Origin of the sequence: Shimia sediminis (genome assembly GCF_003990645.1) — a bacterium.
Classification (GTDB): Bacteria; Pseudomonadota; Alphaproteobacteria; order Rhodobacterales; family Rhodobacteraceae; genus Shimia; species Shimia sediminis.
On record NZ_RYZK01000001.1, the window covers coordinates 338,805 to 389,294 of the forward strand.

Consider the following 50,490-nt stretch of genomic DNA (forward strand, 5'->3'; position numbering starts at 1 on the left):
TTTTGTCGCCCAGAACAGACATGATGACATCTTCTGACATACCCATTTCAGCCAGAATTGTGGGCACGCACTTGCGAAGGCCGTGGGCGGTGTATCCGCTCGGCAGTCCAGCATCCTTTGCGAAGTCGCTGAACCGCATCGAGGCAGATTTTATGGAGTAAGGCCTACCGAGTTCTGATTGCCACCAGATCATCTCTTTATAGCGATCACCGAGTTCGTCGCGTAAAATGGACAGGAGTGGGATCTCGATTTCGTTGCCGGTCTTGTAGTGCTTTACCTTGATAAAGCCGTCGCGGACCTGGGCGCGCCCCATAACCCGGACGTCAGAAATGCGCTGCACGGTGAATAGAAGGATTGCAAGTGCGATCCGCGCCCTGTGCCCCTTGGGATAGAAATTCTTGAATTTCAGAACGTGATCGAGGGACCATCGCGTGTGCCCGTCGGTTTGTCCGCTGGGCAAGGAGACCTGCGCTGCCGGGTTGCCGGTGGCAAGGCCGACCTCGGGGCTGCTGGCCCAGGCGTAGGCCCGTCGCATGGCCTTAACAAAGTTTCTCGCGGCAAATCTGCGGTCGCCAAATGCATCGCGGACTTTGGCAAGGTCCGCCGGTGTGAGATCGTCACGTCCAATTGCGCCATGTTTCCTGCAAAACCGAATGTAGAAATTGGATCTCTGTTCGCGCGTTGACGGCGCCAGAGCGGCAAACGCTGCGCTGGCCTGGTACTGCCGCAACATCATCTCGACTGAGTCTTTTGCGACCTTTTTCCGATCCTCCGGAACATCGCCGCTGCGCCACTTTTCCAAGAGAGTTTCGTATTCGGTGTGAAAAGCTGCTGTGCCCTCGGCCTGGGCCATGCGTGTTTTGCGCGTCCATCCGGGTGGTTTGAAGTACCAGCGACGATTGCCGTGGCGATCCGTGTCTGAATAGAGGTACTTTCTGCGGTTTTTCATATCGGGTCGTCGAAATCAGTCTTTGGCTTGGTCCTGTTTCCCACCATTGCGGTTTCAAGGTCCTGACGCAACCAATAGGTGCCGCCCATGCCTTTGCGTCCGGGTGGCAGTTCTTCATCCCTTACAGCCCGAATGAAGGACGTCAGGGACATGCCGCAATAATATGCGGCACAATCCTGTTTCATCCTGAACGGGGGGAAGAGGAACGGCGACTCGAGCATGTCAGATTTTTTTCTATGTCTAAAGTATTGAAATCCGTCGCTGCCACCTCGTGAGAAGTGGCAGAAAGAGAGGTCAAGATTCGGGGGTGCCCATGAATGTGGGCAGGTCGGTTTCGGTGGTTGCCGCTTCAACCGCTTCCTTGAAGGCGGCTTCGAACGCCTTTTCGGGATTGTAGATCGACAGAATGAACCGCACTTCGCCGCCCAGCTTGCGATAGCGGAATCGCACTGGCATCCGGTAAGGCGCGCCGCCCATGAAGACGGGGATGGCAATGATGATCAGGTTCGGGATCTGCAGCGGCTTGCCATCCGGGGCTTTGTGTTCATTGACAAACTGGATTTCCTGTTCGCCGCTGTCCCGGTTGGTCTTCACCGTCAGATTGCTGGTTTCATGCACCTGAAACTGCTTGGACATCGCCAGCAGCTGGGTCAGCTGGCCATAGCGCCCTTCGATCTTCTGGGCGGTTTCGATCAGGCGGTTTTCCCACGGCTGGTTCTTGTCGCTGACACCGCCCTTCAAGATGGCGGGCGACGGGTCCATGATGTCCTTGGCCTGCGCTTCGATGAATTCGCCCAGATTGTCTTTCTTGAGCGGTTCACCTGAAACGCCCATCCATGCCTTCCATTCTTCCGACAGCGGGAAGTCATAGATGGCCCGGTGGTGGCAGTGGCGCGCGCTGGCGTCCCCTGTGGCTGTGGTCACGTCGACCGCACCCGCCGCGTGATAGTCCGCAATGCAGGTCAGCGTCGGCGCTTCCATGTCGGGGTTGGCAAATAGGGCTGATGTGTCGCCTTTGAAGCGATTGGCCCATGCGATGATGCTTTGCAGATCGGCAAAGCGGGCCGTGCCTTTGCGCCGGGCCGGTTTGAAGTATTCGGCGGCGTCACGGTGTCTGCTGGTCACATCTTCGATGCGGCGCTTTTCCGGCAGGCTGACCAGATGTGGCGAATTGAATGGGGTTCCGCCTTCCTGATCGACCGGATCTGCGATGCATTCGGCGCTGCCCAAGGTGGCCATCACATCGCGCATGGTTTCTGCCGGGTTTTCGTGCCGCAGGGCGGCGTGATTGTCTGTCTTGTCTGACATGGTCAGTTCCTTTGTTGGGGTTGGTTTTCGGGGTTAAACGTCGCGCACTTCACCCGTTTCCGGGTCGTGTGGGGTGACATCACGCACACCGCCGTGCATGCGCTTCATCAGCGGGCTGTAGAGCGTCATTTGCCCGTTTTCGTCGATGAAGGCCGATGCGGATGCAGGGGGTGCTTTCGGGGCGTTGAAATTGACGGTAGCGCCCATGTCCACGTCACCCTGTTTGCCAAGGGCATAGTTGACGGTGATGGTCATGGACCCTTTGCAGCCTTTGGTGCCGTGCAGTTCCTTGTGTTCCAGCATGTCGATCTGCAGCTGGCGGTGCCCTTCCAGCACTTCGGCAAGGAAATCGCCGCCATCGAACAGTGAGAACAGGTGTTCAATGGTGCGGATTGCATAGGGGTCGTGTGCGTCTGACACGACAACTTCGGCGGATTCGTCTATTTTCTTGGCCATCACGGGCGTGGTCCTTTCTGTGGTGTGGGTGAGGTCGGCTAGGTGGCTGACATCTGGGTCAGTTGTGAAAGAGGTTCCGGCGGGCAGTTCGGCTTCATCCAAAGCGAAACCGGCCCGCCATACCCATGGCGGTGATAGACCCCGTGCAGATCGTCCTTGTCCTTGTTGGACAGGTTCCGCCATTTCATGATCAGGTAGTCACCGTGCATGATGCCGCGCGGGTCATCGCGTTGCGATGTGCCAAGACTGAAGCCGCAAGCCGTCAGCGCCTGCTTGGCTGCGTCTTCACTGGGAAACTTGATTTGAATATTGTCTGACATTTTCGGCCAGCCTTTCTATCGTGGGGTTGCGATCTTGCCAGTCCATGCGTCGAATTCGGTGCGCAGGATCTGGAGCTTCTGTTGGGCCGCTTCGCTGGTGGTCAGCTGCTTGCGGCTGTCGATCTGGCAGCAGTCGCGCAGGTATTGAGCGGCGGCGCTGCTGCTGAACTGTTCGCCTTGCATGCCGCAGCGGCTGGCTGCAAACCGCTGGAAGCGCGGGTCATTGCACAGGATGCCTGCCTGTTGGGCTGGGTCCATGTCGTCAAAGCGTTGTCGAACGGGCGCGTTCATTTTGCACCTATCCGGGCTTTCAGGCCGGGGCATTCCGGGCGCATGGTGCCGCCGGGGCATCCGCATTGCGGCCACAGGGGGCAGTGAAATGTCGGGGTGTTGTCCACCACCAGTTTGGGCGCGCGCTGCTGGTTATCGTGAGTGATGGCAGATGCAGCGCGCGCCCCGGCTGGGGCGGTCCCCTGACGCCCGCGACGGAATAGGGAAAGAAGGCCGGGCACGTCGAGCAGACCGCGCCCGGCCCAGTGACCGGCAAACAGGCGATTGCCGGTTGTGGTGTTGTCGTGGCGCGCGGCCATCAGCGCGCCCCTTGGCCAGCCGCCGCGCGGGCGTTGGCAATTTCTTCGCCGTGGTTGCGCGGGTTTGGGAAAGGCGGATGGACGGTGATGAAACCGTCATCTTCGACCAGCGGCGCAACCGCCTTGGCGGCTTTGGTCCAGTTGCGGATCGCCTCTTCCTCTGACCCGCCATAGGCGTTCACGCCATGCGGGGCGATTTCGAACAGATGGCTGGGCTGCGCCGCATCGGCGGGCGGCACATAGCTGCCGCCGCATTCCATGACTTCATTCATGAACGCATCTTTCTGGCCTGCCATGCAAAGGCATTCGAGGTTCAACAGAAAGGCGGTCAGGCGGTCATTCAGTAGATGGGTGGTCATAGCAGCGACTCCTGCATGGCATCGCCGGGGCGCGCCGTGGCCACGGTTTCAAGAACGTGGAACTGGGCGTCGTTTTCCTTGGCGAGTTTCTGGGCTGCGGCCAGTGCTTCATCGAAGGATGAATAGCGGGCGCGCGGTTCGGTCTTGGATTGCGGGCCAGTGGGTTTACGGCACACCATCCAGAAGCGGGCGAATTGGGGCAGATCGGCCATCACGCTGCCCGCCCGACGATCAAGGCCAGTGACGATGTGCTGCCAAGCAACTGGGCGCGCGGTGAAAGGTCCGCCTGAAACGCCGGGGCTGTGGCCCGCGCGATCAAGATGCGCAGCTGTTCAGCCTTCAGTTCGGCAAAGCGCCGCTTTTCGGCTTCCAGCATTTCGAGGGTTTGAACGGGGCCAGCGCGCATGTGGGCGGGGACGGATTTCATCGTGTCCATCACGCCACCTGCGCTTGCTGGTTGCGCGTCCGAGCCGGGCAGTCGCGGCCTTGATTGCAATCATGATTGCAGGGCGGGCAGGTCTGCACCTGAAGGCGGTGTTGGCAGACGATCTGCCCGCGTTCGGCTTTCAGTGTAGCCCATGCCAGCATCCGCAGTTGCGGCATTCCCGCGTAGCGTGTGGGGTTGTTCACAATCGCTAGTGCGTCCAGGGTCTGCTGGGTCTGCTGGGTCGGCGTTTGAAAATTTAAGGTTATTGCCATGTCGTGCCCTCCAATTGCAAAGGGCACATTATCCGAAAATTTCGGATTGTCTACTGGAAAAATCCGAAAAAATCAGATTACAGTTGCGGCGTCATGAGTGGTGCGAGCGTTGACATGTGAGATCAAAACGTGAACATCGAATTTGGAGAAAGATATGGGTGCATGGATTCGCATTGGCATTTGGGCGCGAAAGCTGGGTTTGAACGTGAACTGGCTGTTTGATGCGCGGACTGCTAGTCGGCGGAAAGAACCGCGAACAGCGAGTCCTGCACATCGCCCGGCAACTGGGCAAAATCGCCGTGAAGAACAAAGTTAAAATCTATTCGGTGCGCTCTATATAGGTGGCGCATAACGTCTATTGACGGTGCGCCCTTAGTCTCTTGGCTGTTATAGGTCTGCGGCTTCAGTTCAAGCATAGCCGCAAAGTCTTTCTGTTTGTAACCGGCAGCAATTCGGGCTGCGCGAAGGCGCAGTCCAATGGCTTCCTTTGTAGTGTCGCCAGTTCGGGCGAGGCGTTCTTTTGTGGCAAAGTCCATGTCTTTCAGTATCCCAAAATCCGAAAAAAATGAATGTGGATAGCAGTTGCTTGTTGAAAATCCGAAATTATCGGATTAATCAGGTGTCATGTATGCTTCGACAAAACATCTGATTGATGAATTCGGCGGCTACCGAGAGGTGGCCGCGCGGATGGGCCTGAAGGCAACAACTGTGCATTCGCACATGTCTGCTGGAGTTTTCCCAGCAAAATGGTTCGCTGCCTTTGCAAGCTTGGCGGGTGAAAAGGGAAAGCCAATTCCCGGTCAAGAACTGTTTTCGTTTGTGCCGTTGCCAGCCCCAAAAATGTCTGGTGAGAGAGGGCGCGCGGCATGATGTTTGGGTTTGCTGTTCCATATTTCAAGTGTCGCATGACCATCGGTCAACGCAAAGGAAACGAGGTTTCCTATGGCTGATCCGGTGACGCGCGGCATTTTCGATGGCCTTGTTCGCCGCGCTGGTGGTGTCGAGGCGGTCGCGGCAGTTTTGGAAGCCCGCTATGGCAAGGGCTGCAAGGGCACGATCAGCAAGATGTGTTCCGGCCAGATTGGCGTCACCGTCGACGCGGCCATCGCCGTCGAAGACTTTGTCGGGGCCTTTCCATTGACCAATCGCATGTTCGAGCGCACAGGCCGGGAAGGTGTTCGCGTTGGTTGCCTGCAAACACTGGCCGCGAAAAGCACGGTTGCCAGTGGTCAGGCTCATGCTGCGCTGATCCGCGCGTTCTCGCATTTGAGTGATGACCCTGACCGACTGACCGGCGAAGAGCGCGCCGAGGTCATAGCCGAAATGCGCGCTGCCCGTCAGGTTTTGACTGACATCATTGATGCAGCGGAGGTCGCGCAATGATGTCTGGTTTCGGTTTCTTAGCGTTCTGTTCCGAACATCGTCAGGTGCCAAAGCACAGTCTTGCCGGGTTCCCGTTCGCAGGACTGGCGAAGTCTATCCATCAGGCTGTCGCGCGGGCCTTCAATGCCCGGTTGGCTCATTTCGTAACCAAGGATAATTCCTTCCAGTTGCCCGATATGGCGCATCAATCCATCGGGCAAAACACCTTCATCTGCAGCGATGGTCGGATCGTCAATCAGTGCCAATGTGTCAGTGCAGTTGGTGGTTCGAATAAAGTTCTGTGCGGGGTTTGCATAGGCGGGAATGGCGTTGATGACTTCCGACCGGCATTGCGCGCGGGCGCTTATAAGGTCGAGGCTTTGGCAGGCTTGCATGGCAGTCGCGTAGTCCGGGATGTCTTCTGCGTGTGCGATGCTGCCAAGTGCGCAGGCGGCAATCAGGAAAAGTCGTTTCATCGGAAATCCTTGTGGGTCGGTAAATTCTTGGCCGACCATATCTGCGCGGCGCTTGGCGTGTCCAGCAGGCGCAGTGCATTCAAACATCTGGGCTGGGGTGCAGTAGTCCCCACAGGACACCATACCGTGGGGGGCGTGGTGGCCCGCTTGATGTGCCCCCCCATCCTCCCTGTTGGACTTGGGCGCGTGGCTTCGGCTGCGCGCCCGGCCTTTTTCGGCGGGGGTGGTTGCATGACAGGGTGTTCGACAGGGCTGGCGCGACCATTGCATCTGTGGGCATCGGGCTTTGCCCGTCGCTGGCATATGAACGCGGCTTTGTCCGGCGCGGATGATTTCAACTGCGCGCATCAGGGCCGGTGCGCCATGCTGGTCATCGTTCTGTTTCCTGATCATTCGCTGACGTTGTTGCGGGCGGCTGTGACACATGACGCTGCTGAATTCGTGGTGGGTGATCTGTCGCAGCCCTTCAAGGCTGTGGGCGGCGGTCTGGTTGCAGATCATGCGTCTTTGGAAGGCGACGTGCTGACCCGAATGGGTCTGGCCTGCGATCTGAGTGAATTCGAGCAGCGTTGCCTGAAGCTGATCGACCGCATTGACGCAGTTCTGTTTGTCCAGCTTCGCGCACCGCAAGAGGCGCGGCGCAACGGATGGCCCGAAGTTCAGGACTGGTGTCTGGGTGAAGCTGCGCAGTTGGGCTGCGGTGAAGCGGTCGCGGGCCTATTCTGGGATTCCGAATGCCGGGCATATGAAGGGGGTGCGCTATGAACGCGATCACCGCCAATGCCGAAAGCCAGCGCCGGATCTTCAATCATTTTTCTGAACGGCTGGAAGAGCGGTTCGGGGGGGGGCTGGATGCCCTGATCTTATGGCGCGCGCTGGCCTATGCGCTGCATGCGCAGGACTGGAAACTGCTGCGCCCCGTCGCCCGTGTGAACCGCAAGGGGCGGCGCGTCTTTGTCTGTCGTTTGGCCGATGGCCGGTTTCTGTTTGTCCTGTTCGATTGCCAGATCGGACTGCCGATCACCGTCTTCCGCGAAGGCATGGTTATTCGGCGCGAAGGCAAAGGAACCATGCAGTTGGGGGTGCCGCATGACCTTCGCTGATATGGACCGCAATCAGATCGAAGAACACGACATCGACCCGCGCGCATGCCGGGCGCTGTGGTGTGCGGTGGTCGAAGAGCAATTCCAGTTGGCCGTTTCGCCCAAGATGGCTGATCGGCCTGCCGAAATATCCGCCGCGCGCCGCTGGTTTGGCACCCGTGATTTCTTCATGGCCTGCGCCTTGGCTGGCGTCGATGGCGCATGGGTTCTGTGGGGCGTTCGCCATCATCTGGCTTTGCAGGGGGTGGCGTGATGGGCAAGCGGGTTTATCAGAACATCGAAATTCGCGGGGTGGTTTACCCTGACGCGAATGCCGCTGCGGCGGCGCTTGGCGTGACGGCTGGGCAGGTGCGCATGGCTGTGCGCAAAGATCGGCTGGATGGGCTGGGCACCCGCCCGGCGCTGCGTCCTGTCACCATTCGTGGCGTGACCTATCCGAATTTCAGCGCCGCCGGAAAGGCGCTTGGCGTCAATCCGAACACGGTGCGCGCGGCTTATCGCAACGGCACCTTGCATCGTGTTGGCACCGGGCGTGTCGGGCCTGAGCCGATGCGGGTGCGCATTGCGGGCAAGGATTTCGATGACGTGAACGCGGCAGCGGCGCACTTTGGGGTGCAGTCCGGCACGGTCTATTCCGCGATCTGTGATGGCGATCCTGACCGGGTTGCCCGGCCTGCGGTCTATAATCCGTGGAAGTCAAAGCCCTTTACCATCGGCGGGCTGACCTTTCCGTCGATGCGCGCGGCCAGCCGTGCCTTGGGCTTCAAGGATGAAGAATACATCGCCAAGGCGGTGAAGCGTGGGTCGCGCCGTGGGCGTGAACGCATTCTGGCGGCGGCGATGACCTATGTCGCGCAGGGCAAGCATGTCTGGGGTGTGGCATGACTGGCATTCAGCGCGACATCACCATCGGAAGCTGCCGCCTGATCTTGGGCGAAATGGGCGGCTGTTTCGCCAAGGATGCCTATGACAATTCCGGCGAGTTGTTCGACATGGTCGAGTGGGCCGACATGGCCCCGCTGATCTATGGTGTGCTGTCCGATGACGCGGATGCCATCATCATGGCTTCAGATCGTGAAGAGGGTGCCGCCCGCGCCGCGTTCGATGCGGCTGGCTTCGGCTTTCACCGTCTGTTGGTCTGGGACAAGATCACGGCAACACCAAACCGCTGGTATATGCCGAACTGCGAATTCGGGCTGTATCTCTATAAGGGCCGCGCCCGTCGCATCACCGATTGTTCTTCGAAGGCATTGATCCGCTGTCCGCAACAGGATGTATCGCACCTGTATCTGGGCGCGGATGTGCCGCCAGATCAGCGCCGCCCGCATGCGACGGAAAAGCCGGTGGCCCTGATGGCGCATTGGATGGGCAATTCGACCGATCCGGGTGATCTGGTCATCGACCCTTTCATGGGGTCGGGGTCCACCATCGTGGCTGCAGCCCGCACGGGCCGCGCGGCCATCGGGATCGAGAAAGACCCAAAGTGGTTCGATGTTGCCTGCGCCCGTGTCGCAGAAGCGGCAGAACGCAACCAGATGGAAATGCCCGTCAGCGCGCCTGTGAGCGCCCAGCAGGAGGCTTTGGCGCTATGACCCTTCTGCTACCCACAACCGCAAATGCCGTGGCACGGCTTGGTGAGCCGGAAGACTTTCGGTCTTTCGCGCATCAGGAATTAGCAGCGTCCAGCCCGTGGCAGGGTGGGATCTGCTTTAACCCATCCTGCGGGGCCGCGTTCAGGCCGCGCCGCAGCTGGCAGATTTACTGCTGCACCGCCTGTGAGCGCACAGGCACGGCAGAGTTGCGCAAGTGGGGCCATCGCATGGCCCTGTCGGCGCTGATCTGGCGCATGGGCAAATATGAACAACATGACGCGGGCATCCGCGATCTGACCCGCGCAGCACGGCGGCATGTGACGCATGTGCAATCCGCGTGGTTGGCAGATCGGCAAGCCCGCGCTGCAGAAAGGGGTAAATCATGAATTGTCCAGAACACTTGGTCTTGGACCGTAAATGGCTGCAGGTTTGGCACATCCAGCATGCTGATGTTCCCCGCAGATACATCACTTGGCGGGAAGTCTTGAATCCTCTTCGCTATGAAATCTGTGTTGGGGCGGGGCCGGGGCGCTACTGGCACTGGAACGATGACGCTTGGCTTTGGGTGGCATGGCGGAATTTTCTGTTCCGGGCAAAGACTGGGTGCTGGCTGCGGGGCCATGAGTGGGTTCCGAACCGATATTCAGACGGTGATCGGTGTGACCGTTGCTTCAAGCAAAGGGGGCAGTGATGGCGGTTTATGTCGATGACATGATGGCGTCCTTTGGTCGGATGAAGATGTGCCACATGATGGCCGACACCACCGAAGAACTGTTGGCGATGGCTGACCAGATCGGCGTGGCGCGGAAGTGGCTTCAGAAGCCCGGTTCTCATATGGAACACTTCGACATTGCCATGTCCAAGCGTCGGCTGGCAGTCGCTGCAGGTGCGGTAGAGGTTAAGCGCCGTGATTTGGGCATGCTGATGCGGAAGCGCAATGGCAAGTCTTTCGATCCTGACTGCGTGACCTGCTGGGAAGGCGGTGTGTCATGACGCAGGCGAATGCCCTTCAGCTTGTCGATGCAGATGACATCGACATTTATCCGATTTCATCCAGCGAACGCTTGGACTCGCACTTCTTTGTGCCATGGAACCTGAAGCGCTGGCGCGGCAGTGAGTTTCGCCGCTTTGGGTATGCCGATCCTGAAGTCGGTTGGTTCGGGCGTGAACTGTTCGAACTGTCACAGGATGAAACGCCGGTCGGAACACTGCCCGCTGATGATGAAGCATTGGCTTTCTTGTTGCGGATGCCTGTGGCCAGATGGCGTGAACTTCGAAATCGGGATGTGTCCCCGCTGCATGGTTGGCATCTGGTCCATTGTGACAATCAGCAGAAGCGCTTGGCGCATCCTGTGGTCACTGAGGTCGCGCTAGAGGCGTTGCGGGGCAAGAAGAAGAATGACGCCAAGAATGCCGATGAACGGATGCGCAAGCGGCTTGGCACCATCATCAACCACCTGAAGGCCATTCCCGGCGCTGCGCGCATCGCGGACATGGAAGAGCGGGTGAATGACATCAGCGACTGGATCGAAGTCCAGTATCCGGGTGGCAGTGCTACACTGAAGCGCGTGAAAGAGGCGTTGAATGACCTGTCATCGCGCCATTGATTTCTTCCCCAAACCTTCCGCCGGAAGAAACAGGGATTTCCTGAAACGGTTTTTGGAAGTTTTCATTTTTTCCGAAAACCGAGCGGCTGAAAGGAAACAAGAATAAATCAAATGAAAAAGAAACTTCCGGGGCGCGTCAATTTTGAACGGCTGTGCCTGTGGATAAGTCGGATTTGCTTAGAATAAGAGGGGATGGGCAGTGGAAGGTCAGGAACTAAGGGACGGCAAGGAACGGGTCAGGATCAACCTGATCGAACCACTGGTCAAAGGTGGGATGGTGCGCAAGCGCGGACAGAAGGTCGAAGAACATGACAAGTTCTTGGCCAGTCTGGAAGGGCGGCTGGCCTATATGGCCGAAGATCGGCTGCAGGCATTGGCGGAAGTGGTCGAGCGATACGCGGGCGGGCCGCAAAAGAACGTCTGGCCCGCTGAAGTGTCGATCATGAATTGGGCGCGGCGGCTGCAGGAAGTGCCCGCATCTGAGTCCCGCTTGGTGCGGTCCTATCTGCAATCGGGCGCGGGCGATGCTGCCCAGTCCGGCGGCTATCTGGTTGAACTTTTTGTCTACCTGAAACGCATCGGTGCACCGCCCAATGATTATGTTTTGAAGGGCATCCGCGAAGAGGCTGAAGACAATCGGCGCAAGCGTGAAGGCATTGAGCGTGACCGGGAAGAGGGTCGGGCCCGCCCGCGCGATCTTGCTTGGCTTCAGGGCTACATGGACACGCGGCGGCGCTGTCTGGACATCATCAAGGCGAAACAAGAAAGGGCAGCGGCATGAACCGGGACAGAATAGCGATGGCGGTCACCCGCATCGAACAGGCAACCAGCATTGATGAACAGGCGCGGATGGCGGAAGTCCGGGCCATGGGTTTTGTCCCGGCAGAGGTCGGGCCGGAAATCCCGATGGCCCCGGCGCGTGGACCTGTGCGCATGCTGGATATGATGGCGTCCTATCCCAAGGGCGATGATGACTTTGAAATGAAGGCGGCTGGCTTTCTGGGGCGCAAGACGCTGCAGCGGGCCGATAGCTTCGATGTGATGGCAGCGAAGGCGGCGCGGCATAAGAAACAGTCGCCCTTCAGTCCAGCGCAGGTGGCCATGGGTCGGTTCTATCGGGATCTGGTCGAGAAACATGAAAGCGCGGGGGTGAAGTGTTCATCGTTGGAAAGCCTGTCGCAGCGCAGTGCAGGCAGTGGCAGTGACTTCATGGATGCGGTGTTGCGTGACCGGGAACGCATCACTGTGCTGCGCAAGCGCATCGGCAGCGGGTCGGCTATGGTGGTACGGCGCATCCGACCATCGGATCGCGGGTCGCGCGTCACCATCATGGATCGGCGACTGGTCGACATCGTCTGTCTGGAAGATGGCACCATCACCGATGTTCTGCGCAAGCATGGTTGGGCTGTGAATGCTGATCTGGTCAAGGCGCTCAATCGTGGATTGGCTGAGGTCTTGGATCGCATGATGGGTCCGGTGCGTCGTGGTAGTGCGTCGGTCGCGCATTTCGGAACAGGTTGCCTTCCGATCTTTTAGGGAATCAGTCGAGGCGCGGATAACGTAATCGGATCAATGGTTTATAAAATAGTTGTTGACGGTTAATCCATCAGCCGCTTATGAAATATGCATCATCTACAAGAGCGCCCACGGGAAACCGGCGGGCGCTTTTGCATTGGTGACTTCCGAACATCGAAAGGGACGCGGTGCCGAAGAAACCCTGCGCAAATCCGGGCTGTTCCCGGCTGGTCGATCTTGGGTCGGCATATTGCGAAGCCCATGCGGTGGCGGACAAACGGGACCGGGATCGGACTGCGGATGCAAAGCGGGCCGATAAGCCAAGCCGCAAATGGTATAAGCGCAAAGCTTGGAGCGGCAAAGGTGGGCGGCGTGAACAGCAGTTGGCGAATGAACCGCTGTGCAGGCTCTGCCCAGATCATTCAAAGCAGCGGGCGACAGTTGCTGACCATGTGATTCCACATCGGGAAGACTACGCCCTGTTCTGGTTTGGGGAACTTCAGTCGCTGTGCAAGTCCTGCCACGACATCAAGAAACAGCGGGTCGAACGGCGCGCAGGTAGGGGGGGTGAAAAGTCCACAGCCTGAGCGCAGGGGACCGGCGGCGGTAATCAGATTTTTGCGCGCGAAAGTTTAAGGGGGGGGTCTCATGACCGCACCAGCATCAGGCATGGAACGGCTGGTCACCCTTCTGGGTGGATGGCCTGAACACTTCGAAGCAGAAGAGCGAAAGCACGGCGAAAGCCTGCTGGCTGTTCTGCGTCGTGATCGGGTTCTGGATGAAGCGGTCTTTGGCATCGTGGTTCGCTACGCAGCGCACCGCGCGGCCTATGATCGGCTGTCGGCTGAAATCTCTGCCGAAGAATTCGAGGCCACGGCCAGCAACTACCTTTCGGGGAAAGAGCAAAGCCGGGCCTTTCACGAAAACAAGCTGTTGACTCTGGAACGTGAACTGCTGGCCACACCATACGCGCGGGCCAAGAATGGCATGTCTGCCCAGACATCTTTCATGGATCTACTGGACGAACAGCCGCCGGAAGGTGGTGGCAGTGCCAAGGTGATGCCGTTCAAGCCGATGGCAAAGAAGGGTCGCGCCTGATTCATGCTGGACGCATCTGTCGAAACACCGATCACGCTGCGGGCGCTGGATTGGGTCGATGACATTCTGTCGAATAAGCTGCCCAGCTGTAAGCGGATCAAGCAAGCCTGCAAACGGTTCCGGGCCGATCTGAAGCGCGCCGGGACTGACCAGTTCCCATATGTCTTCGACATGGAAGCGTCGGAACATATGTGCGCTTTCATGGAAGCCTTGCCCCATATCGAAGGGGCTTGGGCGGCGCGGAATGAGACAATCACCCTTCTGGGGTGGCAGGCGTTCCTGATCAGCCAGATCGGTGGTTGGCGTCACATGGTCACCGGCATTCGCCGGTTTCGCACGGCTTATGTCGAGGTTCCGCGCAAGAATGGAAAATCGACGCTTCTGGCGGGCGTCGGTCTTTACTTTCTGGGGCCGGATGGTGAGCCGGGCGCGAAGGTCTATTCGGCGGCTGCGTCAACCCATCAGGCGCGCATCGTGTTCGATGCAGCGCGTGTCATGGCAATGACAGGCCGGGCCGAAGGCATGGGGCTGGATGAATTGCTTGGCCTGCATGTCGAAGAACACAAGATCAAGACGGCGGACCCGGCGGCGGTGTTCCAGCCGATTGCCAGCCAAACCAAGTCGAAGGATGGCAAAAACCCGCACTGTGCGATTGTCGATGAATTGCATGAACACGAAAAGCGCGACGTGTGGGATTCGATGGCCAGCGCTTTGGGTGCCCGCGAACAGCCTTTGCTGATTGCGATCACCACGGCGGGCTACAACACTGCGGGGATCTGCTATGAACAGCGGAAATATCTGCAGCGCATTTTGGACGGCACATTCGAGGATGACAGCTATTTCGGGCTGATCTTCGAAGCGGATGAAGGTGATGATCCGGGCGATCCGGTCGCATGGGAAAAGGCCAATCCGTCGCTGCATGCAGCCAAGTCGCTGCAATACATGCAGGACGAATGGAAGAAAGCAGCGGCCAGCCCGGCGGCAATGGGTGAGTTCCTGCGCAAGCACTTGGACATTTGGACCAGTGTCGGGGCGTCCGCCATCGACATGGAGGGCTGGCGCGCGGGCGAAGATACGTCGCTGAAGATCCAAGACTTTGCCGGGCGTCGGTGCTTTATCGGGGTCGACCTTGCGACACGTCATGACCCGTCAAGCGTCGTGGTTGTGTTCCCGGATGAACGCGATCCGGCCAAAGGTCCGATGACGGCATTCAGTTGGCACTGTCTGCCGCAGAAGGTCGTTGATGCGCCGGGCAATGAACATCTTTGGGGGTGGGCCAATAAGGGTCTGATCACGACAACGCCGGGCGCAGAACTGGATCTGCGATTGGTTGAAGCGTTGGTCATGCAGCTGTGTGGTCATGGCGCTGACCATGATCCGCGAAACGAATGGGGCTGGGGCGATCTGCCAGTCTTGGATGTGGAAATGGTCATCTATGATGCACAGTTCGCGCAGCAAATGGCCGCAACTTGGGATGCGGCAGGCATTCAAGCTGTGGAACTGCGCAAGCGGGCTGCAAACACGAATGAGCCGTTCAACAAGCTGATTGCCGCTGTTGATGATCATCGGATGCTGCATGACGGCAACGCGGTTCTGACATGGATGGCAGGCAATACGCTGCTGAAGCAGGTGCCAGGCGGGGACTACATTTTCCCGACCAAACTGGCACCGGAAGACAAGATTGACGGAATCGATGCGCTGATCAACGGCTTGTGGCCGCTGTGTCAGGTTGTCGAGGAAGACGAAAGCAAGGGCGTCGTGACGCAAGGATTTGTTGATGTTTGAACGGATATTCGGATCACGGGCCAACGTCGCGGAAGCGCCGCGCGTCGAGCCGGTCGTTTCTGTGCCCGTGGTGCAGGACAGCAGGCCGGTCAATCTGCAGTCATCGGCCAGTGTCGAAGAATGGCAAGAGTTCTTCGGTTTTCTGGGTCATGACGTGGTGACGCGGGAATCGGCCATGAAGCTGACCGCAGTTTTCGGCTGCGTGTCACTGCTGGCCGGAACCATTGGAACGTTGCCGGTTCGGGTGACGCGGAAGGATGCGCAAAAGGGCAGCGAAGTGCTGGCCGATCATTCTGCCCACTATCTGGTGCATGTTGATCCGCATCCGCTGTTTTCGGCTGAAGTGTTCTTCGAAGGTCTGTTCGCCTTGGCGTTTCTGGAAGGCAACGCCTATGCCGAAATCCAGCGCAATGGGCGTGGTGAGGCGACGGGGCTTCGCCCGCTACTTGACGCCACTGTCAAGCCGTTCATGCGCAATGGCCGGGCGGCATATCGGATTACTGAAGACGGTCAGACCTATGGCCGCGATCAGGATGACATTCTGCACTTCCGGGCATCGGCCACGATGAAGGGGCTGGAAGCGCTGTCACCGCTGAAGTGTTTCGGGCGATCCATCGGCATCGGTCTGGAAGCTGACGAATATGCCAGCAAGTTCTACAAGCAGGGCATCAATCCGCCGGGCTACATCAGCTATGATGGTAAGGTCAGCGAACATGTGGCCGATGAAGTCAGGAACTATTGGCAGCGCAAGTTCGGCGGCATTCAGAATGCCCATATTCCGGCAGTCTTGGCGGAAGGCGGCAAGTTCACATCGCTCATGACTGACCCGGAAACCGCGCAGCTTTTCCAGTCGCGGTCGTTTCAGGTGCTGGATGTGGCGCGGGCCTATGGGGTGCCGCCGCATCTGATCGGTGAAACCGAAAAATCGACCAGCTGGGGCACGGGAATCAACGCCCAGACCACGCAGTTTTACATTCTGGGTTTGCGCAAGCATGTGAAGCGGTTTGAGGCTGAATTGGGCCGGAAACTGCTGACACGCGAGGAGCGCCTGCAGGGTGTGGCCATCAAGTTCAATCTGGACACGCTACTGCGCGCGGATCTGGCGGCGCGGTATGATGCGCACAAGATTGCCGTTGGCGGCACCCAGCATCCCGGCTGGATGACCGTCAATGAAACCCGTGAACTGGAAGGTCTGCCCAAGCTGGATGATGAAGAGGCGGACAAGCTGTTCCGGCCAGTTGACAAGGGCGCAAAGGATACCACCGATCCGGCGGATGACGGCGGCGCGCGACCGCCCGCGCCATATTTCCAGACAACGCGAGAGGAAGCGCAATGAAGTTCAAAGAGATTCTGGCCCGCGCGTTGCGCCCGAAGGATGGCATGCCTGCTGCCCTTCAGGTGCGCGCCATGGAAGGCGAAGGTGAAGTCGAAGTGCTGGTCTATGACCAGATCGGCTATTGGGGCATCACTGCCGAAGAGCTTGTCCGCGAGGTCAAGCAGATCGACGCGGAAACCATTCATCTGCGCATCGACAGCCCCGGTGGCGACGTGTTCATGGCCCGTGCCATGAAAACCGCATTGGAACAGCATTCGGCGCGGGTGATTGCCCATGTCGACGGGCTGGCTGCGTCGGCTGCGTCCTATTTGATGCTGGCCGGTGATGAAATCGAGATTGCCAAGGGTGCATTCGTGATGATCCACAATGCGTGGATGATCACGCTTGGCGACACCCGCGATCACACCCAATCGGCGGGCATGTTGGAAAAAATCGACGGATCGATCCGGGCCGACTATGCGTCGAAATCCGGTAAAGAGGCCGAAGAATTCCGTCAGTTGATGGATGATGAAACGTGGCTGGAAGCCGAAGAGGCGCTGGCCATGGGCTTGGTTGACCGCGTCTATGATAAGGATGGCGGCGCGGAAAACCGCTTCGATCTGGCCATTTTCGAGAACACCCCGGACGCGCTCAAAGCGCCGACAGGGGAAAAGACTGCGGCGGCGCATCGCGCTGCCCAGATGCGCAAGCTGGAATACTTCGAACGGGTTGCGCCCTAGTTGCGGTGCGTCCGCATAGACTGAAACCGACCCGGCTTGGCCGGGTTTTTTTATGGAGGATTGGGGATGCCTAAGACCATCAAGCAGCTGCGTGAGCAGCGTGACGCGCTGGCGAAAGAGGCGCGCAACATTCTGGACAAGAACACCGGCGAATACGATGCGGATCGCGTTGATGAAATCTATGCCGAAATCGACAAGATCGACGGCAAGATCAAGCGCGAACAGCAGCAGCTGGATTTGGAGGCCCGTCTGCAGTCGGAAGCCGATGACCCGGACACCCCTGCGCCGCAGAACGGCGGTCGCCAGCGTCAGGAGCGCCCCGGCGATGAAGTGCGGTCGTTGGTGTTCGATGCCTATGTTCGCGGCGGCGAAGCTGCGGTCAATCGTCTGCCGGAAAACGTGCTGACCGAATACAGCCGTCAGGTGCAGAACGCGCAGTCGACCGGCGTTGACAGCGAAGGCGGCTATCTGGTGCCGACCACCTTCAGCGGTGTGCTGTTGGAAGCGATGGCCGACTACGGTGGTGTTCGCGCGGTTGCGCAGGTTCAGTCGACGCAGAGCGGCGAAACAATCCAGTGGCCGACCGTCGATGAAACCGCCGTGACCGGTGAATGGCTTGCCGAAAACGCTTCCGCAACGGATGGCGACATTACCTTCGGCACCACGTCCATCGGCGCGCATTTGGCCAGTTCGAAGGTTGTGGCCATTCCGTTTGCGTTGCTGCAGGATGCTGGCATCGGCAACATGGAAGGCATGCTGAATGGCCTTCTGGCTTCGCGTCTGGCGCGCCTGACCAATGCGGCCTACACCGTGGGCGACGGGTCTGGCAAGCCGACTGGCATCGTGAATGGTGCTGGTCTGGGCCACACCACCGCCGCAGGTTTGGTTGACAGCTTCACCAGCGATGACTTCATCGAACTGGAACATTCCGTCGATCCGGTCTATCGCCGCGATGCCAGCTGGATGATGCACGACACCGCGCTGAAAGTGGCCAAGAAGATGAAGGATGGCGAAGGCCGTCCGATCTGGATGCCGGGTGTCAGCGGTCAGGCCCCTGCGGAAATCCTGGGTTACAGCTACACGCCCAATCAGGACATGGCTGTTCCGGCGGCTGGCGCAGACTCGGTTCTGTTCGGTGATATGTCGAAATACCTGATCCGCGACGTGATGGACATCACGCTGTTCCGGTTCACGGACTCGACCTACACCAAAAAGGGTCAGGTCGGCTTCCTTGCGATGCTGCGCACCGATGGCAAGACCATCGCTGCCAACAACGTGGCCATCAAGAAGATGCGCCACGCCGCAACCTGATCGGCGCAAATCTGAAAAACCGCCGCCCGCGTGATCGGGCGGCGGTCATCATTTGACAGAAAGGGCGCTGATCATGGCGGCAAAGAAAAAGGCGGCATCCGCAGAGGATGCGGGCAAGATCACCGTGGCTTTTGCGCTGCGCGATCATGTCGAGGGCGAAGGCGATGACGCGGTGACGTTCACCGCAGGCCAGCGTCTGGAATTGGAGCAGAAGGAATTCGACGGGCTGGCCAAAGCCGGGATCTGTGCGGAAGGCGTGTTCGTCAAGATGAAGACGGCTGTCGAGGGCGGGCGCTATAGCCTGAAACCCCATGACACCACATGGCTTGCGCCGCACGTCTATGAGGCGTGGAAGGCGGCTGGCTATTGTGAGCCGACCGAAGATGACCCGCAGGTCGGTGCTGTGCTGAAGGCCCGTGAAGACGCCTTGCGCGAAGCTGTGACCGAACGTGACGCGGCGCGCCTGTCGTTGGCGGAATCGCAGTCGCAGCGCGATGCGCTGTTGCTGGAAATGGCGGCGGCAAAGGCGCAGGCCGAAACCGTGATCGAATTCGCGTCCGACATTCTGGATGGCGATGATGAAACCATGGAGCCGGTCAAGGCCGAACTGCAAAAGCTGATCGACATGCTGCCGGATCAGATCGAAGGCGCGGGCGACGGGTCCGAACCTGAACTGAACCTGAACTGAGGGCTGGCCCATGTGGTTGGAGCGGATTTCTGGTGGCGGTGTCGATCTGGTCGACCTTGCTGCCGCCAAGGCGCATCTGCGCATTCTGAGCGATGAAACCGACGCCGAAGTTCAGGCGGCGATTTCGGCGGCGTCCATTCATCTGGATGTCGATGCGGATGGCTTTGGTGGCTTGGGTTTTCCGCTGGTCGCGCAGCAATGGTCATCGAAGGCCGCAGGCTTTGTGCCATCGGTTCTGCGCTTGCCGTTCGCGCGGGTCACTGCAGTGACAGAAATCCGCTACATCGCGCCGGATGGAACGCCCGGTGTTGTGCCTGCTACCGATTATCTGCTGAACCGGCGCGGGCGTGATGCGGTCGTGACGCTGTTGCCTGGAAAGTCGTGGCCAAACCTGATCGACAGGCCGGATGCGGTCGATCTGCGCTTCACGGCGGGTTTTTCCGATGTCGCATCGGTGCCAGATGACATTGTCGAGGCGGCAAAGCAGATGGTCAGCTTTTACTTTCACAACCGTGGCGCAGATGCGACGGATGGTGTTAGCGAAGAGGTTGCCCGCTGTGTTGACCGTCTGACGATGCGCTATCGGAGGTTTGCGGCATGAAGCGTGGAATGCGCGTTACCGATCTGGACCGCGTTGTCAGCTTTCAGCGCCGTGGCGAGGTAGATGACGGGCACGGCAACAAGGTTGATGGCGGCTTTGCCGAAGTGTTCCGGGAATGGGCGCGGGTGAAGCCCATGAAGGGCGGTGAAGGTGTCGTGGAAGCGCGGCTGTCAGCCCGGCAACCGGCCATCCTGACGGTTCGCGCGATAGCGGCGGCAGGGTCAGTGAATGCTGACTGGATTGCTGTCACTGGTGGTGTGGCCTGGAACATCAAGGAACCGCCGCGCCTAACGGATGATCGGCAGTTCTTGGAAATGCTTGTCGAGCGTGGGCGCGGCGATGGTTGATGGCGTGGCGGAATTCAGTCGCTTCATGTATCAGACCGTGCCTGACGCTGTGCGGACCGCTGCGCGTGATGCGCTGGAAAAGGGGGCGCAGGAACTGGTCGACATGATCCGTTCGCTTGCGCCGGTCGAAGACGGCTTTCTGCTGGCCAGCATTGGCTGGACATGGGGTGAGCCGCCAAAAGGATCGATAGCGCTGGATGACATCGCGCCTGCAGAAGATCCGTCCATGCGGATTGTGGTCTATGCCGGTAGCGAACTGGCCTTTTATGCGCGGTGGGTCGAATTCGGCACATCCAAAGCCCCGGCGCATCCGTTCTTCTGGCCCGCCTATCGGGCAATGCGGTCGCGTATCAAGTCGCGGATCACCCGCGCCATCAACAAGGCAATAAGGTCGCTCTGACATGGCTGAACCGGAAATCGAACTGCAGAAAGCGATCTATGATGCGCTGAAGGCTTCGGCTGGCGTCATGGCGCTGGTGCATGATGTCTATGACGATACCCGGCTGAGTGATGCGCAGAAGACTGCGGGCGCGCCCTATGGGGCAGCGGATGGCTATGTTTCATTCGGCCCGGAATCGACCGTGCCGGATGACTATGACTGCATCGCCTTGGATGAAATCACCGTTCAGTTGGACATCTGGTCGCGCAAGGTGGGGCGGCTGCATTGCAAGCAGATTTGCCGGGCGGTGCGCGATGCTTTGAAGGACGTGGAACTGGATCTGCCCACGCATGGGCATCTGACCACTGATCTGGTGCTGCAGCGCATTTTGCCGGACCCGGATGAAGCCATCACCCATGGCGTCATGCAGTTCACCGCGCACATTGAGGAAAGGGAATGACATGGCCAAAGCCGTCTTTCATCAGGACTTCAACTATTCGAGCCGCAAGCGGAATGTGGGCTGGGGGATCAAGGCATCGGAAGAGCCGCAGGCCCTGCCCGAAGAAGTCATTGCGGCGGGCGTGGCGGCTGGTGTCGCCACGCGGGTTTCGCCGCGCAAGGCGAAAACGGCCAAGAAGGGCCAAGAAGCGGGCGTGAATTGATCAGCTGATCGGCCCAAAACCTGCAACCATCGCCGCCCTTTGAGGCGGCTTTTTTATGAGGTGATGACATGGCGAAAGCTGTCACTGAAAAATATGAAGAAATGGTCCTCGAAGTGGACTTCGATGACACCGCCACACCCGTCTATGCGCGGATCTGTGGTATGAAGGGCGTTACCATCAAGCGCACCGCGAACGTCGACACCACCGAAGTGCCCGACTGCGATGACGAAAGCCTGCCAAACGATGTCGAACGCGATGTCCGGTCGTTGGAAGTCACGGCTTCCGGCACGGGTGTCTGGGCGCAAAGTTCCAACAGCAAGCTGCTGGATTGGTTCTATTCGGGCGCGTCCATCCCGGCCCGTTTGGGCAACCTGAAGGCTGCGGTTGGCGACACCGAATATGAAGTCGGTCGCATGATCATTTCTGACCTGTCGAATGAACGCTCTGATGGCCGGGGCCGCGTGACCGCATCCATCGAACTGGAATTCGACGGCACACCGACGCGGATGGTCAAAGCCTGATGCACAACAGTATCACCATCAACTGGGTTCAGGGCGAGCATGACTTCGCCCTGAACATCGGTGAACTGCGGGCGTTGCAGAAGAACTGCGATGCCGGGCCAGAATTGATCCTGACGCGGCTGAAGGTCGGGTCTTGGATGGTGGATGACATCTTTGAAACTCTTCGCCTTGGCCTGATCGGCGCGGGCATGGATGCCAAAGAGGCTGGGCCGATGGTGCGCCGGGCGTTCGATCAACACCCTGCGTTCGCGCTGAAGCTGCCTGCCTATCAGGTTCTGGCGGCGGCGCTGATCGGTGAGGCTGATGACCCGGTGGGGGAGGAAGCGGGGGTGAAGCCGGAAGCGGACTCTGGCAGTTCTCCAAGCTCTACGGAGCCGGGGCAGTGATGGGTTTCACCCCGTCAGACATCAACAAAATGAGCCTTTGGGAATTCATGGCATGCCGCGACGGATGGAATGCGGCGCATGGGTCGAAAAAGGATCGCGTCGACGCGGATGACTTCAAGGATGAAGACCTGCGCGAACTGGGCATCGAGGGTTTTTGACCATGAGTGACACGCCGGGCCTTTCCGTCCCGCTTCAGATACCGCTTTCGAAGTTCGAAAAGCAGCTGGCCAAGGCCGAAGCTGCAGCGGTGAAGCGCGCCCAGAACATCGAACGCAAGTTCAATGAGGCGAACGGGCGTTCCGGTCAGGCGCTGACGAAATCGGCGGCTGCATCGGCGCAAGTGTTCGAGCGGGCCATCCAGAAGGAAACCCGCGCATTCCAGCAGCTGAAGGCGTCGGTCGATCCGGCCTATGCGGCGCAGCGCCGCTATGAAGCGGCGGTTCGGCAGGTGGAAGCTGCGGTGCGCATGGGGGCGGTCAGCCAGAAAGAGGCGAACGCGGTGCTGGCGCAAGCCAAGGTTGCGCATCTGGGTGTTGCTTCGGCGGTCACGGCTGCGTCAGCGCGGTCGGCTGGTTATTTCAATGTGTCCCGTCAGGGCCGTGCGGTTCTGATGAACACCACAAACCAAGTTTCGGACATGTTTGTTCAGTGGGAAATGGGCACCAATGTCATGCGCATTGCCGGACAGCAGCTGCCGCAGACACTTGCTGGGTTTGGCATGTTGGGTGGCACTTTGGGGATTGTGGCCCCGCTTCTTGCAACCATCGCCGCCATTGGGTTCCCGGTTGCAGCCTTCCTTATGTCTGCTGGTGACAATACCGAAGATAGCGCCGAAAAGATCAAGGATTTCGCGGATGCTTGGGACAAGGCTGAAGCAGCCATCAACCGGGCGAATTCGGCGGTCAGTAGGGCGGCGGCTGGTGATCTGGACTCGCTGCGCGAAGCTTATGGCGAAGTGAACGCGGAAATCCAAAACCTGATCGAAACGCTTGCACGGCTAGAACTGGAAAAAGCACTGGTCGCCACGAATGCGGCTGTTGACCAGTTCTTCACTGAGAACACGCAGGTCGAACAGCTGCTTCAGGCGCTGGAAGATCGGCAGGCATCCATGGCCGATCTGAGCCGAGAAATCGCGGCAATGGAAGATCAGCAGGCGATGGCGACTTATGTCCCACCTGAGAACGCCCGAATTCTGGCAGAAATGCGCGCCGATCTGGAAGCCATGGAGCGCATGGAGGGGATTTCGGAAGACTTTTCTGTCGATCCATCTGCGCTGAACAGCATCCGCGATGCGCGTGACGCTCTGCAGGACGCGGTCGAATCTGGCGACATGGGTCCAATTTCCGACGCAATAGCGAACATGCGCGCGGCGCTGCGGGGTGCTGGAAGCGATTGGGGTGAATTGGGTGATAAGTTGGCAGAGGTTGAGCATCTTACCCGCCGGACCGATGCGCAGACTCAGAGGTTGGCGTCATCTGCCGGGCAAATAAGTTTTGATGGCGCTGCGGCGTCGGCATCGCGCATGGCGGATGAAATCGACCGCGCGGTCGATGCGATGGTCGATTTGCGCAATCAGGGTATATCCGACTTGGAGACGGCCCGCATTCGATACGAATATCGGGATGATCCGGTGGGTCGCGCTGGGGCTTTGGCTGGTGCTGAGTTTGACCGAGAAACAGAGGCAATCAGGTCTGGTGGCTTTGGTAGTGATGCCGAGCGTGCGGCGTATGACGCCCAAAGAGCGGCCCGAATTCGCGATGCGGAAGAAATCGCCAGACTGAATGAAGCTAGTCGCCCGGCGCGCAGTTCGGGCGGGGGGCGAACACCTGCAGAGATTGATCTGTTTTCTAGTTCTGGGCGCGAGATGGCGTCTTTGGAACAGCAGATCGAAATGGTTGGAAAATCACGCCGGGAAATTGTTGCTCTAACGGCTAAATACAAGCTTCTGGAAGAAGCCAAAAAGCGCGGTTTGGACCTTGATAAGGTTTCAGAGGAAACGGGGCGGACGCTTCGTGAAGACATTGAGTTGCGCGCGCAATCTATCGGTAATCTGACAGAGAGCCTTGAACGCGCCAATGAAGAGCAGAATCTATTTGGGCAGCTTGGGCAGGATCTAAAGTCATCTATTCTTGATGCGGCAACTGCAACCGGCGATCTGTCAGGTGGTCTGGAAGGTGTTGCGAAGGCGTTGGAGCGCGCCGCCTATGAAGCGCTGATCTTCGGCAGTGGTCCGTTAGCGGGCCTGTTTGGTTTTGGCGGTGGTAGCGGGCTTGTTGGTGGTTTGTTGGGTGCAATCGGTATTCCGGGTTTCGCGCGCGGAACGGACAGCGCGCCCGGCGGTCTTGCGAAGGTTGGGGAAGAGGGGCCGGAGTTGGTGCATCTGCCGCGCGGGTCCAAGGTCATTCCGAACCACAAGCTTGGTCAGGGTGGTGGCCGCTCGCAGGTCGATGTCTTTGTCCATCCAAGCGGCGAATTCGACACGCGGGTTCAGCAGATCAGTGGCGATGTGGCGGTGAATGTGTCCGGCCAGATGATTTCGGAAAACAACCGCCAAGTTTCACAAATGCAGCGCAGGTGACCCATGGCCACAGTGATTGACATCGACGCGCACTTGCTGCGCCGCGCCCATGAAAATTTCTGGCTGGATCTGGATGACGTGTCACCCGGACCCGGTCTGGATGGGCGGGAACAGGTGCTGTTCACCGAAAACCGCCGCTGGATTGGTCGGCTGGATTTCGTGCGCATGCGCCCGGCAGCACTTAGTCAAGCTGTGGTGATCGGTGACCGGCTGCGCGGTCGCGCGAACATCCTGCGCATCACGCTCTGCAACTACCGCACTGCGCGTTATCTGGGCGATGAAGCCGCGTTCTATGAATCGGTTGGTGTGCCTGCCGATGACATCGCGCGCGGGCACATCCTGTTCGATGATGGTGCGTCCTTTGACGATGGCGCGGGCTTCGCCTTGCCGGACCACGATGAACCGACTGTCGTGGCGGATGTGGCTGCAGGCGCATCAACCATTCAGATGGACGGCTATCTGGGCAGAAACATCGCTGTTGGCGCGTTTTTTTCGATCAATGATTTCCTGTATCGGGTTGAGGCAAACACCGATGGTGCGGTCACCTTCAACCCGCCGCTGCGACAGGCAGCGACGGCAGGGGCGCAGGTCAATGTCACCTATCCCAAGGTTCAGGTGCGACTGCAGGACAAAGCGGACTGGCGTCCCTTCTGCGAGTATTTCCGCAACGGTCAGCCGATGACTGTCAACGTGATTGAGGCGTTCGACCGATGATCGAATTTCTGCAGGCGCAGCCGGAAGAATACCGCAATCAGGTAATGGACCTGTTGGGGCGTGGCGCGGTGCAGATGGCTGTCATGCTGCATCTGGACTTCGCAACAGACCCAGTCTGGCTGAGTAACCGGAACATTCCGTTCACCGATCTGAAATGGGGGCACACTTGGGGTGCTGGCGGCGAATTGCTGGTTGGCCTGCCGGAAGTGAACGGCGGTGACAACCAGCTTGCCCCGTTCCATGAATATCGACTTGGCATGCCGAACGAATGGATCGATGCGGAAAACTGGGCCGCTGATCTGGTCGAAATGGTTGGCGATGTCGCGGAATACCGGGGTCGCGATTCCGGCCTGTATGGCCAGCTGTTCGACCCTGACAGCAATCAGCCCGTGGGGCATCCTTTTGCCTTCGACATTGGCATCATGGACCGCATGACCGTTTCTTTTCCGCGCGGCGGTGCCATCGTCAGTCTGACTACGGAAAGCTTCATGGCCCGCAAGGGTGTCCCGGTCTACGGCATGCAAACCTATTTCGACCAGAAGCGCCGCCATCCGACTGATGAAGGTCTGCAATTTGTCACCGAAGCGGGCAAGCTGATCACTTGGACGGATTGGTAACATGCTGGCCGATTTCATCGAAAAGACCCGCTCTGAACCGTTCGAGTGGGGCCGGAACGATTGTGCGCTTTGGTGCGCATCTGCTGTGGCGCATGAAACCGGGTTCGATCCGGCGGAAGACCTGCGCGGCACCTATGCCAGCCGGTTCGAGTGTCGCCGGATCATCATGGCGGCGGGTGGACTTGTTCCGCTGATAGCGCCCCGCATGGCGTGGCGCGGCATGTGCGATCTGGATGGTGACGGGGTTGCAATCCTGACGCTGGACAAGCGGCAGCTGTGCGGCCTGATCTTGGATGGTCGCGCGGTGGTCAAAATGGAAAGCGGCCTGCGGGTCGCGGATGACTTCAAGGTTCTTCGGGGGTGGTCATGCCGCAGGCTCTAGCATTTGTCCTGCCGGGTATATTTGCCACCGGTGGCACTGTTGCGCTGTTTTCAGCGGCGGGCACTCTGACGCTGGCTGGTATCGCCGTTAACATCGGGGGGGCGCTGCTTTTGTCTCAGTTGGCCGCGCCCAGTATTCCTGCGGCGGCGACACCAGACAATGTCCAGACGAATAGTAAGACCACGGCTGGCGCGCGCATTCGTCACTATGGTCTTGTGAAGGTTGGTGGAAATGTTGTGTTTCACCGGGCGAAGGACGGTTTTTCTTATCGTGTCGTTGTGCATGGTCATGGAGAGTTGTCGAGGATTGTTCGGTACTTCTTGAACAATGAATCCGTTGCGGTCGCTGAAGAAGATTTCACGGTTGTCGAGAATGATTTGCCGGAGTGGCTCACCAATTTGCCGGATAAATTTTCTCGTCTACTCGATTTTATGAATGAGAGAAATGGGGAAAACTTTAGCGCTGGCGATGTTCTTGATGATCAATATAATCTTAAGCGCCCTCGTGTCAGGGTGTTCAGCCGACTTGGGCTTGTTCCAGAGACACACTATGCGCAGATATCCGAAGTGTGGTCTGGTTGGACGCCGGAGCATCGCCTTGACGGTTTGGCGTCCAGCCTCATCATCTGCGAAAGCGTGTCGCCTGAACACTACCGTGATATGTATCCGAAGAACGAACCGGAGTTGGCTGTTCTGGCGGAAACCACGAAATGCCTTGATCCGCGCACTGGGGTGACGGAGTTCACCGAGAACATGGCGCTTGCCATTCGGGACTATGTGGCGTCGCCGGACGGGTTTAATCGGCCCAATGCCTTCGACAGTCAGGACATTGCCTATCAGGCAGACATCTGTGACCGCGATGTGGCCTTGGCTGCGGGCGGAACCGAAAAGCTGTACCGCATCAGCGGGTCGTATCTGCTGAACGAAAAGCCGCAGAGCGTTTTGGGGCGCATGCTACAGGCTTGTGCGGGTCGTATTCGGTTGAAGCCGTCCGGCAAGGTGGGACTGAAGGTCGGCGCGTGGGCTGACCCGGAATTCACCCTGACCTATGGCGACATTCTGGAGGTGCAGGAAGTCAACAGCGGGCCGGACCTGCTGGACCGCTACAATGAACTGCCCGCGCGTTTCAACAGCCATGATCTGGGTCATATCGAAGTCGATGCCGAACCATGGCAGGACGCTGCCCGCGTTGCTGAAGATGGCGAGGTTCTGACCGGTCCCGACAAAAGCCTGCTGATGTGCCCGTCGCACCGGCAGGCGCGGCAGGTCATGAAAATCCACTTGGAGCGCGACAACCCGAAACAGGAAGTCACGCTGCTGTGCAAGCCCAAGGCGCTGCCAGCGATCTATGAAGACACCATCGCGCTGAACGTGCCGCAGCTGGCATTGGTCGGGAACTATGAGGTCGCGCGGCATGCACTGAGTTTCGAAAAGGGGCTGCTGAAGGCGGTCGGCCTGACGCTTCGCCAGGTCGATTCCGCAGCCTTCACCTTGGCGCTTGGCGAACAGGGTTCTGTGCAGCAGCTGCCCGAACCGGACACGCCCGCAGGAGTGCCGCTGCCGCAGAATGTCACGGCGGCTGCGGCGGGCATCCAGACAGCCACAAACACCTTTGTCGCGGGGATTGCCGTGGGCTGGCAAGCGCCGCCCAGTGATGCGCTGTCACCGCTGCTGAAGGTCACCAAAACCGGCGAAGGCAACTGGCAGGACGTGTCTGTGGGCACCGATGCGACTTCGATCACCATTCCCGGCCTGATTGACGGTCAGGGATATAACTTGTCGCTGGCTTTCGTCACGCCGGGCGGCGTGGTGGGCGATGCGGTGACCATTACGAGTGTGGTTGCAGCGGCGGTCACCGATCCACCAGCAGCGCCGACCAATCTGGCAGTCTCTGATGCGGGCGGCAGCACGGCGTTGGTCGAAATGACAGCGTCGACCAGCAACAGCCTGTGGAAAACGGAAATCTACCGCGATGCGGTTCTGGTGGGCGTGGATTACGCCGGGCCGGGATCGGAAATCGCGTTTGTCGACAACAGCGGCGCGGGCACTTTCGATTGGACTGCCCGGTCTGTGAACGTGTCGAACATCAATTCAACCAGCGATGCCGGGCCTGTCGAAGCCACCATCGCGTGATCATCTGAAAATCGAGAGGTAAGACAATGACCTATCCGCATGGTGGGGCTAGCCAGATTTGGCGTTATGGAACAGGCGATGCACACAACCCGGCAAAGTCGCAAATCCGCGACTGGGGTGTTGTTGTGGAGGGGTATGAAAGCCTTACAGACCTAAAGGCGGAAACAAGGTTTTTCGCGGCTGGGGTCGGTCTCAGCATAAGGCCCTATGCTGCCGTTGTGCAGATCACCGAAGCAGGGTCAGGAGATGAAGACAACGACGCAGGCAGTTGGGGCTACACGGTTGTTACTCACCCCAGAATCAAAAACATTACGACATTGACTGAGCAATGGCCGGAAGGTGCGTTTATAGAGGAGTCTGCCACTGGCAGGGTGTATCGCTTTGCTGACCCGGCTGCGACAGACCATGATTTGACGATTGGCACGATTAAGCTGTACAGGGCGTACACGGCGAACCATGGTTGCATTCCCGTGTCGCGCGGCACGATCAATATGGCGCTTTCCGGTGTCGTGGGCGCGTTTCAAGTGGGTGAGACAGTCACGGGGGGTACCTCTGGCGAGACGGCAATGGTGGATGCCGTGAACGGGTCCACGCTTACGCTTTCTGGCGCTTCGGGCTTCTTTACCCACCCATATGCCGGGGTGTCCGACACCGAAACAATCACAGGCGGGACCAGCGGCGCAACGGGTACGACAAGCGGGGTGCAATACTGGCTGTTACTCGATGACAGTAATCATGCGCCGCGCGGTTTTGATGATCCTGATACAAACGAAACTGAACAATATGCGGTAACGATCCCGCGCAAGTCGCAAACCCATAAGCGCGTCGCTGCGCATGTAACGGTTGATGAGTCCTTTGCGCGGGTCGGACTGCAGGTGGGTCCATCGGTAAACGACAGCGATATCCGCTTGCACATGGCCGCGCCCTTGACCGGTCGGTTTGCGGCGACGAAAACGCCGAGTATCATCGCGGTTTCGGCGTTTCACGCCAGCCATACGACTGTGTCTTGGGACAGCGTTAATCATGAGTTTGTGATCAACCATTTGGATTGCGGCCTGAGCGGCCAGATGATGGCAACATATGAATATACTGCAAAGGATGAGGTGGTTTTGCTCGGTGTTAGGCGTGTCAGTGCCACCGAGCATCGCATCGCAGTATATGACCTTCTTGAGTTGGATGTTTCATGGGATGGGTCCGCGTGGTCTGTCGCTAACCGCCAAATCAACAGGAACGGCAACGCGGCAGGATTTTCGGCTTCTGGGTTGAGTGCTGGTCCTGATTATTTTGTCAGTGTAACGCATCCCGAACTGGCGACAGAGTATAACTCCCGAGAAGTCATCGTGGATATGATTGGCAAGAGTAATCCTTATGTGCCATTCACCACAAATGAGACGCGCACCGGGCTTGATGTGCAGTTTCGCGACATCACGTCCAGCGGTGCCATTGTCGACACCTTACCGGGGTCGATGTCGTTTAATATTCGACGTGGCTGGTATCGGCTGACAGAGCCTATCACTGGTCACATTGCGTTTTTGCAACCGTTTACGAGGTGCGACCCGAGGGACATCGTTTCCGCGAACGGCAACTTGTGGCTTTCGTCGCTTGAGCGGTTTTCACAGTATGCGCTTGAGGATGACGATTTGTGACTGTGGTAGACCCGAGCGCGCCTGCGCAGGCGATGATCGGCGGAACGGCCCTTCGGGGCCTGAGCCACAACCGGGTCTGGCGGTCGCATAGCAATGAAAAACCCGGCGTGAAAACACCGACTTAACGAAAAGTGGATTAGATATGGTAGATCAGACAGGACTGGTTCAGATTTTTGCGAACCTGAAAGAACAGATTGCGCTACCGCTCAGGCGGTAATTGAGGACACCGCGCAGGAAGTGAAAACTTTCGAAGCATAGCCACAACCCGAGCGCGGCGGGATCACAATCAAAAGCATTCGCGCGGTGACTTAAACCCCCACTGAGAGAGCAAATCATGAAACTGGAATCTATTGCGTCCGCTTCGGCGGACCTTTTGTCGTGGAAGAGAGCCAATGAGTGACTTCCTAAAAAGCGCCAGAAATCGGCGTGATCTCTATCACGTGGCCATCCCGGTTTTATTGGCTTCGACAATGGCACTTAGCAGCCTATCGGGATCAGCCATTTTTCTTCTGGTCTGGTTTCTGGTGCGGGCGGTTTCTCATGCCTGAGATCAAGCGCAGTACATTCTGGATACGTGTCGTTGCTATCACCGCTGTTGTCGCCTTGTTCGTTGCTGACTTCGGTTTCGGGATCATGGCGAAACCTGTTCCCTATTGGGCCTACGCCGTTCCTGGCCTTCTGGCTCTTGGCATCGAGGCCCCGGCTGTTGCCCGGCTGGTAATGCAGGCCCTTCGCGCCTTTGCCGGGGTGCCGCCTTCCGATGGCAACAAGGGCTGACCTTAACGCAAAAAAGGACGCTTCAATGACCTTCAAAACCTATGACGTGCGCTGGCTACAGCGCGCGCTGAAATCGCTCGGCCATTACACGGGGCGGGTCGACGGGATCTCGGGGCCGAAAACCCGAGCTGCCATCGTGGTCTTCAAGAAATCTGTTGGGTTGCGTCCGCGTTCCTATGTCGGGCCGCTGACGCTCGCGGCGCTGGAAGATGCCTATTCGCGGAACGATTTGCCGCCCCGCAAGTTTGGCCCTGACACCGCACCGGAACCGCCTTGGGTGGTCGAGATGTCCAAATATCTCGGACTACACGAAGTGCGCGACAACGCAGAGCTTCGCGAGTGGTTGAAGTCAGACGGGGCAACGTTGGGTGATCCTGCCGTCTATCCTTGGTGTGGTGACGCGGCCATTACGGCGTTGGTCAAGACCGTGCCGGACGAACCGCTGCCGGATCGGCTGAAAGAGAACCCGTATTGGGCGCGGAACTTTACCGAATATGGCGAGCGTTGCGGGCATGTGTATGGCGCTTTGGGTGTGTTTTCGCGCGGCAAGGGCGGGCATGTAGGCTTTATTATTGGCTACGACCCCGTGCGCCGCCGCTACCTTGTCTTAGGCGCCAACCAAGACGATGAAATTTCCGCCGACGCATGGATTGCAGGACGCCGCTTGCTGGCCAAACGCTGGCCCTCGACCTATCCCCGCAGCTACCAGCGCCCACTGCCGCACTACGACGCGTCTGGTGCGGTTCTGAGCGTGAATGAGGCATGATATGGCTGTTATTGGCAAGAAACTCCGCAGCCTTGAGGGTGGCCGGGTCGCGTTCATGTGCCCAGGCTGCAAAACGCACCACCACGTCACGGTCGATGGTTCGCGCGGCTGGACCTACAACGGCAACCCTGATGCGCCCACGTTCAACCCTTCTGTGTTGGTGAAAGGGACAGTGCCGATTTCTGACGAGGAACACTCGCGGATCATGCAAGGCGAGACTATCAGGCCTGTACCGCTGATCTGCCATTCTTTTGTGACGGACGGGCGTATCCAGTTTCTGAATGACTGTACCCACGACCTCGCTGGGCAGACAGTCGATTTGCCCGATCTTGAAGAGGGTAGGGGCTGACATGCGAACAGTTTCAATCTGGGTCCAAATCATCGCAGTGCTGGGCCTCGTTGGTAGCGGCGTGTGGCTGGTGAGAGACTATTTCCAGACCAAGGAGCAGAACCGCGAGCTTCGGGCTGCGGCCCGCACGAACAACGAGATTCTTCAAATCATGGGCAAGAGCATGACCGCAACGCGGGAAGCATCAGCCCAGCACCGTGACATGCAACGCCAGCTAAGGGAGGTAGAGGACAATGAAGAGTGCAGCAGTCCTGCCATTGATCATGCTTTTGAGTTGTTGCGGAAAAAGCGGGCCAGTTCGGGAAATTCCAATTGATGTCCTGACCGCACCAAAGAAACCCGCTCTGCCAGAACCGGGCGCAATAAACCATCGCAAGGCAGAATGGATCATCGGCGCTGACCTTTGGATGGACGAGGCGATTATTCAGATTCGCGCGCAAGCCAAGATCATATGTGCGCAGAACGGGCAAAAGTGCCCCAATGAGAAATCACAATGATCTGGAGCATTTGGCGCACCTTCCCCTATTCTCACGCCTTCTGGTCAACCGTCATCAGCGTAATCACAGGCTTTGTCGTGCACTACCTGACTGACTTGCCTCTTGATACCTGGTGGCTTTGGATATGGGGCGGCGTGTTCTATGGCGTCCGCGAGGTCATCCAATGGCGTCAAAAGGGCAACTGGGACATGAAAGGCTTTGTTTGGGGGGCGGCTTCACCGGCGGTCATGACTCTGATTGCTTCTACGTAATCCCGGCACCGGGGTTCAGGTGCACCACCTCAACATGAAAGGTCGTTCTAACCTGTTAGGCCACGTCCCTCGGCCTGATCTGCACCCCGCTCAGAAATGGGCGGGGTTTTCTTGTTTCAGGGATGTGTAAAGGAATTGGGGATTTCTTTATGTCTCGTCGGGACGTGTAAAGAAAACGTCCCTTTATGTTAGCGGTTGATCCAGCGCGTCACGGACGCAAAGAAAGTCGCCGAAGGTTATCTCAACCCTCTCACCTTCGGGCGTGTAAAAAAGCAGGGCGCAATCATCAGCGCTGTAGTTTCGCGCAAAAAGTTCACCAGCCATCTTGCTGAATGGTTCAAGGGCGCGCTTCATCGCGGTCGCCCTCTCCAAAAGCGGCTCAAACATGATGCACATCGATTCGTATCTCTGATCGTTCGTCATGCCGCTCCAAATCTCGTCAGCTTCCGCCATGTCGATCACCAGCTTGCCGTCTTTCATGCCTGTGTTCATCGCGATGCCCCTTTGTTTTCTACTAAATAGTTTTCCCTTTATTACTAAAAAGTTTTCCACTAAACAAGAGCCAAGTCACAAAAAGAGTGGAAAACTTTTGGAAACCGTAGAAAACGCAGATACAAGACCGCCTGTGATTATTGGTTACGGGACGATTCCCCAAAAAGGGGCGCTGATGACAGCTGGTGCGGAGCGCGTTTTCACGCACCCCGACGATCTTCCATTGTTCATGGACTATCCGGGCGTCAGCCTCAGAGCGCACGATACATTGCTGATGGTGCAGCCGAAGCTGATCCACCTTCCCGAACTCAAGACGCTTTGGGTTTCTTGCGATAAGAAGCTGATATTGAAAGTCGTCGGCAATAACCCGTTCGTTTGCAGATCGGAAGCGGACCTCAGAGCCTTCCAGGCACAAAAGCCCAAGGGTGTTGCGACCGCGTTGGAGAAGCTGACCGGCAGGCCGGGCACGGTGGATTACACTCTAGAACAGGCCGAGGCGATCATTCGTCTGTGGCATCAGAAACCGAAAATACCCCCGCGCAAGATTGTGATCGAGGTCGCGACGATTTTGAATGTCGATGCGGACAAGATCAGCGTTCAGTGGGTCAAGGATCTGGTTATCAAGTTTGTTGGGACCGCTAAGCGCGATTGCCCCGAAAACTGGAAGGGCGTGAGGGATGCGTAGCGTGTATCGTGCCTATGGTTACGACGATCTTCTGCTCTATGTTGGGTGCACCAAGGATGTCGGCAACCGACTAAAACAGCACAGACAGTCGTCGCGCTGGTATTATCGCAGCGAGATCATCAAGGTGCGCAATTTCGAAAGCGCCGAGTATGCGGCGGAAGTTGAGCGCCGCGCCATCTCGCGGCTATGTCCCGTCCAAAACATCCAGCATCAACGTGATTATCGGAGCCGATTGAAAGCTGTCACAAGGGACAAGTCGGCGTTTGTAGATCGCCGCCCAAGAAGTGAGAAACTCATAGGTGAGATTGATGCGTTTATGCGGGGGCAGTTTTCCCCGGTGATTTCTGTAGAATAGAAAGGGCAAAAATGGCTCAAATTGGTTTCAGCCGACCAGAAGGTCGTGTGACAATTCAGTACCCAGAGGACATGTCACTTGAAGACCTAGCCGAAACAATTGCGGTCCACATTTCTGCATGCAAGCTTGCGCAATCAAGCATGCGTGGCGCTCCTGAAACTGGGCAAGAGAAATCGAAACTGTAGAACGAAAGGGGCCGAGGCATGGGGTTGGGTTATCTGAATGAAAAGCAAGAAGAGTGCCCATTTTGCGGCGAGCCTTGGGCTTCTCAGACGCACTACGATCTGCAGTCCTGCAATTGCATTCATCAGACAGATGGAGCCGACCCGTACACTGTACTTGTTGCGGTCGCCGATTGCGCCAGAAGGTGGGACCCAGAGGCGCGAATAGTCGGAAATGTGCGGGCCGGTGACATACTGCGGGCGTGTAACGAAGCAACGAGCATTCTGGCGCGACAGTCAACAACTGTAGAATAGAAAGGAGACTATCAGGTATGACCGAATATATACGAAAAGCCTTTGAAGAATATGATCTAGAGGAGCTTGAGCAGATAGTCTCGGACTATTTTGATGAAGTGGAAAAAGCTGCGATTCTGTTGGGTGGCGGCCGACACGATGAGGTTTCACCTGAGCTTTTGTTGACAGGCGAACTCGCCATAATGGTTGCTGCGGATCGCTACATTGGTGCGCGGCGAGCCGAAGTCGCGATTGATAATGTTGTGTCGGTGCTAACAGAATAGCGGAATCTCATGTGAGTTGGTGGCACTTTCTGGCTGGACCTAAGGTTGTGGTTAACAAATAGGAGGAAGGGATGGGTGCGCGCTTATTTGATATTGTAATGTGTGCTGCCATTATCCTGTTGACCCTTAAGCTTGTGGAGCTGATTTAGAGGATCGCAACAATGGTTGGATCACACGCGGCGCATGCGCTAAATATGAATTACTCGCAGATAAATCGTAGATTGAGTTTCTCTATCCTGGCCTGCGTCGATGCTTTGCAGCGCGCTGTACTGGTGATGGACGGAAAGGCGGCACTTCCTTTTGAGGGAGGCGCGACGTGCAGAGACGTTTCTGGATCAAACCGAAGACGCATAAGGAGCGGAACATGTCCACCAATGCGCATCACGACCGGATTCAATGCCCTATCTGCGAGAAGAGGTTCGACAAGGTTGAAAAGCTCGAACAGCACCAGCGCACCAAGGGGCACTATCACCCCCATGAGCCGCGCCCATACGCGCATCTTGTGAAACCTGTAGGAGAGTAAGGAGCGGACATGAATAGAACAACGAGTGGCAGCGGAACCATTTCGGCGGTCTCTCCCGAGTTTTTCAATCTCTCGCGGCGCGCCCAAGGTGCCTATATTGCATTGTTGTTGAAGCATGTCGCCGACGATAATTTGGCCGCTCATGTCGCTGCGTCACTTACCTCAGTGTTGGGAAATATTGGCGCAATGGAATTATGTATCGACCTCTCGAAGAACGTCCACGCAATTACTGGCCAGGCGGAGGATTCATCTGTGCCAAAAGTTAACAAATAGGAGCACCTTTCCCAATCTCCTAGGCCGCGCTATGGGTTTTCAATGCTCAAGCGCGGCGGCACACACCTGGCAACAATTCCCAAACACCTGATCTGGATTGAGTGTGCCTGTGGTCATACGTCTAGTGTGCCGATTGCTGACGTTCTCAAAACCACCAGCTTGCTAACCGTGGCTGACGTCATCGACCGCGCCAAGTGTCTCAGATGCTTCACGCGTAATGTGAAAGAGTTCCGGCTTGTTTATCAGCCTAACGGCGTTGTGAGGGCGATGGAGGGGGCGGAGCAGGGTAAGCCGGATTTGCCACCAATTTAAAGTGGCTCGAATCGGCAAAAGTTTCCCACTCAAATCTTCCCACCTATGCCTAGTGGGAAAAAAGTTTCAAAAAGAGCAATAAATTCAGATAGATAGGATTTAGGTGGTAGGCCCGGCAGGACTTGAACCCGCAACCAAAGCGTTATGAGCGCTCTGCTCTAACCAATTGAGCTACAGGCCCACCCTTGATGGCCCTTTTGCTAACACAAGCCGCGCCCGCGTCAAGGCTAACCATTGTTTCCTTTGCGGGGATGGTCTAGTGCCTTCGCAAATCCTGAGACGGAGTTGGATATGAGCGACGGCAAGAACGGCATCACCTATGCGGATGCAGGTGTGGATATCGACGCGGGCAACGCATTGGTGGATCGAATCAAACCGGCGGCCAAGCGAACGACGCGACCGGGTGTGATGGCAGGGCTGGGCGGATTTGGAGCGCTGTTCGATTTAAAGGCTGCCGGATACGTCGATCCGATCCTTGTTGGTGCGACGGACGGCGTTGGCACAAAGCTGCGCATTGCCATTGACACAGGCAATGTGGATGGCGTGGGCATCGATCTTGTTGCGATGTGCGTGAATGACCTTGTGTGTCAGGGTGCCGAGCCGTTGTTCTTTCTTGATTACTTTGCCACCGGCAAGCTGGAAACCGAGCAAGCCGCGCGGATCATTGAAGGCATTGCCGAGGGCTGCGTGCAATCGGGCTGTGCGTTGATCGGTGGTGAGACCGCGGAGATGCCGGGCATGTATGAGGCCGGCGACTTTGATCTTGCTGGCTTCTCAGTTGGCGCGATGGAACGCGGTGCGGATCTGCCAGCCGATGTGACCGAAGGCGATGTGCTGCTCGGGCTGGCCTCGAGCGGCGTGCACTCGAATGGTTACAGCCTGGTGCGAAAGCTGGTTGAGATCTCAGGCCTTGGCTGGGACGACGATTGCCCCTGGGGTGATGGCACTTTGGGAGCTGCTTTGCTCGCGCCGACTCGCCTCTATGTAAAGCAATCCCTTGCTGCAGTGCGGGCAGGGGGCGTGCACGCGCTGGCTCATATCACCGGCGGTGGTTTGACCGAGAACCTGCCTCGAGTCTTGCCCGATGATTTGGGGGCGGATCTCGACCTGAATGCCTGGGATCTGCCGCCTGTGTTCCAATGGCTCGCCAAGACCGGCGATATGGCTGAGTCGGAGATGCTCAAGACCTTTAACTGTGGTGTGGGCATGATCCTGTCCGTGGCTGCGGACGAGGCCGACACCATCCAAGCCTTGTTGGCGAACGAAGGTGAGGTCGTCTACCGCATAGGCAGCGTGACCAAAGGCACGGGCGTGCGCTATTCGGGCACTCTTCTGTGACCAAACGCGTTGCCATCTTTATTTCCGGGGGCGGCTCGAACATGGTCAGCCTTGTGCAGGATATGCTGTCAGGGCATCACCCTGCTAAGCCTGTTCTCGTGCTGGCAAACAACGCAGAGGCCGGTGGCTTGAAGAAAGCCAAAGAGATGGGCGTGGAAACAGCCGTTGTCGACCATCGGCCCTTTGATGGGGATCGGCCAGCCTTTGAAGCGGCGCTGCAGGCGGAGCTGAACAATGTGCAGCCGGATATTCTGTGTCTTGCGGGATTCATGCGGGTTCTGACCGAGGGATTTGTTGCGCCTTGGGAAGGGCGTATGCTCAACATCCATCCGTCGCTTTTGCCTAAGTACAAAGGGCTGAACACACATGCTCGGGCATTAGAGGCTAAAGACGCAGAGCACGGCTGTACCGTACACCTCGTGACACCGGCCTTGGACGATGGCCCAATCCTTGGGCAGGCCAGGGTGCCAGTGTTACAAGACGATACGCCAGACTCGCTTGCCGCGAGGGTTCTGAAACTGGAACACAGGCTTTATCCGGCAGTTCTGCGCCGTTTTGCAGACGGGAATACCGCGCGTCTAGACCTCTGAGCGCAGGTCCTTTCGTCACATATTTGCATTCCCGACCGTTTCGCCGTAACCCGGTGTTTCGAGCAGGATATGAAAAGTTTAGACAGACCGTAATGAAAACTCTGAAAACCACCGAGGAACTGGCTGCCTTCTGTCAGATAGCCGCCAGCAAACCCTACGTCACCATTGATACCGAGTTCCTGCGCGAGCGTACGTATTACTCGAAGCTGTGCCTTGTTCAACTCGCCGTTCCCGATCACGATGGCGACGACGCGGTTTTGGTGGATCCGCTGGTGGATGGCCTGTCGCTGGAACCGCTTTATGAGCTGTTTCGGAACACGGATGTGGTCAAGGTGTTCCATGCTGCGCGGCAAGATCTGGAGATCTTTTTTGTCGAGGCCGGTGTGTTTCCCGAACCGCTTTTTGACACCCAGGTTGCAGCCATGGTCTGTGGCTTTGGCGATCAGGTGGGGTATGAGACCCTGGTGCGCAAGATCGCCCGCCAAGATCTGGACAAATCAAGCCGTTTCACTGATTGGTCGCGCCGACCGCTGACCGAAGCACAGCAGCGCTATGCGCTGGCCGATGTCACGCATTTGCGCAGGATTTACGAGTTTCTTGCCGACAAACTGGAAGAAACGGGCCGCGCACATTGGGTGAAAGAAGAGTTGCATGTTCTCACCCATGAAGACACCTACATCATCGAGCCTTCCGAAGCCTGGCGCCGCGTAAAAACCCGTACGACTACACCCAAATTCCTGTCGATCGTTCGGGAACTGGCACGTTTTCGCGAGGGCTATGCCCAGAGCCGCAATGTGCCACGCAACCGTGTGTACAAAGATGACGCGCTGATCGAATTGGCATCGACCAAGCCGCAATCCTTGCAAGACCTCGGACGCTCGCGTCTCTTGCTGAGAGAAGCCCGCAAGGGAGAGATTGCAGACGGTATTTTGAAAGCCGTGCAGTTGGGTCTTTCGTGTCCGCAGGATGAGATGCCACAAGCCGATAACGGTCGGGACAAGCAGAACGTGAACCCAGCTTTGGCGGACCTACTGCGGGTGCTTCTCAAGGCAAAAACAGAAAGTTCTGGAGTGGCTTCGAAACTCATTGCACCCGCTGCGGACCTTGACGCAATTGCATCGGGTCAGCGCGATGTTGCGGCCCTCAGTGGCTGGCGTCACGAAGTTTTTGGCGAAGATGCCTTGCGCCTGTGCAAAGGCGAAATTGCGCTGGCGGCCAAGGGAAAAAGCGTCAAAGTGGTGGAACTCTGATCAGCGGCGTGATTGGCGTGCGTTTTCAGCAGCCACGACCTTGATAGTTCTTACGCCGGAAAGCTGCTGTTCGGTAAGGCTGTGCGCCACCGTAACAGTACGCGTCTGGTCAGAGCCACCCCGCGATCCCCACGACGGATGCACGGCCAACAACTCGTAGGTCAGCACACCATTCTGAGGCACACCTTCGTTCAGTGGGCTTAGCTTGACCGCAAAAGCGCCCTGAACATAGGCAACGCCAGACGCGCGAATGATCGCTCCATCTGCGATGCGCTCTACTTTCAGTTCGGTCACTGATCGCACAGGAACGCCGGCGTATGTCGCCTCGGGACGGCGCATAAGTTGGTTCTGTTCTGGTATGAGCGGATTTGCTTCGCCAGCTGTGGCTTCAACGGCCACTTCTTCTGAACCGCCGAACCAATTGCGCGGGTTGAGTCGCGTACTGCACGCACTCAGAAGGATCGCCCCAACTGCAAGGCATATCACTAAGTTCCGCATTGGCTCATCCTCGTTTGCTTTTTTCTTCAATTAGCGGATTGCAGCCGCCTTGAAAAGCGTCAAGGCAGGGCTGGACCTTTTGTCGTCAGCGACTTAGGTGAAGAGCGTTACCGTAAGGAGAGTGTTCACGTCATGGCCAGCGCAGCATTCGAAGAGATCGTGGAAGATTTCGAGTTCATGGATGATTGGGAAGATCGCTATCGCCATGTGATCGATCTCGGCAAAGATATGGAACCGTTGGATGACGCGCTGAAAGTGCCTGCGACCAAGGTCGATGGCTGCGCCAGTCAGGTCTGGTTGCATCCCAGGATCGAAGGTGGTGTGTTTTCCTTTGACGGGGATAGCGACGCGATGATCGTGCGCGGATTGATCGCCGTGTTGCGGTGCCTGTACAATGGATTGTCCGTGGCGGATGTGGCTGCTGTGGATGCGCGGGCCGAGATGGAGCGTCTCGGAATGAACGAACATTTGTCGTCTCAACGGTCAAACGGATTGCGGGCTATGATCGAACGTATTCATTTAGTGGCGTCGGAAGCGCTCTAAGGGGCATAGACCCGTGCATAGCAGCATGGCGCGAAGGGATACATAGCTTGCCCGAGTAGTTATGGCGCGCGGCGGTAATGCCTCAAAACGAAAAGCCGGATGGCAGAAGCCAACCCGAGTTCCAATCCTCGATCTGCATCAATTTCGGCGGCTAAGACGTTGATTGGTTTGCCTTCTTTTTCTGAAATCTCACGAAACGCATGCCAAAAATCGTCCTCGAGTGACACGCTGGTGCGGTGGCCCTTCAATGTCAGTGACCGTTTGAGAGGTCGGCTCATTCGCGTTCTTTCCCGTCCAGATCCCTTTGGGCTTTTTCTGCTCGGGCACGCTCCAGCTCTTTTTGCGTTCTCGTGCGCCCGAACTTGACGGCGTTTTCATCCGCGCGAGCCTGCTTTTCTGACCGTGCCTTTTGCTTGCGGAATTTGTTGAGGTTGGTGACATTACTCATGACACCAACCTAAGCCCTTCAGGCACCAGTTTCCAGCGTCTTGCGTCTGGTAGCACGCAGGTACCAATACCAGATGCGATAGGCTTCAAGAGCCAGGAGAGGTCCAAAATGAATTATCGCAGGTGCGAGGCCTTTCCAGTCATGCAAAGCTGCCCAGTGCAATAGTGTGAGCGCCGCTGCGGGATAGGTCCATCGCTGCAGGGTTTTCCATGCAGGCCCCATCTTGTGCACGAAATGATCCATGCTGGTCACGGCCAGCGGGATAAAAATCGCGAATGCCAACCATCCGGTCCAGATGTAAAGTCTTGGCAGTTCGGCCAAAATGCGTTCGGCTGTACCTTTGTCGATCACGTAGAACACTGTGTGCAAAGCTGCATAGGCAAAGGCGGCAACACCAAAGTAACGGCGGTTCTTTTTCAACCACCTAGGCCCGCGCCATCCCTTGAACACAAGCATCAGCGGGGTCGCCATCACGGCAATGATCAGAAAACGGGCGGAAAACTCACCACTTGGGTGCAGAAGCTGATGATAGATATTCGGGGTTTCTGCAGAGACGAGCGCGTTGGCCATACCAAACGCAGGCAGCGCCAGAATGAGCCAGAGCCAATAGGGGGAAAAGCGAGACATATCAGTGACTTTCATCGTTCTTATATTGGTTTAACGGTCACCTCATGTCTTTCCGTCGCGAGCTCCAAAAAAAAGAGCGCCCAGGCGCTCTTTTTGCATTGGTGAACCAGGTTTGGATCAGTCCTTGGGGCCGATCATCTGCTCAGGTCGCACAACCTTGTCAAAAGTTTCCGCATCAACAAAACCCAGAGCGATGGCCTCTTCCTTGAGGGTGGTGCCATTCTTATGCGCAGTTTTTGCGACCTTGGTGGCATTGTCGTAGCCAATGGTTGGGGCCAAGGCCGTAACCAACATCAAAGATTCTTTCATCAACTTGTCGATACGCGGCTCATTGGCTTGAATGCCCAGAAGCATGCGTTCTGTAAAGCTGTCGGCCACATCGCCCAGCAGCTGGATCGACTGCAAGAGGTTGTAGGACATCATCGGATTGTAAACGTTCAATTCGAAATGACCCTGGCTACCGGCAAACGTCATGGCCGCGTTGTTGCCCATGACGTGTGCAGCCACCTGTGTCATCGCCTCGGCTTGAGTCGGATTTACCTTGCCAGGCATGATCGACGAGCCGGGTTCGTTTTCGGGCAGGATCAGCTCTCCGAGGCCCGAGCGCGGGCCAGAGCCAAGAAAGCGGATGTCGTTTGCAATCTTGTACATCGCACCCGCGACGGTCGCGAGGGCGCCCGACATAAACACCATCGCGTCGTGCGCGGCCAAAGACTCAAACTTGTTGGGGGCAGTGACAAAGGGCAGGCCAGTGATTTCCGCCATATTGGCCGCAACCGCTTCGCCCCAACCTTTTTGCGTGTTTAGACCGGTGCCAACAGCAGTGCCCCCTTGGGCCAACTCATAGATGCCGGGCAGGGCAGCCTCAACGCGGGAAATGCCCTGGCGGATCTGGTGGGCATAGCCGCCAAATTCCTGACCCAGGGTCAGCGGGGTTGCGTCCTGCGTGTGTGTACGGCCGATCTTGATGATGTCTTTGAATTCGTTCGACTTCTGCTCAAGGCCCTCGGCCAGTTTGGTAAGGCCGGGCATCAGCACGTCGCGCACCGACATCGCTGTGGCGATGTGCATGGCTGTCGGGAAGGTGTCGTTCGAAGACTGGCCCATGTTGCAGTGGTCATTGGGGTGCACGGGATCTTTGGAGCCAATCACGCCACCAAGTATCTCGATCGCACGGTTGGCGATGACCTCGTTGGAGTTCATGTTTGATTGCGTGCCGGACCCGGTTTGCCAGACCACGAGAGGGAAGTTGTCGTCAAACTTGCCTGCAACCACTTCGCTGGCGGCCTGAATGACCGCATCGGCGATATTGGAGTCCATTTTTCCTGTGGCTTTGTTTTGCATTGCACAGGCCTGTTTGATCACACCCAATGCACGCACTATGGCGATGGGCTGTTTTTCCCAGCCAATGGGGAAGTTCATGATCGATCGTTGGGTTTGCGCGCCCCAATACTTGTCAGACGGGACTTCCAGCGGGCCAAAGCTGTCGGTTTCGGTGCGGGTCTGGGTCATGTCGAAACTCCGTAACAATAGTTAGGCGTGTCTTACCCTAATCCCCGCAAAGTTCAATAAGTATACAATGGAATACCGTAAATTGCGCGACCATGCCGCGGCCAGCGTTGGTGCAAGCCCTAGTTCAGCTGAGCGTAGACGGCGTGAATTGATGCAGAGACCTAACGGCGGAAACTGTCGAGACTCACCACGTCAGCTTCTTTCTTGGGCTCTTCTTCCGGTTCGACCTCAGCAAGAGGGGCTTCTGCCTCATCCGATACGTCTTCGCCTTCTTCCTCATCCTGAGTTTCAAAGCGCAGCCCGAATTCAACGGACGGGTCCACAAAGGTCTTGATGGCGTCGTACGGGATGTAGAGCCTTTCGGGCGCGTCCCCGAAATTCAAGGTGACTTCAAAGCCTTTGTCAGTGACATGCAGGTTTTCGTACCAGTGCTGCATGACCACCGTCATTTCGCCTGGGTATCGATCCACCAACCAGTCAGCGATGTTCACCTCGGGGTGATGTGTATCGAAGGTGATGAAGAAATGGTGTTCGCCTGGCAGGCCGTTGGCTTCTACGTCATTTAGAACCTCTTGAATGAGGCTGCGCATGGCGCGATGCATCAGGTTTCCGTAGTCGATCGAGCGCTGCATGGACTTACCCTTGTTCACTTCCTCTCAACCATAGAAGATTCGCGGCGAAACAAAAGACATGACGGCAACTTTCGCTGCTGTTGTTTATGCCAGGATGATCCCGGCCAGAACAGCGGTGCCGGCAGTGGCGCACAATGTGGTGACAAGAGGCAAGCGCAGGGCTAGCAAGAGCACACAGCCCCAAACCGCTAACGCCCCGTTCAAGAGCTCTACACTGGCGATGTCAGGCAAAGCCACACCCATCACGTCGACCTGTCTTCTAAACAGAACCTGCAGTCCAAACCACAGGCCCAGATTGGCAATCACGCCGACCACAGCTGAAGAGATCAATCGCAAGGCGCCAGTCAATCGTGGGGCATGCAATATCCGTTCGACGTAGGGCGCGCCCGCAAAAATCCATAGAAAACAGGGGACAAATGTACACCAAAGCGTGACCAAACCGGCTGCTAGCGCAAGTCCAACACTGCCAGCCTGAAAGCCCGCGAGATGGCCGACAAACTGTGTGACGAGGATCAGGGGACCCGGCGTGGTTTCTGCTAGGCCAAGTGCATCCATCATCTGGGCGGTGGTCAGCCAACCATGGTCCTGTACAACCGCCTGAACCATGTACGCCAGAACGGCATAGGCGCCGCCAAATGTGACCACCGCAAGCTTGGAAAAGAACAACGCAATCTCGAGGAGAAAGCCGGCGTCGATGAGGAAAAGCACCGCAATGGGGACCATCCACAAAGCACCCCATATCGCGACGGTTACAAAAGTTTGAAACGGGCGTACGGTGATGGTGGGTGCTGGATCACTTCTGGTTGGGCTTGCCAATAATGCACCGGCAATGGCTGCAATGAGAATGACGGCCGGAAAGGGCAATACACCGGTAAACAATGCGATAAAAGCAAATCCGGCAGCCAGCCACGCAAATCGGTCGGTCAGGACTTTGCCAGCAAGACGGATCAGGGCCTGAAGCACCACTGCCAACACGGCAGCCTGAACGCCCACAAAGCCCGTTTGCACCAGAGTAATGTCTCCGAAAGCGACATAAAGCCCTGCCAAGACAGCTATGAGCAGTGCCCCAGGAAGGACAAAAAGCAAACCTCCGATCAGGCCGCCCAAGGTGCCGCGCAGCTTCCAGCCGGTGTAGGTCGCCAACTGCATGGCTTCGGGTCCCGGCAGCATCATGCAAAACGACAGCGCGCCCAGAAATTCTTTTTCCTCAAGCCAGGGGCGTTGTTCGACCAGTTCCCGGTGCATCAGGCTGATCTGTGCCGCTGGCCCGCCAAAGGACAACAGGCCAATGCGGCCGAAGACGCGAACGAGTTGCGACAGCGAGATTGGCTCCATCTTACTGCTCTTCGACATGCTCATGAACCTCATTGGCCCCATCTCGGGCCCAGCGATAAAGGGCATCATAAAGCGGTAAACCCGCAGTCAATTGCGCCTGATCTTCTTTGTAAAGTCTTGATAAGCCGACCGAAAGCGCCAAGAGGCCCGCGGCTTGTGGGACCTTGGTAAGGTGGTTGGTGTCGGCGGCACGCACGACCTCGGCCAGCCGCTCCAGAGGGTCGTGGGTCAGGCCAAAACCTGTGATGATCGCGTCAAAGCTGCATTGGTCAGCGACGTGGCCCCAAGGTGCGCCGGGGACGTCAAAGGCGGCGGCTTGAAATCGGTCCGCAACGTCCAGCACTTCGGCCGGTGGGACGAACAGGAACCGGGCTTTGGGATCGATGAAACGGCGGATGAGCCACGGACAGGCGATGCGGTCAACTTTTGGGCGGTGGCGCGTCACCCAAAGAGAGCCTTCGTCGGAAGGGGCAGGCAGGGCCGCCATGGGCGTGCACGGCAAGTCCGCATCTTGCCACGCGAGGATACCTCCGGACAGAACTTCGGCAGCAACTCCGTGGGCTCGCAGGAGCGCCGCAGCCCCATGGCTGAGTTTCTTGCCCTTGTGGCAGACCACAACGGCCTTTTGCTTACCAAGCTCAGGGGCGAGCAAGGCGATTTGAGTGTGGGCCACAAGACGCGCGGTTGGAACAACAAAGGGGTGGGTAGCAAGATCATCATCGATCCGCACATCCAAAATAGCAGGTGCGTCTGGTCCGCCAAGCTGGCGCATCAGGTTTGCAGGGGAAATCTCGTTCAAATACGGCACAAGGCATCCTTTCTGAAAAGGGTCAGTGGATGCGAACCTTGAGCCAAAGCCTCACGGGGTGGTCGCGTAACCCCATGGGACGAATGTGCCCAATCGTTTGTGTTCCGTCAATCGATTTGCAAACTAGGCGCCGATGCGCTGCCCTGTCAGGCAGAGTGCCAAGGATTGTTCCGGCAGCAGGCCAATTTGCTCAAAAAAGCTCATGAAATCAAAGCTGTTATAGGTTTCGACCATCTTGTCGCCATCAAAGCGCGCAAACAGCTGGCCTGTGCCCATCACAGGTTTGCCCGTCGCCGCATCAGTGACGCGCATGGAGTAAAGCGCAGAAGCCCAATCGCCATCCTCCATCACCATATCGAGCGAGACGGTGGGGTTCTCAACCATGTTCAGAAACATAGGCACCAGCTCGCGAAACTCATCCGGGCCCATCTGCATTTCCGGAATCACTCCGGCGGCTTGCGTATCCGGTGTAAACAGCTCATCAATTGCGTCCAGATCGCCGTTGATCCAGACCCTTTGATACCAATCTTCTAGCAACTGGCGTTTGTCCATGATGTCATCCCCTCGGTTCAGTGACCGTCGGAGCATGCCGGGCAGACGCGAAGATTCGGTTAATGCAGGAAAGTGCAGGCTTCTGTTGCCAGGTGCCTGCGAACCCCGCCTTAGGTCGCTAAACCCAAGGAGTTAGTTTCGGCGACATTTACAGCTTACGCTGCAACTGCCATTGCCGGAGCACGATTGTCATTTGCAATTGTACAGTTTTCGCCGATAACGGTGGCAGACAGCCGAAACAAAGCTAACCCCTTTAGACGTTCGTCGATCCTATTTCGTCCCCATGATCCCCAAATGAAGGATGTTTGGTGGAGACGCCGGGTACCGCCCCCGGGTCCGATCCGCTTATTACGAGCGCGTTTATGTCCATAGTTCCCGAGGGAACATGACAAATATAGGGGGTTCCTAGGGTGAGTTAAAGGGTGAATTTGCTTTTGCGATAGAGGAGTTAGTGTGTCGCAAGAACAGCTATTTATCCTGGGAAGTTAATGTTACCTTGCCCGAATAGATAGGTACGTTCCCTCGATTACACCATGCTGCAAGGTAAAGCGCGCCACCTTGCATCTCCACTCAGGAGACTTTTGCCGTACAGGTGGCAAAAAAACCAACCCAGCAAAACGCCAGACCCAAGCCCGGGCGGGCGCGGCAACGTGCGAGACTTTGTCTTCGCGGTCCATATGAAAACTTCGTTGCTCTTCGTAGACTGAGAAAAAGCGGGTTTTGCAGGTTTCACAACGTCCGCGTTGTATGGTTTTTTCGTCCCAAATGGGTAGGTTACGCCCGAGTTCAACAGAATCGACAATGACGTATGTCCCGGCTTCACAATTTGGGCAGGCAAGTGACTTGGGCACAGGGTGCCTCCTGACGTCCTTATGGATAAGACCTGATGATAAACCCCTCGGATGGATCTGGCGCAAGGAAATGCGCGGTAATCCAGTTGAATTGCTCATCCGTCACGGAAAAGGGATGGTCACCTGAAACGTTGCGGGCCTTTAGGCGAGCGCGGCAAACTTCGTCCGGCACATCGAGAAAATGCAGGAGGTGTTGGCACTTAGCACTCTTGACGATCTCTATCATCCACGCGCGTTGATCGGCAGTATTTGCAGCAAAATCCAGGACCACGTTTGTACCTGCCTGCAATAAGCTGACCACGTGGTTCGTCAGACCAGCCCGCAACCGTGCAGAGTTGCGGACATAGTCGCTGACATTCTTCATCTCGCCCTCATAGAGAGCTGCCAAAAGCGTGTCTTCGCTCAGAGCCACCGTATGAGGTGCAGAGGTCAATTCAGCGGCAAGCGTAGACTTGCCGGAAGCAATCTTGCCGCAGAGGATATGGAGGGTGGCTGAGGGTACCATTTCACGCTTTCAATCAGGTGCTTTGGCCGCGCGCGCGGCCATCGCCTGTTGCCCTAACTCCAAAGTGTAGGACGTCAGTTCGGCCAGCGCCGTGTCAGCCAATTCCGCAGTATGTGTCTCAATGGCGTCAGCAATCCGGGTGTGCAGGCCGACAATCATGTCGCGGTTGCGTTGGGTAAAGGTGATCATGTTCATCAAGGGCTGCATCGCTTCGACGGCACCGGCAAGCTGATAGGAGAGCACCGGGTTGTCCGCGCCATCCACCAGGGCCCGGTGAAAGGCCACGTCACTGTCGCAAAAGCTTTCATCTGAAAGGCCGGGTTGCGTCTGGCGGTGAATTTCCGCTCGCATGGTGGCCAGTTGATCCGGGGTGCGACGCTGTGCCGACAAGGGGGCGCAGGCGCGTTCCAGCGCAAAGCGGGCTTCGCAGGCTGTCTCAAAATCCACGGCGTTCATAGACAGAAGAAGCGTCGAAGTGGTGATGTGATTGGCATAGGCCTCTTCATAACTGAGCCGCCGCACAAATGCGCCACCTGTGGCACCCCGCTGGGTACGAATAAGATTCTGCGCTGCCAGTCGTTTAAGGGCCTCGCGGACGGTAGGGCGGGACACGTCGAATTGCTCACTCAGTTCACTCTCTGAGGGCAATCGTTCATCCACATCCATATCACCCGAGATGATGGAATCCCGGATGGCTTTGGCGATTTGGGCCGAGAGGTCGGCCTTGCTTTTTGGGTCAATTTTCATTTGTCTGACATTTATTGTTTGATCCAAGTTTAAATGTCTGACAATTTACATGCAAGAAATGAGTCGCCTCGAAAAGGACCTGCCGATGTTTGCGATGCGCATCAGATCCATGACCGGTCTTCACTGGCTTGCGCTGTTTGGTGCGATCCTGGGGGCATGGGGTGTGCTGTATATGATGTCGCTTCCGGCGGACCTGCGCGCCGCTGGGCGGATCTACGGCAAGGACTTCTGGGTGGCGCTTTGCACGGTGACACCTGATGCGGCGGGCTACCTGCGGGTTCTGTTCATGTGGGCGCTGATGTCTGCGGCGATGATGGCACCAACCGCGTTGCCCGCCTTTGCCACATATGACGACCTGGGGCATTCGACCGAGGGCACGAGGTTTTCGCATTTGGTCTTGGGGTACCTTCTCGTGTGGCTCGGGTTCTCGGTTCTGGCGGCGGGGGTGCAAATGGCCTTGTTCCGGCTGGAACTGGTCAGTGCCTTTGGAGACAGCCAGTCAGCGCTCTTGTCTACGGGCCTTTTGGCGGTTGCTGGGCTCTATCAGTTCTCGCCGGTCAAAGAAGCCTGCCTGAGCAAGTGCCGGATGCCGCTCACGTTTTTCATGCAGCATTGGGATGAAGGGCCTTGGAAGAATGGCATGCGCCTTGGACTTGTCTGTCTGGGATGCTGCTGGGCGTTGATGCTTTTGGCCTTTGTCGGGGGCGTGATGAACATCGCCTTCATGGGGCTCGCCACAATCATCATGGTTCTGGAAAAGCTCCCGGACATCGGGCGCTGGGTGACTAAGCCCTTGGGGCTCATTCTTTTGGCCGTTGCCGCTGGCATGGCTGTGACTGCAATTTGAGTATTTTGAAAACGGAGGAAATCTGATGGCTTTGGATCAAGTGGGCACAGTGCCCTGGACCATCAAAGGGGAGCTAATCCTCAACTGTAACTGCACCGTGTTTTGCCCGTGCGTCGTGAGCCTGGGTAAGCATCCGCCAACAGAGGGCCACTGTCAGGCCTGGGCTGGTGTGCGCATCGACGAAGGCCAATATGGTGACGAGGATCTCTCTGGCTTGAACGTCGGCCTGTTCCTGGAGATTCCCGGCAACATGGGTCGCGGTAACTGGAAGGCGGCGGCGTTTATCGACGACCGTGCCTCCGAGGCCGCCTATGAGGGTTTGGTCAACATTTTCAGCGGTGCCGCGCGCGGAACTACCGGTCTGTTTGGCCTGCTTGTCAGCGAGTTTCTTGGTGCTGAGCGTGAGGAAGTGATCTTTGAAACCGAAGGCAACGAACGTCGCCTGATGGTTGGTAAAAAGATTCAGGGTGCCGTTGTGCCGGTTGAGGGCAAAGGCGGCGAAGACATCGTCGTCACCAACACCGAATACTGGATGGGGCCGGACATCACCGTCGCGACCGCCACAAAAGGCAAGGTTCGTGCGTTTGGCCGGGTTTGGGATTTTGACGGTCGCTCAGCCGAAATCTGTCAGATCGACTGGAAGGGCCCACGCTGATGATCTCGGCTGGATACTGTCAGATGATGGCACGTTACAACGCGTGGCAGAACGGGCAGGTAAAGGCCGCGGCTGAAAGGCTGACCGAGGCTGATTTGCGCGCCGATCGTGGTGCGTTTTTCGGCGGGATCATGGGCACGCTGAACCATCTTTTGTGGGGCGATTTGTTGTGGATGTCCCGTTTTGATGGCGGCGCGGCGCCGCAGGAAACCATCAAGGCCAGCGTTGGATTGTGCCCAACGCTGGCCGTCTGGGGCGCGGAGCGGTTCCGTGCGGACGGGCGCATTCTGCAATGGGCCGAAAAGGTGCATGAGATTGATCTGACTGGCGACATCTCTTGGTTCTCAGGTGCGCAGAACCGGGATGTGACCATTCCAATGGCTCAGGCCGTCACCCATTTCTTTAACCACCAGACCCATCACCGCGGCCAAGTGCATGCCATGTTGACCGCGGTGGGTCAAAATCCGGGCGATACGGATCTCGCGTTCCTGCCCG

Annotated in this window: 76 protein-coding genes, 1 tRNA gene and 1 other RNA gene (2 of these 78 running past the window's edge); 51 read left to right on the forward strand and 27 right to left on the reverse strand. The window is 57.4% G+C overall.

Features of this window, described 5'->3' with window-relative positions; all coding sequences use genetic code 11:
* From EK369_RS01655 to EK369_RS01705, 12 genes are all read right to left on the reverse strand, one after another.
* Positions 1-949: the 5' portion of a tyrosine-type recombinase/integrase gene (locus EK369_RS01655; RefSeq protein ID WP_127111946.1), read on the reverse strand. 125 nt of this gene lie to the left of the window's left edge; only the first 949 of its 1,074 coding nucleotides appear in the window; its start codon is at positions 947-949; its stop codon lies beyond the left edge, outside the window.
* Positions 946-1,134 carry a hypothetical protein gene (locus tag EK369_RS21710; protein WP_164726799.1) on the reverse strand — a complete coding sequence of 63 codons (189 nt, stop codon included), beginning with the start codon at positions 1,132-1,134 and terminating at the stop codon, positions 946-948. The genes EK369_RS01655 and EK369_RS21710 overlap by 4 nt, the downstream gene beginning before the upstream one ends.
* Before the next feature lie 109 nt (positions 1,135-1,243).
* Positions 1,244-2,257 carry a DUF2303 family protein gene (locus EK369_RS01660; protein ID WP_127111947.1) on the reverse strand — a complete coding sequence of 338 codons (1,014 nt, stop codon included), beginning with the start codon at positions 2,255-2,257 and terminating at the stop codon, positions 1,244-1,246.
* Between the two features lie 33 nt (positions 2,258-2,290).
* Entirely contained in the window at positions 2,291-2,713 is a 423-nt protein-coding gene (locus tag EK369_RS01665) for a hypothetical protein (protein WP_127111948.1), read from the reverse strand.
* Positions 2,714-2,751: 38 nt separating this feature from the next.
* A complete protein-coding gene (locus EK369_RS01670) occupies positions 2,752-3,033 on the reverse strand; it encodes a hypothetical protein (RefSeq protein ID WP_127111949.1) in 282 nt (93 codons plus the stop codon).
* A gap of 15 nt (positions 3,034-3,048) precedes the next feature.
* A complete protein-coding gene (locus EK369_RS01675; RefSeq protein ID WP_235871314.1) occupies positions 3,049-3,291 on the reverse strand; it encodes a hypothetical protein in 243 nt (80 codons plus the stop codon).
* Positions 3,292-3,320: 29 nt separating this feature from the next.
* Positions 3,321-3,623 (reverse strand): hypothetical protein, encoded by a 303-nt coding sequence (locus tag EK369_RS01680; RefSeq protein WP_127111951.1) that lies wholly within the window; start codon positions 3,621-3,623, stop codon positions 3,321-3,323.
* Positions 3,623-3,982: a hypothetical protein gene (locus EK369_RS01685; protein ID WP_127111952.1), complete on the reverse strand. Its 360-nt coding sequence runs from the start codon at positions 3,980-3,982 to the stop codon at positions 3,623-3,625. The genes EK369_RS01680 and EK369_RS01685 overlap by 1 nt, the downstream gene beginning before the upstream one ends.
* On the reverse strand, positions 3,979-4,194 hold the full coding sequence (locus EK369_RS01690) for a hypothetical protein (protein WP_127111953.1): 216 nt from the start codon (positions 4,192-4,194) through the stop codon (positions 3,979-3,981). Before EK369_RS01690 ends, EK369_RS01685 begins: the two co-directional genes overlap by 4 nt.
* Complete coding sequence (locus EK369_RS01695; RefSeq protein ID WP_127111954.1) at positions 4,194-4,418, reverse strand: hypothetical protein; 225 nt, start codon at positions 4,416-4,418, stop codon at positions 4,194-4,196. Before EK369_RS01695 ends, EK369_RS01690 begins: the two co-directional genes overlap by 1 nt.
* Positions 4,418-4,681 (reverse strand): hypothetical protein, encoded by a 264-nt coding sequence (locus tag EK369_RS01700; RefSeq protein WP_127111955.1) that lies wholly within the window; start codon positions 4,679-4,681, stop codon positions 4,418-4,420. Before EK369_RS01700 ends, EK369_RS01695 begins: the two co-directional genes overlap by 1 nt.
* A 233-nt stretch (positions 4,682-4,914) precedes the next feature.
* Positions 4,915-5,217, reverse strand: a complete 303-nt coding sequence (locus EK369_RS01705) for a helix-turn-helix transcriptional regulator (protein WP_127111956.1) — start codon at positions 5,215-5,217, stop codon at positions 4,915-4,917.
* Between the two features lie 88 nt (positions 5,218-5,305).
* Here EK369_RS01705 and EK369_RS01710 point away from each other — a divergent pair, with 88 nt between their 5' ends.
* Both EK369_RS01710 and EK369_RS01715 read left to right on the forward strand, forming a co-directional pair.
* Positions 5,306-5,551 (forward strand): carph-isopro domain-containing protein, encoded by a 246-nt coding sequence (locus tag EK369_RS01710; RefSeq protein WP_127111957.1) that lies wholly within the window; start codon positions 5,306-5,308, stop codon positions 5,549-5,551.
* Between the two features lie 72 nt (positions 5,552-5,623).
* Positions 5,624-6,064: a hypothetical protein gene (locus EK369_RS01715; protein WP_127111958.1), complete on the forward strand. Its 441-nt coding sequence runs from the start codon at positions 5,624-5,626 to the stop codon at positions 6,062-6,064.
* A 17-nt stretch (positions 6,065-6,081) separates the two neighbouring features.
* On the opposite strand, the gene EK369_RS01720 is transcribed toward EK369_RS01715, so the two are convergent.
* On the reverse strand, positions 6,082-6,519 hold the full coding sequence (locus tag EK369_RS01720; RefSeq protein ID WP_127111959.1) for a hypothetical protein: 438 nt from the start codon (positions 6,517-6,519) through the stop codon (positions 6,082-6,084).
* A gap of 231 nt (positions 6,520-6,750) precedes the next feature.
* Between EK369_RS01720 and EK369_RS01725 the strand changes: the two genes are divergently transcribed.
* The 36 genes from EK369_RS01725 to EK369_RS01895 all read left to right on the forward strand — a co-directional run bounded on the left by EK369_RS01725 (position 6,751) and on the right by EK369_RS01895 (position 32,878).
* Positions 6,751-7,284 carry a hypothetical protein gene (locus tag EK369_RS01725; protein WP_127111960.1) on the forward strand — a complete coding sequence of 178 codons (534 nt, stop codon included), beginning with the start codon at positions 6,751-6,753 and terminating at the stop codon, positions 7,282-7,284.
* Positions 7,281-7,622 carry a hypothetical protein gene (locus EK369_RS01730; protein ID WP_127111961.1) on the forward strand — a complete coding sequence of 114 codons (342 nt, stop codon included), beginning with the start codon at positions 7,281-7,283 and terminating at the stop codon, positions 7,620-7,622. Before EK369_RS01725 ends, EK369_RS01730 begins: the two co-directional genes overlap by 4 nt.
* On the forward strand, positions 7,609-7,875 hold the full coding sequence (locus EK369_RS01735) for a hypothetical protein (protein WP_127111962.1): 267 nt from the start codon (positions 7,609-7,611) through the stop codon (positions 7,873-7,875). Before EK369_RS01730 ends, EK369_RS01735 begins: the two co-directional genes overlap by 14 nt.
* Positions 7,875-8,507, forward strand: coding sequence for a hypothetical protein (locus EK369_RS01740; RefSeq protein ID WP_127111963.1), 633 nt, complete (start codon positions 7,875-7,877; stop codon positions 8,505-8,507). Before EK369_RS01735 ends, EK369_RS01740 begins: the two co-directional genes overlap by 1 nt.
* Positions 8,504-9,214: a DNA-methyltransferase gene (locus EK369_RS01745; protein ID WP_127111964.1), complete on the forward strand. Its 711-nt coding sequence runs from the start codon at positions 8,504-8,506 to the stop codon at positions 9,212-9,214. Before EK369_RS01740 ends, EK369_RS01745 begins: the two co-directional genes overlap by 4 nt.
* Positions 9,211-9,600 carry a hypothetical protein gene (locus EK369_RS01750; protein WP_127111965.1) on the forward strand — a complete coding sequence of 130 codons (390 nt, stop codon included), beginning with the start codon at positions 9,211-9,213 and terminating at the stop codon, positions 9,598-9,600. The genes EK369_RS01745 and EK369_RS01750 overlap by 4 nt, the downstream gene beginning before the upstream one ends.
* 304 nt (positions 9,601-9,904) lie before the next feature.
* Positions 9,905-10,207, forward strand: coding sequence for a DUF4031 domain-containing protein (locus EK369_RS01755; protein WP_127111966.1), 303 nt, complete (start codon positions 9,905-9,907; stop codon positions 10,205-10,207).
* A complete protein-coding gene (locus tag EK369_RS01760; RefSeq protein ID WP_127111967.1) occupies positions 10,204-10,821 on the forward strand; it encodes a hypothetical protein in 618 nt (205 codons plus the stop codon). Before EK369_RS01755 ends, EK369_RS01760 begins: the two co-directional genes overlap by 4 nt.
* A gap of 199 nt (positions 10,822-11,020) precedes the next feature.
* Entirely contained in the window at positions 11,021-11,602 is a 582-nt protein-coding gene (locus tag EK369_RS01765) for a hypothetical protein (protein ID WP_127111968.1), read from the forward strand.
* Positions 11,599-12,357, forward strand: a complete 759-nt coding sequence (locus EK369_RS01770; RefSeq protein WP_127111969.1) for a hypothetical protein — start codon at positions 11,599-11,601, stop codon at positions 12,355-12,357. Before EK369_RS01765 ends, EK369_RS01770 begins: the two co-directional genes overlap by 4 nt.
* A gap of 167 nt (positions 12,358-12,524) precedes the next feature.
* Positions 12,525-12,923 (forward strand): DUF8602 domain-containing protein, encoded by a 399-nt coding sequence (locus EK369_RS22250; RefSeq protein ID WP_497707111.1) that lies wholly within the window; start codon positions 12,525-12,527, stop codon positions 12,921-12,923.
* Between the two features lie 61 nt (positions 12,924-12,984).
* Positions 12,985-13,434, forward strand: coding sequence for a hypothetical protein (locus tag EK369_RS01780; RefSeq protein ID WP_127111970.1), 450 nt, complete (start codon positions 12,985-12,987; stop codon positions 13,432-13,434).
* A 3-nt stretch (positions 13,435-13,437) separates the two neighbouring features.
* The gene (locus EK369_RS01785) at positions 13,438-15,219 is read left to right on the forward strand and encodes a terminase large subunit (RefSeq protein ID WP_127111971.1); all 1,782 of its coding nucleotides are present in this window, start codon (positions 13,438-13,440) and stop codon (positions 15,217-15,219) included.
* The gene (locus tag EK369_RS01790) at positions 15,212-16,555 is read left to right on the forward strand and encodes a phage portal protein (RefSeq protein ID WP_127111972.1); all 1,344 of its coding nucleotides are present in this window, start codon (positions 15,212-15,214) and stop codon (positions 16,553-16,555) included. The genes EK369_RS01785 and EK369_RS01790 overlap by 8 nt, the downstream gene beginning before the upstream one ends.
* Positions 16,552-17,274, forward strand: coding sequence for a head maturation protease, ClpP-related (locus EK369_RS01795; RefSeq protein ID WP_206198009.1), 723 nt, complete (start codon positions 16,552-16,554; stop codon positions 17,272-17,274). Before EK369_RS01790 ends, EK369_RS01795 begins: the two co-directional genes overlap by 4 nt.
* 66 nt (positions 17,275-17,340) lie before the next feature.
* Positions 17,341-18,585, forward strand: a complete 1,245-nt coding sequence (locus tag EK369_RS01800; protein ID WP_127111973.1) for a phage major capsid protein — start codon at positions 17,341-17,343, stop codon at positions 18,583-18,585.
* Between the two features lie 73 nt (positions 18,586-18,658).
* Positions 18,659-19,273: a hypothetical protein gene (locus tag EK369_RS01805; RefSeq protein ID WP_127111974.1), complete on the forward strand. Its 615-nt coding sequence runs from the start codon at positions 18,659-18,661 to the stop codon at positions 19,271-19,273.
* Positions 19,274-19,283: 10 nt separating this feature from the next.
* Entirely contained in the window at positions 19,284-19,874 is a 591-nt protein-coding gene (locus EK369_RS01810) for a head-tail connector protein (RefSeq protein ID WP_127111975.1), read from the forward strand.
* On the forward strand, positions 19,871-20,221 hold the full coding sequence (locus tag EK369_RS01815) for a head-tail adaptor protein (RefSeq protein WP_127111976.1): 351 nt from the start codon (positions 19,871-19,873) through the stop codon (positions 20,219-20,221). Before EK369_RS01810 ends, EK369_RS01815 begins: the two co-directional genes overlap by 4 nt.
* On the forward strand, positions 20,169-20,621 hold the full coding sequence (locus EK369_RS01820) for an HK97-gp10 family putative phage morphogenesis protein (RefSeq protein ID WP_206198010.1): 453 nt from the start codon (positions 20,169-20,171) through the stop codon (positions 20,619-20,621). The genes EK369_RS01815 and EK369_RS01820 overlap by 53 nt, the downstream gene beginning before the upstream one ends.
* Before the next feature lies 1 nt (position 20,622).
* Entirely contained in the window at positions 20,623-21,060 is a 438-nt protein-coding gene (locus tag EK369_RS01825) for a DUF3168 domain-containing protein (RefSeq protein WP_127111977.1), read from the forward strand.
* A gap of 1 nt (position 21,061) precedes the next feature.
* The gene (locus EK369_RS01830) at positions 21,062-21,262 is read left to right on the forward strand and encodes a hypothetical protein (protein WP_127111978.1); all 201 of its coding nucleotides are present in this window, start codon (positions 21,062-21,064) and stop codon (positions 21,260-21,262) included.
* Positions 21,263-21,330: 68 nt separating this feature from the next.
* The gene (locus EK369_RS01835) at positions 21,331-21,783 is read left to right on the forward strand and encodes a phage tail tube protein (protein WP_127111979.1); all 453 of its coding nucleotides are present in this window, start codon (positions 21,331-21,333) and stop codon (positions 21,781-21,783) included.
* On the forward strand, positions 21,783-22,169 hold the full coding sequence (locus tag EK369_RS01840; protein WP_127111980.1) for a gene transfer agent family protein: 387 nt from the start codon (positions 21,783-21,785) through the stop codon (positions 22,167-22,169). Before EK369_RS01835 ends, EK369_RS01840 begins: the two co-directional genes overlap by 1 nt.
* Positions 22,170-22,198: 29 nt before the next feature.
* Positions 22,199-22,327 (forward strand): hypothetical protein, encoded by a 129-nt coding sequence (locus EK369_RS22255; protein ID WP_268920597.1) that lies wholly within the window; start codon positions 22,199-22,201, stop codon positions 22,325-22,327.
* A 2-nt stretch (positions 22,328-22,329) separates the two neighbouring features.
* Entirely contained in the window at positions 22,330-24,747 is a 2,418-nt protein-coding gene (locus EK369_RS01845) for a hypothetical protein (RefSeq protein WP_127111981.1), read from the forward strand.
* 3 nt (positions 24,748-24,750) lie between these two features.
* Positions 24,751-25,461, forward strand: coding sequence for a hypothetical protein (locus EK369_RS01850; RefSeq protein WP_127111982.1), 711 nt, complete (start codon positions 24,751-24,753; stop codon positions 25,459-25,461).
* Positions 25,458-26,078 carry a hypothetical protein gene (locus EK369_RS01855; protein WP_127111983.1) on the forward strand — a complete coding sequence of 207 codons (621 nt, stop codon included), beginning with the start codon at positions 25,458-25,460 and terminating at the stop codon, positions 26,076-26,078. Before EK369_RS01850 ends, EK369_RS01855 begins: the two co-directional genes overlap by 4 nt.
* Before the next feature lies 1 nt (position 26,079).
* A complete protein-coding gene (locus EK369_RS01860) occupies positions 26,080-26,460 on the forward strand; it encodes a DUF6950 family protein (RefSeq protein ID WP_127111984.1) in 381 nt (126 codons plus the stop codon).
* Positions 26,445-28,592, forward strand: a complete 2,148-nt coding sequence (locus tag EK369_RS01865) for a phage tail protein (RefSeq protein WP_127111985.1) — start codon at positions 26,445-26,447, stop codon at positions 28,590-28,592. The genes EK369_RS01860 and EK369_RS01865 overlap by 16 nt, the downstream gene beginning before the upstream one ends.
* Before the next feature lie 26 nt (positions 28,593-28,618).
* Positions 28,619-30,238, forward strand: coding sequence for a hypothetical protein (locus EK369_RS01870; protein ID WP_127111986.1), 1,620 nt, complete (start codon positions 28,619-28,621; stop codon positions 30,236-30,238).
* Between the two features lie 540 nt (positions 30,239-30,778).
* Complete coding sequence (locus EK369_RS01875) at positions 30,779-31,015, forward strand: hypothetical protein (RefSeq protein ID WP_127111987.1); 237 nt, start codon at positions 30,779-30,781, stop codon at positions 31,013-31,015.
* Between the two features lie 25 nt (positions 31,016-31,040).
* Positions 31,041-31,781: an NlpC/P60 family protein gene (locus tag EK369_RS01880; RefSeq protein WP_164726801.1), complete on the forward strand. Its 741-nt coding sequence runs from the start codon at positions 31,041-31,043 to the stop codon at positions 31,779-31,781.
* A gap of 1 nt (position 31,782) precedes the next feature.
* Positions 31,783-32,130, forward strand: a complete 348-nt coding sequence (locus EK369_RS01885) for a ubiquitination-like system serine protease family protein (RefSeq protein ID WP_127111989.1) — start codon at positions 31,783-31,785, stop codon at positions 32,128-32,130.
* A 1-nt stretch (position 32,131) separates the two neighbouring features.
* A complete protein-coding gene (locus tag EK369_RS01890) occupies positions 32,132-32,446 on the forward strand; it encodes a hypothetical protein (protein ID WP_127111990.1) in 315 nt (104 codons plus the stop codon).
* A 177-nt stretch (positions 32,447-32,623) separates the two neighbouring features.
* A complete protein-coding gene (locus EK369_RS01895) occupies positions 32,624-32,878 on the forward strand; it encodes a hypothetical protein (protein ID WP_127111991.1) in 255 nt (84 codons plus the stop codon).
* Between the two features lie 183 nt (positions 32,879-33,061).
* On the opposite strand, the gene EK369_RS01900 is transcribed toward EK369_RS01895, so the two are convergent.
* The gene (locus EK369_RS01900; RefSeq protein WP_127111992.1) at positions 33,062-33,370 is read right to left on the reverse strand and encodes a hypothetical protein; all 309 of its coding nucleotides are present in this window, start codon (positions 33,368-33,370) and stop codon (positions 33,062-33,064) included.
* Here EK369_RS01900 and EK369_RS01905 point away from each other — a divergent pair.
* The 6 genes from EK369_RS01905 to EK369_RS01925 all read left to right on the forward strand — a co-directional run bounded on the left by EK369_RS01905 (position 33,357) and on the right by EK369_RS01925 (position 36,257).
* Complete coding sequence (locus EK369_RS01905; protein ID WP_127111993.1) at positions 33,357-34,055, forward strand: hypothetical protein; 699 nt, start codon at positions 33,357-33,359, stop codon at positions 34,053-34,055. The two genes, EK369_RS01900 and EK369_RS01905, sit on opposite strands and share 14 nt — an antisense overlap.
* A gap of 1 nt (position 34,056) precedes the next feature.
* A complete protein-coding gene (locus EK369_RS01910; RefSeq protein WP_164726803.1) occupies positions 34,057-34,410 on the forward strand; it encodes a GIY-YIG nuclease family protein in 354 nt (117 codons plus the stop codon).
* A 493-nt stretch (positions 34,411-34,903) separates the two neighbouring features.
* Positions 34,904-35,149 carry a hypothetical protein gene (locus EK369_RS01915; protein ID WP_127111995.1) on the forward strand — a complete coding sequence of 82 codons (246 nt, stop codon included), beginning with the start codon at positions 34,904-34,906 and terminating at the stop codon, positions 35,147-35,149.
* A gap of 364 nt (positions 35,150-35,513) precedes the next feature.
* Positions 35,514-35,672 (forward strand): hypothetical protein, encoded by a 159-nt coding sequence (locus tag EK369_RS21715; protein WP_164726805.1) that lies wholly within the window; start codon positions 35,514-35,516, stop codon positions 35,670-35,672.
* 9 nt (positions 35,673-35,681) lie between these two features.
* Positions 35,682-35,945, forward strand: a complete 264-nt coding sequence (locus EK369_RS01920; protein WP_127111996.1) for a hypothetical protein — start codon at positions 35,682-35,684, stop codon at positions 35,943-35,945.
* Positions 35,946-35,987: 42 nt separating this feature from the next.
* The gene (locus tag EK369_RS01925; protein ID WP_127111997.1) at positions 35,988-36,257 is read left to right on the forward strand and encodes a hypothetical protein; all 270 of its coding nucleotides are present in this window, start codon (positions 35,988-35,990) and stop codon (positions 36,255-36,257) included.
* 104 nt (positions 36,258-36,361) lie between these two features.
* Here EK369_RS01925 and EK369_RS01930 read toward each other — a convergent pair.
* Positions 36,362-36,438: transfer RNA gene (locus EK369_RS01930), tRNA-Ile, on the reverse strand.
* A gap of 110 nt (positions 36,439-36,548) precedes the next feature.
* Here EK369_RS01930 and purM point away from each other — a divergent pair.
* The 3 genes from purM (at position 36,549) to rnd (ending at position 39,435) form a co-directional block, all read left to right on the forward strand.
* The gene (purM, locus tag EK369_RS01935; RefSeq protein WP_127111998.1) at positions 36,549-37,595 is read left to right on the forward strand and encodes a phosphoribosylformylglycinamidine cyclo-ligase; all 1,047 of its coding nucleotides are present in this window, start codon (positions 36,549-36,551) and stop codon (positions 37,593-37,595) included.
* Positions 37,592-38,185, forward strand: coding sequence for a phosphoribosylglycinamide formyltransferase (purN, locus tag EK369_RS01940; protein WP_127111999.1), 594 nt, complete (start codon positions 37,592-37,594; stop codon positions 38,183-38,185). The genes purM and purN overlap by 4 nt, the downstream gene beginning before the upstream one ends.
* A gap of 92 nt (positions 38,186-38,277) precedes the next feature.
* Positions 38,278-39,435, forward strand: coding sequence for a ribonuclease D (rnd, locus tag EK369_RS01945; protein ID WP_127112000.1), 1,158 nt, complete (start codon positions 38,278-38,280; stop codon positions 39,433-39,435).
* Here rnd and EK369_RS01950 read toward each other — a convergent pair whose 3' ends face one another.
* Positions 39,436-39,729, reverse strand: coding sequence for a hypothetical protein (locus EK369_RS01950; RefSeq protein WP_127112001.1), 294 nt, complete (start codon positions 39,727-39,729; stop codon positions 39,436-39,438).
* Positions 39,730-40,065: 336 nt separating this feature from the next.
* On the opposite strand from EK369_RS01950, the gene EK369_RS01955 reads away from it, so the two are divergent.
* Positions 40,066-40,476: a SufE family protein gene (locus EK369_RS01955; RefSeq protein WP_127112002.1), complete on the forward strand. Its 411-nt coding sequence runs from the start codon at positions 40,066-40,068 to the stop codon at positions 40,474-40,476.
* Positions 40,477-40,535: 59 nt separating this feature from the next.
* On the opposite strand, the gene EK369_RS01960 is transcribed toward EK369_RS01955, so the two are convergent.
* From EK369_RS01960 to EK369_RS02010, 11 genes are all read right to left on the reverse strand, one after another.
* Positions 40,536-40,754, reverse strand: coding sequence for a ribbon-helix-helix domain-containing protein (locus tag EK369_RS01960; protein WP_127112003.1), 219 nt, complete (start codon positions 40,752-40,754; stop codon positions 40,536-40,538).
* On the reverse strand, positions 40,751-40,924 hold the full coding sequence (locus EK369_RS01965; protein WP_127112004.1) for a DUF4169 family protein: 174 nt from the start codon (positions 40,922-40,924) through the stop codon (positions 40,751-40,753). The genes EK369_RS01960 and EK369_RS01965 overlap by 4 nt, the downstream gene beginning before the upstream one ends.
* A gap of 18 nt (positions 40,925-40,942) precedes the next feature.
* Positions 40,943-41,551 (reverse strand): protein-methionine-sulfoxide reductase heme-binding subunit MsrQ, encoded by a 609-nt coding sequence (locus tag EK369_RS01970; RefSeq protein ID WP_127112005.1) that lies wholly within the window; start codon positions 41,549-41,551, stop codon positions 40,943-40,945.
* 117 nt (positions 41,552-41,668) lie between these two features.
* Positions 41,669-43,063: a class II fumarate hydratase gene (gene fumC, locus EK369_RS01975; RefSeq protein WP_127112006.1), complete on the reverse strand. Its 1,395-nt coding sequence runs from the start codon at positions 43,061-43,063 to the stop codon at positions 41,669-41,671.
* Between the two features lie 161 nt (positions 43,064-43,224).
* On the reverse strand, positions 43,225-43,695 hold the full coding sequence (locus EK369_RS01980) for an SspB family protein (RefSeq protein ID WP_127112007.1): 471 nt from the start codon (positions 43,693-43,695) through the stop codon (positions 43,225-43,227).
* An 84-nt stretch (positions 43,696-43,779) separates the two neighbouring features.
* Positions 43,780-45,048: a chromate efflux transporter gene (gene chrA, locus EK369_RS01985; RefSeq protein ID WP_235871315.1), complete on the reverse strand. Its 1,269-nt coding sequence runs from the start codon at positions 45,046-45,048 to the stop codon at positions 43,780-43,782.
* Positions 45,032-45,838: a chromate resistance protein ChrB domain-containing protein gene (locus EK369_RS01990; protein WP_127112008.1), complete on the reverse strand. Its 807-nt coding sequence runs from the start codon at positions 45,836-45,838 to the stop codon at positions 45,032-45,034. Before EK369_RS01990 ends, chrA begins: the two co-directional genes overlap by 17 nt.
* Before the next feature lie 123 nt (positions 45,839-45,961).
* Entirely contained in the window at positions 45,962-46,426 is a 465-nt protein-coding gene (locus tag EK369_RS01995; protein WP_235871316.1) for an ester cyclase, read from the reverse strand.
* A 35-nt stretch (positions 46,427-46,461) separates the two neighbouring features.
* Positions 46,462-46,814, reverse strand: a transfer-messenger RNA (tmRNA) gene (ssrA, locus tag EK369_RS02000).
* A gap of 446 nt (positions 46,815-47,260) precedes the next feature.
* Positions 47,261-47,746: a P-loop nucleotide/nucleoside kinase family protein gene (locus EK369_RS02005; protein WP_127112009.1), complete on the reverse strand. Its 486-nt coding sequence runs from the start codon at positions 47,744-47,746 to the stop codon at positions 47,261-47,263.
* Positions 47,747-47,755: 9 nt separating this feature from the next.
* The gene (locus EK369_RS02010; RefSeq protein ID WP_127112010.1) at positions 47,756-48,493 is read right to left on the reverse strand and encodes a FadR/GntR family transcriptional regulator; all 738 of its coding nucleotides are present in this window, start codon (positions 48,491-48,493) and stop codon (positions 47,756-47,758) included.
* Between the two features lie 109 nt (positions 48,494-48,602).
* Here EK369_RS02010 and EK369_RS02015 point away from each other — a divergent pair, with 109 nt between their 5' ends.
* The 3 genes in view from EK369_RS02015 to EK369_RS02025 are tightly spaced (at most 25 nt apart) and all read left to right on the forward strand, a layout consistent with a single transcriptional unit that may run on beyond the window.
* Positions 48,603-49,340 (forward strand): DUF2182 domain-containing protein, encoded by a 738-nt coding sequence (locus EK369_RS02015; RefSeq protein WP_127112496.1) that lies wholly within the window; start codon positions 48,603-48,605, stop codon positions 49,338-49,340.
* 25 nt (positions 49,341-49,365) lie between these two features.
* Positions 49,366-49,995 carry a DUF1326 domain-containing protein gene (locus EK369_RS02020; RefSeq protein WP_127112011.1) on the forward strand — a complete coding sequence of 210 codons (630 nt, stop codon included), beginning with the start codon at positions 49,366-49,368 and terminating at the stop codon, positions 49,993-49,995.
* A gap of 23 nt (positions 49,996-50,018) precedes the next feature.
* On the forward strand, positions 50,019-50,490 hold the 5' portion of the coding sequence (locus tag EK369_RS02025) for a DinB family protein (protein WP_306461198.1). Its footprint extends 20 nt past the window's final position; the window shows 472 of its 492 coding nt (coding positions 1-472); its start codon is at positions 50,019-50,021; its stop codon lies off the right edge, out of view.

What these genes read in the sequence shown, in the direction of transcription:
- EK369_RS01790 (WP_127111972.1), top strand. Translation starts at nt 15,212, where the DNA reads ATGTTTGAACGGATATTCGGATCACGGGCCAACGTCGCGGAAGCGCCG.
- EK369_RS01865 (WP_127111985.1), top strand. Translation starts at nt 26,445, where the DNA reads ATGCCGCAGGCTCTAGCATTTGTCCTGCCGGGTATATTTGCCACCGGT.
- EK369_RS01695 (WP_127111954.1), bottom strand. Translation starts at nt 4,418, where the DNA reads ATGGACACGATGAAATCCGTCCCCGCCCACATGCGCGCTGGCCCCGTT.
- EK369_RS01795 (WP_206198009.1), top strand. Translation starts at nt 16,552, where the DNA reads ATGAAGTTCAAAGAGATTCTGGCCCGCGCGTTGCGCCCGAAGGATGGC.
- EK369_RS01850 (WP_127111982.1), top strand. Translation starts at nt 24,751, where the DNA reads ATGGCCACAGTGATTGACATCGACGCGCACTTGCTGCGCCGCGCCCAT.
- purM (WP_127111998.1), top strand. Translation starts at nt 36,549, where the DNA reads ATGAGCGACGGCAAGAACGGCATCACCTATGCGGATGCAGGTGTGGAT.
- EK369_RS02010 (WP_127112010.1), bottom strand. Translation starts at nt 48,493, where the DNA reads ATGAAAATTGACCCAAAAAGCAAGGCCGACCTCTCGGCCCAAATCGCC.
- EK369_RS01925 (WP_127111997.1), top strand. Translation starts at nt 35,988, where the DNA reads ATGCTCAAGCGCGGCGGCACACACCTGGCAACAATTCCCAAACACCTG.
- EK369_RS01955 (WP_127112002.1), top strand. Translation starts at nt 40,066, where the DNA reads ATGGCCAGCGCAGCATTCGAAGAGATCGTGGAAGATTTCGAGTTCATG.
- EK369_RS01815 (WP_127111976.1), top strand. Translation starts at nt 19,871, where the DNA reads ATGAAGCGTGGAATGCGCGTTACCGATCTGGACCGCGTTGTCAGCTTT.
- EK369_RS01705 (WP_127111956.1), bottom strand. Translation starts at nt 5,217, where the DNA reads ATGGACTTTGCCACAAAAGAACGCCTCGCCCGAACTGGCGACACTACA.
- EK369_RS21710 (WP_164726799.1), bottom strand. Translation starts at nt 1,134, where the DNA reads ATGAAACAGGATTGTGCCGCATATTATTGCGGCATGTCCCTGACGTCC.
- EK369_RS01980 (WP_127112007.1), bottom strand. Translation starts at nt 43,695, where the DNA reads ATGCAGCGCTCGATCGACTACGGAAACCTGATGCATCGCGCCATGCGC.
- EK369_RS01875 (WP_127111987.1), top strand. Translation starts at nt 30,779, where the DNA reads ATGCCTGAGATCAAGCGCAGTACATTCTGGATACGTGTCGTTGCTATC.
- EK369_RS01685 (WP_127111952.1), bottom strand. Translation starts at nt 3,982, where the DNA reads ATGACCACCCATCTACTGAATGACCGCCTGACCGCCTTTCTGTTGAAC.
- EK369_RS01835 (WP_127111979.1), top strand. Translation starts at nt 21,331, where the DNA reads ATGGCGAAAGCTGTCACTGAAAAATATGAAGAAATGGTCCTCGAAGTG.
- EK369_RS01895 (WP_127111991.1), top strand. Translation starts at nt 32,624, where the DNA reads ATGATCTGGAGCATTTGGCGCACCTTCCCCTATTCTCACGCCTTCTGG.
- EK369_RS01820 (WP_206198010.1), top strand. Translation starts at nt 20,169, where the DNA reads ATGATCGGCAGTTCTTGGAAATGCTTGTCGAGCGTGGGCGCGGCGATG.
- EK369_RS01660 (WP_127111947.1), bottom strand. Translation starts at nt 2,257, where the DNA reads ATGTCAGACAAGACAGACAATCACGCCGCCCTGCGGCACGAAAACCCG.
- EK369_RS01960 (WP_127112003.1), bottom strand. Translation starts at nt 40,754, where the DNA reads ATGAGCCGACCTCTCAAACGGTCACTGACATTGAAGGGCCACCGCACC.
- EK369_RS01665 (WP_127111948.1), bottom strand. Translation starts at nt 2,713, where the DNA reads ATGGCCAAGAAAATAGACGAATCCGCCGAAGTTGTCGTGTCAGACGCA.
- EK369_RS02005 (WP_127112009.1), bottom strand. Translation starts at nt 47,746, where the DNA reads ATGGTACCCTCAGCCACCCTCCATATCCTCTGCGGCAAGATTGCTTCC.
- EK369_RS01785 (WP_127111971.1), top strand. Translation starts at nt 13,438, where the DNA reads ATGCTGGACGCATCTGTCGAAACACCGATCACGCTGCGGGCGCTGGAT.
- EK369_RS01755 (WP_127111966.1), top strand. Translation starts at nt 9,905, where the DNA reads ATGGCGGTTTATGTCGATGACATGATGGCGTCCTTTGGTCGGATGAAG.
- EK369_RS01840 (WP_127111980.1), top strand. Translation starts at nt 21,783, where the DNA reads ATGCACAACAGTATCACCATCAACTGGGTTCAGGGCGAGCATGACTTC.
- EK369_RS01760 (WP_127111967.1), top strand. Translation starts at nt 10,204, where the DNA reads ATGACGCAGGCGAATGCCCTTCAGCTTGTCGATGCAGATGACATCGAC.
- EK369_RS01725 (WP_127111960.1), top strand. Translation starts at nt 6,751, where the DNA reads ATGACAGGGTGTTCGACAGGGCTGGCGCGACCATTGCATCTGTGGGCA.
- chrA (WP_235871315.1), bottom strand. Translation starts at nt 45,048, where the DNA reads ATGTCGAAGAGCAGTAAGATGGAGCCAATCTCGCTGTCGCAACTCGTT.
- EK369_RS01890 (WP_127111990.1), top strand. Translation starts at nt 32,132, where the DNA reads ATGCGAACAGTTTCAATCTGGGTCCAAATCATCGCAGTGCTGGGCCTC.
- EK369_RS01715 (WP_127111958.1), top strand. Translation starts at nt 5,624, where the DNA reads ATGGCTGATCCGGTGACGCGCGGCATTTTCGATGGCCTTGTTCGCCGC.
- EK369_RS01700 (WP_127111955.1), bottom strand. Translation starts at nt 4,681, where the DNA reads ATGGCAATAACCTTAAATTTTCAAACGCCGACCCAGCAGACCCAGCAG.
- EK369_RS01870 (WP_127111986.1), top strand. Translation starts at nt 28,619, where the DNA reads ATGACCTATCCGCATGGTGGGGCTAGCCAGATTTGGCGTTATGGAACA.
- EK369_RS02020 (WP_127112011.1), top strand. Translation starts at nt 49,366, where the DNA reads ATGGCTTTGGATCAAGTGGGCACAGTGCCCTGGACCATCAAAGGGGAG.
- EK369_RS01800 (WP_127111973.1), top strand. Translation starts at nt 17,341, where the DNA reads ATGCCTAAGACCATCAAGCAGCTGCGTGAGCAGCGTGACGCGCTGGCG.
- rnd (WP_127112000.1), top strand. Translation starts at nt 38,278, where the DNA reads ATGAAAACTCTGAAAACCACCGAGGAACTGGCTGCCTTCTGTCAGATA.
- EK369_RS01965 (WP_127112004.1), bottom strand. Translation starts at nt 40,924, where the DNA reads ATGAGTAATGTCACCAACCTCAACAAATTCCGCAAGCAAAAGGCACGG.
- EK369_RS01845 (WP_127111981.1), top strand. Translation starts at nt 22,330, where the DNA reads ATGAGTGACACGCCGGGCCTTTCCGTCCCGCTTCAGATACCGCTTTCG.
- EK369_RS02015 (WP_127112496.1), top strand. Translation starts at nt 48,603, where the DNA reads ATGACCGGTCTTCACTGGCTTGCGCTGTTTGGTGCGATCCTGGGGGCA.
- EK369_RS01670 (WP_127111949.1), bottom strand. Translation starts at nt 3,033, where the DNA reads ATGTCAGACAATATTCAAATCAAGTTTCCCAGTGAAGACGCAGCCAAG.
- EK369_RS01970 (WP_127112005.1), bottom strand. Translation starts at nt 41,551, where the DNA reads ATGTCTCGCTTTTCCCCCTATTGGCTCTGGCTCATTCTGGCGCTGCCT.
- EK369_RS01740 (WP_127111963.1), top strand. Translation starts at nt 7,875, where the DNA reads ATGGGCAAGCGGGTTTATCAGAACATCGAAATTCGCGGGGTGGTTTAC.
- EK369_RS01735 (WP_127111962.1), top strand. Translation starts at nt 7,609, where the DNA reads ATGACCTTCGCTGATATGGACCGCAATCAGATCGAAGAACACGACATC.
- EK369_RS01730 (WP_127111961.1), top strand. Translation starts at nt 7,281, where the DNA reads ATGAACGCGATCACCGCCAATGCCGAAAGCCAGCGCCGGATCTTCAAT.
- EK369_RS01860 (WP_127111984.1), top strand. Translation starts at nt 26,080, where the DNA reads ATGCTGGCCGATTTCATCGAAAAGACCCGCTCTGAACCGTTCGAGTGG.
- EK369_RS01690 (WP_127111953.1), bottom strand. Translation starts at nt 4,194, where the DNA reads ATGGCCGATCTGCCCCAATTCGCCCGCTTCTGGATGGTGTGCCGTAAA.
- EK369_RS01855 (WP_127111983.1), top strand. Translation starts at nt 25,458, where the DNA reads ATGATCGAATTTCTGCAGGCGCAGCCGGAAGAATACCGCAATCAGGTA.
- EK369_RS01770 (WP_127111969.1), top strand. Translation starts at nt 11,599, where the DNA reads ATGAACCGGGACAGAATAGCGATGGCGGTCACCCGCATCGAACAGGCA.
- EK369_RS01780 (WP_127111970.1), top strand. Translation starts at nt 12,985, where the DNA reads ATGACCGCACCAGCATCAGGCATGGAACGGCTGGTCACCCTTCTGGGT.
- EK369_RS01915 (WP_127111995.1), top strand. Translation starts at nt 34,904, where the DNA reads ATGACCGAATATATACGAAAAGCCTTTGAAGAATATGATCTAGAGGAG.
- EK369_RS01900 (WP_127111992.1), bottom strand. Translation starts at nt 33,370, where the DNA reads ATGAACACAGGCATGAAAGACGGCAAGCTGGTGATCGACATGGCGGAA.
- EK369_RS01830 (WP_127111978.1), top strand. Translation starts at nt 21,062, where the DNA reads ATGGCCAAAGCCGTCTTTCATCAGGACTTCAACTATTCGAGCCGCAAG.
- EK369_RS01680 (WP_127111951.1), bottom strand. Translation starts at nt 3,623, where the DNA reads ATGGCCGCGCGCCACGACAACACCACAACCGGCAATCGCCTGTTTGCC.
- EK369_RS01750 (WP_127111965.1), top strand. Translation starts at nt 9,211, where the DNA reads ATGACCCTTCTGCTACCCACAACCGCAAATGCCGTGGCACGGCTTGGT.
- EK369_RS01810 (WP_127111975.1), top strand. Translation starts at nt 19,284, where the DNA reads ATGTGGTTGGAGCGGATTTCTGGTGGCGGTGTCGATCTGGTCGACCTT.
- EK369_RS01805 (WP_127111974.1), top strand. Translation starts at nt 18,659, where the DNA reads ATGGCGGCAAAGAAAAAGGCGGCATCCGCAGAGGATGCGGGCAAGATC.
- EK369_RS01745 (WP_127111964.1), top strand. Translation starts at nt 8,504, where the DNA reads ATGACTGGCATTCAGCGCGACATCACCATCGGAAGCTGCCGCCTGATC.
- EK369_RS01880 (WP_164726801.1), top strand. Translation starts at nt 31,041, where the DNA reads ATGACCTTCAAAACCTATGACGTGCGCTGGCTACAGCGCGCGCTGAAA.
- EK369_RS01995 (WP_235871316.1), bottom strand. Translation starts at nt 46,426, where the DNA reads ATGCTCCGACGGTCACTGAACCGAGGGGATGACATCATGGACAAACGC.
- EK369_RS01825 (WP_127111977.1), top strand. Translation starts at nt 20,623, where the DNA reads ATGGCTGAACCGGAAATCGAACTGCAGAAAGCGATCTATGATGCGCTG.
- EK369_RS01885 (WP_127111989.1), top strand. Translation starts at nt 31,783, where the DNA reads ATGGCTGTTATTGGCAAGAAACTCCGCAGCCTTGAGGGTGGCCGGGTC.
- EK369_RS21715 (WP_164726805.1), top strand. Translation starts at nt 35,514, where the DNA reads ATGTCCACCAATGCGCATCACGACCGGATTCAATGCCCTATCTGCGAG.
- EK369_RS01905 (WP_127111993.1), top strand. Translation starts at nt 33,357, where the DNA reads ATGCCTGTGTTCATCGCGATGCCCCTTTGTTTTCTACTAAATAGTTTT.
- fumC (WP_127112006.1), bottom strand. Translation starts at nt 43,063, where the DNA reads ATGACCCAGACCCGCACCGAAACCGACAGCTTTGGCCCGCTGGAAGTC.
- EK369_RS01675 (WP_235871314.1), bottom strand. Translation starts at nt 3,291, where the DNA reads ATGGACCCAGCCCAACAGGCAGGCATCCTGTGCAATGACCCGCGCTTC.
- EK369_RS01920 (WP_127111996.1), top strand. Translation starts at nt 35,682, where the DNA reads ATGAATAGAACAACGAGTGGCAGCGGAACCATTTCGGCGGTCTCTCCC.
- EK369_RS01720 (WP_127111959.1), bottom strand. Translation starts at nt 6,519, where the DNA reads ATGAAACGACTTTTCCTGATTGCCGCCTGCGCACTTGGCAGCATCGCA.
- EK369_RS01710 (WP_127111957.1), top strand. Translation starts at nt 5,306, where the DNA reads ATGTATGCTTCGACAAAACATCTGATTGATGAATTCGGCGGCTACCGA.
- EK369_RS22255 (WP_268920597.1), top strand. Translation starts at nt 22,199, where the DNA reads ATGAGCCTTTGGGAATTCATGGCATGCCGCGACGGATGGAATGCGGCG.